Annotated in this window: 48 protein-coding genes (2 of these 48 only partly in view); 23 read left to right on the top strand and 25 right to left on the bottom strand. The window is 44.7% G+C overall.

The annotated features are described in order from the left end of the window. On the bottom strand, positions 1–578 hold the 5' portion of the coding sequence (locus tag E2R65_RS06095) for a dihydrodipicolinate synthase family protein (RefSeq protein ID WP_134335610.1). Its footprint begins 370 nt before the window's first position; 578 of the gene's 948 nt are visible here — the first part of the coding sequence; it begins with the start codon at positions 576–578; the stop codon falls past the left edge of the window. A 122-nt stretch (positions 579–700) separates the two neighbouring features. Next, a complete protein-coding gene (locus E2R65_RS06090) occupies positions 701–2,707 on the bottom strand; it encodes a glycoside hydrolase family 127 protein (protein WP_134335609.1) in 2,007 nt (668 codons plus the stop codon). A gap of 293 nt (positions 2,708–3,000) precedes the next feature. Here E2R65_RS06090 and E2R65_RS06085 point away from each other — a divergent pair, with 293 nt between their 5' ends. The 8 genes from E2R65_RS06085 to E2R65_RS06050 all read left to right on the top strand — a co-directional run bounded on the left by E2R65_RS06085 (position 3,001) and on the right by E2R65_RS06050 (position 10,617). Further along, positions 3,001–3,363, top strand: a complete 363-nt coding sequence (locus E2R65_RS06085; RefSeq protein WP_134335608.1) for a glycoside hydrolase — start codon at positions 3,001–3,003, stop codon at positions 3,361–3,363. 114 nt (positions 3,364–3,477) lie between these two features. Further along, the gene (locus E2R65_RS06080) at positions 3,478–3,849 is read left to right on the top strand and encodes a hypothetical protein (protein ID WP_134335607.1); all 372 of its coding nucleotides are present in this window, start codon (positions 3,478–3,480) and stop codon (positions 3,847–3,849) included. Positions 3,850–4,003: 154 nt separating this feature from the next. Further along, the gene (locus E2R65_RS06075) at positions 4,004–6,325 is read left to right on the top strand and encodes a TonB-dependent receptor (RefSeq protein WP_158285228.1); all 2,322 of its coding nucleotides are present in this window, start codon (positions 4,004–4,006) and stop codon (positions 6,323–6,325) included. 1 nt (position 6,326) lies between these two features. Then, a complete protein-coding gene (locus tag E2R65_RS06070; RefSeq protein ID WP_158285227.1) occupies positions 6,327–7,757 on the top strand; it encodes a PepSY domain-containing protein in 1,431 nt (476 codons plus the stop codon). 5 nt (positions 7,758–7,762) lie between these two features. Next, positions 7,763–7,972 carry a heavy metal-binding domain-containing protein gene (locus tag E2R65_RS06065; RefSeq protein WP_134335604.1) on the top strand — a complete coding sequence of 70 codons (210 nt, stop codon included), beginning with the start codon at positions 7,763–7,765 and terminating at the stop codon, positions 7,970–7,972. Between the two features lie 102 nt (positions 7,973–8,074). Further along, positions 8,075–8,779: a DsbA family oxidoreductase gene (locus tag E2R65_RS06060; protein ID WP_134335603.1), complete on the top strand. Its 705-nt coding sequence runs from the start codon at positions 8,075–8,077 to the stop codon at positions 8,777–8,779. Positions 8,780–8,853: 74 nt separating this feature from the next. Further along, positions 8,854–9,360: a hypothetical protein gene (locus E2R65_RS06055; RefSeq protein WP_158285226.1), complete on the top strand. Its 507-nt coding sequence runs from the start codon at positions 8,854–8,856 to the stop codon at positions 9,358–9,360. 108 nt (positions 9,361–9,468) lie between these two features. After that, on the top strand, positions 9,469–10,617 hold the full coding sequence (locus E2R65_RS06050) for an MFS transporter (RefSeq protein WP_229704651.1): 1,149 nt from the start codon (positions 9,469–9,471) through the stop codon (positions 10,615–10,617). Here E2R65_RS06050 and E2R65_RS06045 read toward each other — a convergent pair whose 3' ends face one another. From E2R65_RS06045 to E2R65_RS05990, 12 genes are all read right to left on the bottom strand, one after another. After that, positions 10,618–10,887 (bottom strand): hypothetical protein, encoded by a 270-nt coding sequence (locus tag E2R65_RS06045; protein WP_134335601.1) that lies wholly within the window; start codon positions 10,885–10,887, stop codon positions 10,618–10,620. Positions 10,888–10,956: 69 nt separating this feature from the next. Next, on the bottom strand, positions 10,957–12,084 hold the full coding sequence (locus tag E2R65_RS06040) for a glycoside hydrolase family 26 protein (protein WP_134335600.1): 1,128 nt from the start codon (positions 12,082–12,084) through the stop codon (positions 10,957–10,959). A gap of 12 nt (positions 12,085–12,096) precedes the next feature. Further along, entirely contained in the window at positions 12,097–13,368 is a 1,272-nt protein-coding gene (locus E2R65_RS06035; RefSeq protein WP_134335599.1) for a glycoside hydrolase family 27 protein, read from the bottom strand. 8 nt (positions 13,369–13,376) lie between these two features. Continuing rightward, the gene (locus tag E2R65_RS06030) at positions 13,377–15,143 is read right to left on the bottom strand and encodes an alpha-L-arabinofuranosidase (protein ID WP_134335598.1); all 1,767 of its coding nucleotides are present in this window, start codon (positions 15,141–15,143) and stop codon (positions 13,377–13,379) included. Between the two features lie 4 nt (positions 15,144–15,147). Next, positions 15,148–16,368 (bottom strand): AGE family epimerase/isomerase, encoded by a 1,221-nt coding sequence (locus E2R65_RS06025; protein WP_308472297.1) that lies wholly within the window; start codon positions 16,366–16,368, stop codon positions 15,148–15,150. A gap of 3 nt (positions 16,369–16,371) precedes the next feature. Beyond that, the gene (locus E2R65_RS06020) at positions 16,372–17,559 is read right to left on the bottom strand and encodes a glycoside hydrolase family 130 protein (RefSeq protein WP_134335597.1); all 1,188 of its coding nucleotides are present in this window, start codon (positions 17,557–17,559) and stop codon (positions 16,372–16,374) included. 9 nt (positions 17,560–17,568) lie between these two features. Next, positions 17,569–19,416, bottom strand: coding sequence for a sodium:solute symporter family protein (locus E2R65_RS06015; RefSeq protein ID WP_134335596.1), 1,848 nt, complete (start codon positions 19,414–19,416; stop codon positions 17,569–17,571). Positions 19,417–19,530: 114 nt separating this feature from the next. Then, positions 19,531–20,391, bottom strand: a complete 861-nt coding sequence (locus tag E2R65_RS06010) for an AraC family transcriptional regulator (protein ID WP_229704650.1) — start codon at positions 20,389–20,391, stop codon at positions 19,531–19,533. A 97-nt stretch (positions 20,392–20,488) separates the two neighbouring features. Further along, complete coding sequence (locus tag E2R65_RS06005) at positions 20,489–21,646, bottom strand: hypothetical protein (protein WP_134335594.1); 1,158 nt, start codon at positions 21,644–21,646, stop codon at positions 20,489–20,491. Positions 21,647–21,654: 8 nt separating this feature from the next. Next, positions 21,655–23,292 (bottom strand): RagB/SusD family nutrient uptake outer membrane protein, encoded by a 1,638-nt coding sequence (locus tag E2R65_RS06000; protein WP_229704649.1) that lies wholly within the window; start codon positions 23,290–23,292, stop codon positions 21,655–21,657. Between the two features lie 50 nt (positions 23,293–23,342). After that, positions 23,343–26,486: a SusC/RagA family TonB-linked outer membrane protein gene (locus E2R65_RS05995; protein ID WP_134335592.1), complete on the bottom strand. Its 3,144-nt coding sequence runs from the start codon at positions 26,484–26,486 to the stop codon at positions 23,343–23,345. Between the two features lie 601 nt (positions 26,487–27,087). Then, positions 27,088–31,239: a hybrid sensor histidine kinase/response regulator transcription factor gene (locus tag E2R65_RS05990; protein WP_229704648.1), complete on the bottom strand. Its 4,152-nt coding sequence runs from the start codon at positions 31,237–31,239 to the stop codon at positions 27,088–27,090. A 446-nt stretch (positions 31,240–31,685) separates the two neighbouring features. On the opposite strand from E2R65_RS05990, the gene E2R65_RS05985 reads away from it, so the two are divergent. The 7 genes from E2R65_RS05985 to E2R65_RS19605 all read left to right on the top strand — a co-directional run bounded on the left by E2R65_RS05985 (position 31,686) and on the right by E2R65_RS19605 (position 36,390). After that, positions 31,686–32,414 (top strand): MlaE family ABC transporter permease, encoded by a 729-nt coding sequence (locus tag E2R65_RS05985; protein ID WP_229704660.1) that lies wholly within the window; start codon positions 31,686–31,688, stop codon positions 32,412–32,414. Positions 32,415–32,417: 3 nt separating this feature from the next. Then, positions 32,418–33,191 (top strand): ABC transporter ATP-binding protein, encoded by a 774-nt coding sequence (locus E2R65_RS05980; protein ID WP_134335590.1) that lies wholly within the window; start codon positions 32,418–32,420, stop codon positions 33,189–33,191. Positions 33,192–33,208: 17 nt separating this feature from the next. Further along, a complete protein-coding gene (locus tag E2R65_RS05975) occupies positions 33,209–34,198 on the top strand; it encodes an MlaD family protein (protein ID WP_134335589.1) in 990 nt (329 codons plus the stop codon). Positions 34,199–34,307: 109 nt separating this feature from the next. Next, on the top strand, positions 34,308–34,781 hold the full coding sequence (locus E2R65_RS05970) for a hypothetical protein (protein ID WP_134335588.1): 474 nt from the start codon (positions 34,308–34,310) through the stop codon (positions 34,779–34,781). Between the two features lie 349 nt (positions 34,782–35,130). After that, positions 35,131–35,631, top strand: a complete 501-nt coding sequence (locus E2R65_RS05965; protein WP_134335587.1) for a sigma-70 family RNA polymerase sigma factor — start codon at positions 35,131–35,133, stop codon at positions 35,629–35,631. Next, the gene (locus tag E2R65_RS05960) at positions 35,612–36,109 is read left to right on the top strand and encodes a hypothetical protein (RefSeq protein WP_134335586.1); all 498 of its coding nucleotides are present in this window, start codon (positions 35,612–35,614) and stop codon (positions 36,107–36,109) included. The genes E2R65_RS05965 and E2R65_RS05960 overlap by 20 nt, the downstream gene beginning before the upstream one ends. Before the next feature lie 119 nt (positions 36,110–36,228). Then, a complete protein-coding gene (locus E2R65_RS19605) occupies positions 36,229–36,390 on the top strand; it encodes a hypothetical protein (RefSeq protein ID WP_158285225.1) in 162 nt (53 codons plus the stop codon). 151 nt (positions 36,391–36,541) lie between these two features. Here E2R65_RS19605 and E2R65_RS05955 read toward each other — a convergent pair whose 3' ends face one another. The 3 genes from E2R65_RS05955 to E2R65_RS05945 form a co-directional block, all read right to left on the bottom strand. Then, a complete protein-coding gene (locus tag E2R65_RS05955; protein WP_134335585.1) occupies positions 36,542–38,080 on the bottom strand; it encodes an alpha-N-arabinofuranosidase in 1,539 nt (512 codons plus the stop codon). An 88-nt stretch (positions 38,081–38,168) separates the two neighbouring features. Beyond that, positions 38,169–40,367, bottom strand: coding sequence for an ATP-binding protein (locus E2R65_RS05950; protein ID WP_134335584.1), 2,199 nt, complete (start codon positions 40,365–40,367; stop codon positions 38,169–38,171). Positions 40,368–40,628: 261 nt separating this feature from the next. Then, positions 40,629–41,852: a multidrug effflux MFS transporter gene (locus E2R65_RS05945; protein ID WP_134335583.1), complete on the bottom strand. Its 1,224-nt coding sequence runs from the start codon at positions 41,850–41,852 to the stop codon at positions 40,629–40,631. 187 nt (positions 41,853–42,039) lie between these two features. On the opposite strand from E2R65_RS05945, the gene E2R65_RS05940 reads away from it, so the two are divergent. From E2R65_RS05940 to E2R65_RS05930, 3 genes are all read left to right on the top strand, one after another. After that, entirely contained in the window at positions 42,040–43,347 is a 1,308-nt protein-coding gene (locus E2R65_RS05940) for a gluconate:H+ symporter (protein WP_221229857.1), read from the top strand. A 181-nt stretch (positions 43,348–43,528) separates the two neighbouring features. Further along, positions 43,529–43,849: a YMGG-like glycine zipper-containing protein gene (locus tag E2R65_RS05935; protein ID WP_134335581.1), complete on the top strand. Its 321-nt coding sequence runs from the start codon at positions 43,529–43,531 to the stop codon at positions 43,847–43,849. A 244-nt stretch (positions 43,850–44,093) separates the two neighbouring features. After that, complete coding sequence (locus E2R65_RS05930) at positions 44,094–44,453, top strand: response regulator transcription factor (protein ID WP_134335580.1); 360 nt, start codon at positions 44,094–44,096, stop codon at positions 44,451–44,453. 197 nt (positions 44,454–44,650) lie between these two features. Here E2R65_RS05930 and dnaK read toward each other — a convergent pair whose 3' ends face one another. From dnaK to E2R65_RS05905, 5 genes are all read right to left on the bottom strand, one after another. After that, entirely contained in the window at positions 44,651–46,561 is a 1,911-nt protein-coding gene (dnaK, locus tag E2R65_RS05925; RefSeq protein WP_134335579.1) for a molecular chaperone DnaK, read from the bottom strand. A 243-nt stretch (positions 46,562–46,804) separates the two neighbouring features. After that, positions 46,805–47,869: a ubiquitin family protein gene (locus tag E2R65_RS05920; RefSeq protein WP_134335578.1), complete on the bottom strand. Its 1,065-nt coding sequence runs from the start codon at positions 47,867–47,869 to the stop codon at positions 46,805–46,807. Positions 47,870–47,954: 85 nt separating this feature from the next. Continuing rightward, positions 47,955–48,842, bottom strand: a complete 888-nt coding sequence (locus E2R65_RS05915) for a class I SAM-dependent methyltransferase (protein WP_134335577.1) — start codon at positions 48,840–48,842, stop codon at positions 47,955–47,957. A gap of 110 nt (positions 48,843–48,952) precedes the next feature. Beyond that, positions 48,953–49,705, bottom strand: coding sequence for an ABC transporter ATP-binding protein (locus E2R65_RS05910; protein ID WP_134335576.1), 753 nt, complete (start codon positions 49,703–49,705; stop codon positions 48,953–48,955). Next, entirely contained in the window at positions 49,702–50,433 is a 732-nt protein-coding gene (locus E2R65_RS05905) for an MlaE family ABC transporter permease (RefSeq protein ID WP_134335575.1), read from the bottom strand. The genes E2R65_RS05910 and E2R65_RS05905 overlap by 4 nt, the downstream gene beginning before the upstream one ends. A 93-nt stretch (positions 50,434–50,526) precedes the next feature. Between E2R65_RS05905 and E2R65_RS05900 the strand changes: the two genes are divergently transcribed. From E2R65_RS05900 to E2R65_RS05885, 4 genes are all read left to right on the top strand, one after another. After that, the gene (locus tag E2R65_RS05900) at positions 50,527–51,231 is read left to right on the top strand and encodes an SDR family oxidoreductase (RefSeq protein ID WP_134335574.1); all 705 of its coding nucleotides are present in this window, start codon (positions 50,527–50,529) and stop codon (positions 51,229–51,231) included. 80 nt (positions 51,232–51,311) lie between these two features. Then, positions 51,312–51,917: a PspC domain-containing protein gene (locus tag E2R65_RS05895; RefSeq protein ID WP_134335573.1), complete on the top strand. Its 606-nt coding sequence runs from the start codon at positions 51,312–51,314 to the stop codon at positions 51,915–51,917. Between the two features lie 3 nt (positions 51,918–51,920). Continuing rightward, a complete protein-coding gene (locus E2R65_RS05890; protein ID WP_134335572.1) occupies positions 51,921–52,922 on the top strand; it encodes a LiaI-LiaF-like domain-containing protein in 1,002 nt (333 codons plus the stop codon). 47 nt (positions 52,923–52,969) lie between these two features. Further along, a complete protein-coding gene (locus tag E2R65_RS05885; RefSeq protein ID WP_158285224.1) occupies positions 52,970–53,638 on the top strand; it encodes an RDD family protein in 669 nt (222 codons plus the stop codon). Positions 53,639–53,648: 10 nt separating this feature from the next. On the opposite strand, the gene E2R65_RS05880 is transcribed toward E2R65_RS05885, so the two are convergent. After that, positions 53,649–54,248: an FkbM family methyltransferase gene (locus E2R65_RS05880; RefSeq protein ID WP_134335570.1), complete on the bottom strand. Its 600-nt coding sequence runs from the start codon at positions 54,246–54,248 to the stop codon at positions 53,649–53,651. 37 nt (positions 54,249–54,285) lie between these two features. Here E2R65_RS05880 and E2R65_RS19600 point away from each other — a divergent pair, with 37 nt between their 5' ends. Continuing rightward, positions 54,286–54,432, top strand: a complete 147-nt coding sequence (locus E2R65_RS19600; protein ID WP_158285222.1) for a hypothetical protein — start codon at positions 54,286–54,288, stop codon at positions 54,430–54,432. A gap of 270 nt (positions 54,433–54,702) precedes the next feature. Here E2R65_RS19600 and E2R65_RS05875 read toward each other — a convergent pair whose 3' ends face one another. Continuing rightward, positions 54,703–56,040: a TldD/PmbA family protein gene (locus E2R65_RS05875; protein WP_134335569.1), complete on the bottom strand. Its 1,338-nt coding sequence runs from the start codon at positions 56,038–56,040 to the stop codon at positions 54,703–54,705. Between the two features lie 4 nt (positions 56,041–56,044). Beyond that, positions 56,045–57,671: the 3' portion of a TldD/PmbA family protein gene (locus E2R65_RS05870; protein WP_134335568.1), read on the bottom strand. The gene runs 8 nt beyond the window's last position; the window shows 1,627 of its 1,635 coding nt (coding positions 9–1,635); its start codon lies off the right edge, out of view — the gene reads right to left on this strand; its stop codon occupies positions 56,045–56,047.

Genomic DNA, 57,671 nt, shown 5'->3' with positions numbered 1-57,671 from the left:
AGGGTATCCACACCGCAAAGTATGGCAAACCTGTCGCCAAAGCGGTTGATCATACGGGTTACGTTGCTTACATCACGGGTAGACTCTTTTACCGCCTGGATATTCTTGTACTGAGAAAGTTCCTCAAACATATCCAGGGTAACTTCAATTTTATAATCGTAAGGGTTATTATAGATCATGATAGGCAATTCGGTGCTTTTGGCAACGGCTGCAAAGTATGCTATGGTTTCTTCTACATCTGCCAGGTAACGTAAAGGCGGCAGCATCATTAAACCATCGGCACCATATTTTAAGGCATTTTCGGCACAAAGCAATGCGGCTTTGGTGGTTTGCTCGGCAATATTCAATATTACATAGGCACGTTTAGCAACCACCTCTACGGTGTGTTGTAATAATGCTATCTTCTCACTATCGCTCAATACGCTTGCTTCGCCCAGCGAGCCGCCAATGATAATTCCGCTTGCGCCGGCTTCTAACTGTGCTTCGATATTTTTATCGAACGCATCAAAATCAAACTCGTCATTCTCTGTAAACTTGGTTGTTACTGCCGGGAATACCCCGTTCCAATTTATGCTCATAATATTAGCCCCCTCTAAATCTCCCCCGTTAGGGGAGACTTGTTTTTTTAATTGTTAATATGTTAATTTATTTCTCTGTGATTTTTAAGTCCTCTCCTTTTGGGGGAGTTGGGTGGGCCAACTTACTTAGTCAGCAACTCTACATACTTTACCTGCTGCGGAAACCACACCGTCATTTCGCCTTTGCCTCGATTTGCCCACGAATAGTATGGGATAGCCGTTAGCGTTTTGTTTTGGGTGCTGATGCTTAACCCGCTACTATCAACCTGTACCGCTTTTACATCGCCGGTTAAAACAGTTACACCATTTAACAGCTCGGGTTTGTAAGCGGTGGTAAAAATTGTGTTTTGCGGGATGATGATATTTGCCGCTTTACCGTCATTATCTTTCCATTCGGCGCAGTACATAACCGGGCCCCGCTGCAGGGCAACCTTATTGTTATCCTCGGCCAGTTTTTCGTTAGCCACCACACGCTGCACATCCATCGGCAGGTTCATTTCTACCTTATCGCCCTTTTTCCATTTTTTGCTGATAACTGCATAGCCGTTCTGAATTATATAGTCAACCGCTTTGCCGTTCACTTTTATTTCTACTTTTTTGTTCTGTGCGGTTTGGTAGCTGTATAAGTCTGAAGGTACCGCCTGGTTTTGCGCCCAGCCCGGTATGCGCAATTTCAAATTCATATCCATACTGCCTGCCGGGTTAACAGTAAATTGCAGCCCGCCATCCCAGGGATAATTATTTTGCTGAGTTATTTGCAGGCCCTTGTTATTTACCTTAAGGTTACCTGTACCGCTGATGAATAGGTTTACAAAAACATCATTACCATTTTGGGCGTAAATATAGCCGGGGATGGAAGGCATCAGCCTAACTACATTGGTAGGGCAGCAAGAACAGGTGAACCAGCCGGCGCGCTCGCGCTCGATATCCGGGTGATTAAACCCATCCTGGATCTGCATAGCATTGGTATAAAAAAACGATTTACCATCCAGCCCAACGCCCGATATCAGGCCGTTATAAAGCGTTTTCTCCAGCACATCAATATATTTAGATTCGCCATGGAGCAAAAACATACGCTCGTTCCAAAACACGTTGCCAATGGCTGCGCAGGTTTCATTATAAGCCGTAGCGTTTGGCAATTCATAGTTAGCGCCGAAACGCTCGCCATCGCCAACGGCACCAATGCTGCCCTGCACATACATTTTTTTGCCCACCATGTTGTTCCAGATCTTATCAATAGCGGTAAGGAATTCCTTATCACCGGTAAGGGCTGCCACATCTGCCATGCCCGAGTACAGGTACATGGCACGCACGGCGTGGCCTTCGGCTTCGTCCTGGTCTACTACAGGTTTATCATCCTGCCAGTAAACGCCATTTTCGTAGGGGTTTTTGCTTTTTTTATTATATTCTTTATGTCCGCGTTCTTCAATAAAAAACTTGGCCAGGGCCAGGTATTCTTTTTTACCCGTAACGCGGTACATTTTTACCAGGCCCATCTCTACCACCTCGTGGCCCGGCGCTACGTGCCTTTTACCAGGGCCAAAAGTGCGTACTAACAGATCGGCATTTTTGATGGCGATGTTTAAGAAATTACGTTTACCGGTTGCCATAAAATGCGCAACGGCACCTTCATACATGTGGCCTGCATTATAAAGCTCGTGGCTGTTTTCCTGCTCTTTTACCCAACGCTCGGTACCCAGCCAGTCGCCTACATGCAGTGGGTCTATCGTACGGGCGGTGTATAAATAACCATCGGCTTCCTGTGCTTTACCTACAATAGTTATCATCGAATCTACATAAGCATCCAGTTTCTTATCAGGATGCAGGGCGAGCGAATAAGATGCCCCTTCTATGGTTTTGTAAATATCGGTATCATCAAAAGGGTAGGTGGTGCAGAATTTACCTTTACGCTCTGCAGCCATCTGAAAGTTTTTTACCCTGCCGGTACTTTCACACCGGGCAAATGATGCCGGAATGGTTACGGTACGGTTGGTCTCTATGCGCGACGTCCAGAAATGATCTGTCAGCTTTACATTGGTAAAGGCCACGGGCTGTATAGGGTAATCCTGCTTTTGTGCTAAAGCAAAAAAACTGCAAAAAATAAAAAGGATCAAACAAAGCTTTCTCATGGCTGCACCTGTTGATGATGGTTAAATCAAAAGTACAAGATAATCATCTCTGTTTAAATTGATTTTTTACCTGATATTGCCCATATTTTACCATAATAAATCAAACAACATAACGCAACATGGTAAAATATCATAAGATAAGTTGAGTAACGGATACTGATTTGCCTTTTTAATGGCAAAAAAGCAGGTTGAGCCTCGCTGCTATTTTAATTACTTAAATTTTTCTGTTAACATCATATTGCTGATTAATTTACATAATAACCCTATATTAGGACTATAAATTAATACTTATTATGAAAAGAAAGATCTTTAGTACAGCCCTGTTATCCTGCTGCTTTATGATATGCCTTGCAGCCGCAGTTTTTGCCGACCTTAACGGAAAATGGACCGGTAATTTAACCATGAGCGACGGAAATACCTTCCCGGTTACTTATGATTTTAAGGTTGATGGCGAAAAATTGACCGGCACGGCCCAGTCGCCGCAGGGTGATGTAAACATCGAAGATGGTAAAATTAAAGGTGACGACTTTACTTTTAACGTAAATGTTAACGGCCTTGATGTACCGCACAAAGGCAAAGTTTACCCGGATTCGGTTTCGATGAACTTAAGCATCAGTGGAGACCCTGCGCATTTCACTTTAAAAAGAGTTAAATAACATAATCTGCCTGCCCGTTAAATATTTTACAGCCCTGCCAACCCGGTGGGGCTTTTTTGCGTTATGTAAATAACAGGCTTGTTAAATGCTTTACAACGCTTACCTTTGCGCCAAATGTTACAACGTTTAACCGCATACTTATTAATTGTATCCGTAGTATCGGCCAATTTCTCGCGTTTTTTTGTTTACGCGGGTTTTGAGCTGAACAAAGGCTACATTGCAGCTAAACTTTGCGAGAACCGTAATAAACCGCAACTGCACTGTAACGGCAAGTGCTACTTTATGAAAAAAGTAAAACAAGCCGAAGAAAAACAAAACACCGACGACAGGCAGGCACAAAAAAACCTTTTCCAGGAGGCTAATTGTAATCAGCCCGCAACGGTTAAGTTTTACGCGGTACTATTATCGGTCACTAAAGTTCCTAATTACCGTATCCAACTGCCGCAACAAATGGCAACCATTTTTCAGCCGCCCCGGCTGGCATAAAAACGCCCAATAATTCATCTAATACAGTATTGATACCGGCTTAACGGCCCTTATCTGCTATGCTTTGGCATAAGCTGTAATTTATTTATACCCGCAATTTTTACTGCAGGTACCCTTACACGTTTTTATGAAATTACATTCACTATTATATTACATGATATTACTTTGCCTTACCCCTGCCCTTTGTCTTGGCCAGGGTAATCTGCAAGGCACTGTTACTGATGCACGCACGCACGAGGCTATCCCCGGCGTAATGATAAGCAACCCCAACACAGGCAAACTGCTTACTACTACTAATGCCAAGGGTAAATTCACATTAGCCAGCGATACTCTTAAAACGCTGCGCTTTGCCATGATAGGGTTTAACGATAAGCTTTATACCGTAACCGGCAAAGCATCCATCGAAATAAACCTGGAACCCTCTACCATTGATCTGCAGCAGGTGGTAGTAACTGCCAGCCGCGAGCGCCAGGCCAGGCAGGATGCGCCCATCGCTATCAGTAAAATAAATGCTACACAGATACACGATACCAAAGCAACGGCACTTTACCAATTACTAAACAAGGTAACCGGTGTTTACATGGTAGATTTGGGGAACGAACAGCATACCATGGCCATTCGCCAGCCCATAACTTACAATGCGTTATATCTATATATGGAAGATGGCCTGCCTATACGCCCTACCGGCATCTTTAACCATAACTCACTTTACGAGATCAACATGAGCGGTGTGCGCGATATTGAGGTAATTAAAGGCCCTGCATCATCCCTTTATGGCAGTAACGCTATTGGCGGCGCCATTAACTTTATTACACAGGGCCCGCCCGCCGGCTATGCAGGCAATGTATCTGTACAGGGCGATAACTACCATTACCGCAGGGTTGATGCCGATGGTGGCTTTACAGCAGGTAAGTTTGGCCTTTATGTTGGCGGCTACATAGCCAAACAGCGCGACGGATGGCAGGACTATACCGACTTTGACAAATACTCGGGCAATTTTAAAACCACTTATGATTTTGATGCATCCACCCGTTTAACCACATCAGTAGCCTATAATTATTTAAACACCCAAACTCCGGGCAGTTTGGATAGCGCTAAATTTTACAGTCGCACTTACGGGGCCAACCAGCGTTTTACTTACCGTAAAGTGAAAGCCTTTAGGGCCAACACCAAACTGGAGCACGCCTGGGGCAACAAAAGCAGCACCTTCCTGACTTTGTTTTACCGTAATAACTCTACCGCGCAATTACCCAGTTACTTTATCTCTGATGTGAGGGATAACGCGGGTAATTACCTAAGCTCTAACGGGCAGGAGAACGACCAGAGTTTTCATAGCCTGGGTTTACTGGCACAACACAGGCAGGATATAGATTTTCTGCACTCGCGGTTAATTGTAGGCGCTTATGTAGATAACAGCCCCAGCAGTTATTACGCCAAGTTTTTGAATATACAAAAGGATGTAGCTAACAACTATTACACCGGCTATACAGCTACAGGTAACTACATTGATAACTATCGTATTAAGCTGTTTAATACCGCGGCCTATGCCCAGTACGAATTAAAACCTGCCGAGCCCTTACGCATTGTGATGGGCTTACGTTACGATCGGATCCATTATAACTTTAATAATGGCATAACCGCAGGCAGCAAATACAAACAGCAGGAAACTAACGATTTTAACATCGTGGCGCCTAAACTGGGGCTTACCTATAACTTTGGCAACAACAAAGGTTTATACGCCAACTACAGCGTAGGTTTCCAACCACCGGAAACCGGCGACCTGTATAGTGCCCGCCAGTTAACCCCGTTAAAACAGGCTACCTTTAATAACTACGAAGCTGGCGGCTGGTTCACAGCATTCAACAAAAAAATGTATGTAGAAGTAACCCTGTATGATCTGGAAGGCCGTAACGAGATCATCAGCCAGCTATTGCCTGATAACACTACCCAAAACCAAAACGCCGGTGCAACCCGCCACCGTGGTGTAGAGTATTCGGTAGCCTATGCGCCGGTTAAGGAATTAAGCTTTAGGTTTAGCGGTACTAATGCTAAACATACTTATGTAGATTATAACGAAGTAAGCACCAACTACAGCACCGGTACCAATACGGTTACGGTTTACAACGGCAACCGCATGAACAACGCCCCAAGCTGGATAGCCAACTCCGAGATCACTTACAAACCGGCTTATATAGATGGTTTCAGGATAGCGGGCGAGTGGCAGCATATTAATAAATATTTTACCAATCCGGCTAATACCAAAACCTATTCGGGTTACGATATTTTTAATGTGCGCACAGGCTTTGATGTAAAAAGCGGGCCGCTTAAAGGGGCGGGTATCTGGTTCAACGTTATTAACGTTACCAATAAGCTTTATGCTACAACTGTAACCAGCAACCAGTATGGCGATACTTACAACGCCGCACCACCGCGCGTTTACACCTTGGGCATTAGCTATTCATTTGCAAAACACTAATATGGCAACAGCAAAACAAAACTTTTATAAATGGCATAGGATATTGGGCTTAACAGCCCTTATCCCTGTGATGATGTGGACTTTGAGCGGCCTTTCGCACCCGTTCATGTCCAATTGGTTCAGGCCAACTATTGCAAGGGAAACATATAAGCCCGGGCAGCTATTTTTAAAACCAACGCTATCTATTCAGCAGGTGCTGGATAAAAATGCCATAACAGCATTTATTAATTTTGGATTGATAGGCTTTAATAATAAGCCCTACTACCAGGTACTGGATAAAGATAGCACCCGCAATTACTATTCGGCAAATACAGGCGAAGTATTAAAAGATGGCGATAAACTGTATGCCACCTACCTGGCGCGGTACTTTACGCAGGATAGTACATCTAAAATAAAAAGCATCACCTTGCAAAAAACTTTTGATGCGCACTACCAGCCCATTAACCACCTGTTGCCCGTTTGGAAGATAGCTTTTGACCGGGCAGATGGTATGGATGTGTATGTAGAAACGGCACAAAGCCGCATGGGTACATTTAACAACAATATCCGCAAGGCCATGCTTACTGTTTTTGAGCAACTACACACCTGGGATTTTCTGGAAGCCATAGGCGGCGAGCAATTCCGTCTGGTAGTGTTGCTGATTATTGTAGGCATTATGTCCTTATCGCTGGGAAGTGGTTTGACTGTTTATGGTTTTTTCTGGAAAAAGTTTAAAACCATTAGCAATAACCGTAAGGCAACAAAAAAAACGGATACCCGCTTTGTGCACCGCTTCCACAGGCAACTGGGGCTCATTGTGTCTTTTGTGATGCTAACGTTTATTATCAGCGGGGCATTCCACCTTATAATTAAGCTCTGTAACAAACCCATCGAAAAACAGTACAGTCAGCTTATCGAACGTACCAACCTATCCCATTCTAACTTGCAATTACCTGTGGATAGCTTAAAAAGTATTGGATTAGTAAATTATGCCGATAGCACATATTACCAGGTAAGCAATTTTAATAAGGATGTAAGTTATTTCAACACCGTAAGCGGCCGGCAGCTTGCAAATGGTGATAAACTTTATGCTGCTTATTTAAGTAGTTTTTATTATACAACTAATTCGCCCGAACAAGTTTATGGTAAAACCGAGGTTAGCCAGATCCGCCAGTTTGATAACGAATATGGCTTTATTAATAAGCGCCTGCCTGTACAAAAGATAGCCTACCCTAATGGCGAAAACTGGTATATAGAAACCACCACATCGCAGCTGGCCACAAAAGTTGCCGGCATAGATCGCGCCGAAGGGCTTTCTTTTATATTTTTACATAAATATTTCGGCATGAGCTGGGCCGGCAAAAACATCCGCGACGTGGTAAGCATGCTTGCCGCGCTGGGTGTGTTTGTGGTATCAGTGTTCGGCTTTATCGCTTTTATTAAAAACAAATAATCAACATGAAAAAAGCATTGATCATATTATCATTCGCGGGCCTGCTGTCAGGGGCCGCTGCTTGTAATACCGCCCCTAAAACAGAAACCAAAGAAGCCGCTAAACCAAAAGGTAAATACTATTGCACCATGCACCCGGAGGTTACATCAGATAAGCCCGGCACGTGCAGCAAATGCGGTATGGACCTGGTGGAGCGGGACGAGGTAAAAAAATAAACGTCCGCGTTTTTGATCCGGCCAATTACTTAAGCAATAAATTGACTCTTTACTTACAGCTATTGGCAAGCAATAGCTGTAAGTTTGTAAAAATTAAAAGCAATGAAGATCGAGATCTGGAGCGATGTAATGTGCCCGTTTTGCTACATTGGCAAACGCCGTTTTGAGGATGCCCTGCAGCAATTTGCCCATAAGGATGTAGTGGAAATAGAATGGAAGAGCTTTCAGCTTAACCCAGGCATGGTTACCGACCCGTCTGCCAACATCAATCAATACCTGGCCGATGCCAAAGGCTGGACGCTGGATTATGCCCGGCAAATGAACAATCACGTTACCGAAATGGCGGCCGAGGTGGGGCTAACCTACCATATGGATAACGCTGTTGTAGCCAATAGTTTTAAAGCCCACCGTTTTACTCATCTGGCTAAAAAGCATAACCTGGGCGATGCAGCAGAAGAAGCCCTGTTTAAAGCTTACTTTACCGATAGTAAAAATGTAGATGATACCCACACCCTGGTTGAACTGGGCGAAGCCATTGGCCTAAATGCAGAAGAGACCAGGCAGGTATTGGATACTGATGCTTATGCAGACGATGTAAAACATGATATTGCAGAAGCACAATATTTAGGGATACAAGGCGTACCATTTTTTGTGGTGAACGGTAAATATGGGGTATCCGGGGCGCAGGCCGTACCGGTATTTACTCAAACGCTGCAAACCGCTTACAGCGAATGGAAGGAAGAAAAAAGCACCCCCCAACTAAACGTTATTGAAGGCCCGGCCTGCACACCCGATAGCAATTGCTAATTTAAAGGCAACTTTTAAATATTAGCCAACCTAATACAGGTTTAGGCCGTATAAAACGTAAATTTTATACCCCGATGAATACCGTAGGCCTTATGAATAAATGCTACTCAAAACTTGTTGTGATCATATTTCTTGCCATTGCGGTAACAGGCTGTAAGATCGATCCGCCGCTTAACCCGGACGGGACACCGCTTACCCCGGGCAGTACCAGCGGAAGCTCCGGCACCAGTATCAGCTATACTTTAGATGGTAAAACAACAAAATTTACTATCGGCTTTTTTCAGGTAATTTCCGCATCGATAATCCCGCCAAACGGCAGTGTACAGATAGGCGGTGGTTTAGACCCTGCCACGTCCTTTTCACTAATTGCCGCAACTTCGGCTACAGGCACCTTCAATGCCGATATCATTACAATAGGTAAAAACCTTTTGGGTGAAGGCAAAGTTACCTTTACAGAGATTAAAACAACTGATAATACCGGCTTAAAAGGAACCGTAAAAGGAACTTTTACAGGTAAAGTAAAAGATTTAACCGATTTTACCGAAAAAGAAATTTCGGGATCATTCAGTATTAACATGTAAACAAACTGTTTATTGATATATTGTTTATTAGTATTAATTTTAATAATTAATATTTAGATAGTACTTTTGCATCTTAGTGTAATAAATACACTAAGATTTGACATTACTTTGAAAGCAATTACCCCAACCTACAATTTTCCACGAACCACGCTGCGCATAGCAGTTGGTGTAATGTTTTTTATGACCGGCTTGTGCTTTGCCAGCTGGGCATCGCGCATTGCCACCATTCAGCAAAACCTTAACTTAAGCGATGCTGCGCTTGGTGGTGTGCTATTTGCCTTACCGGTTGGCTTAATGTGCTCGCTTCCTTTTTCGGGTTGGATAATTACCCGCATTGGCAGCCGCAACCTGCTCATTGCCGCCCTTACAGTATATGCGGTATCCCTGCTCTCGCTTGGTATCGCACAAAATACCATTCAATTAATTGCCTGTTTACTGGTGTTCGGGTTTTCCAGCAACGCGGTAAACATATCTGTAAATACCCAGGCCATTGCCGCCGAAGAGCTTTATCAGCGCCCAATCCTTGCTTCATTCCATGGGTTATGGAGCCTGGCCGGTTTTACCGGTGCGGCTATTGGTACGTTTATGATAGGCAACCACGTTATCCCGTTTAAGCATTTCAGCCTCATCATGGCTATTGTTATTGTAACGGTTATATTTACCACGCGCTACTTAAAAAACGATAAGCCGGCCAGCACAGGCCCCGTTTTTGTAATGCCCGATAACTCCCTCATCAAGCTTGGCCTTATTGCCTTCTGCTCGATGATATGCGAAGGCGCCATGTTTGACTGGAGCGTTATTTACTTTAAAAAGATTATACTGGCGCAAAATGCCCTAATGGGCGCCGGCTATACTGCATTTATGTTCACCATGGCTACCGGCCGCTTTATAGCAGATAAGTTTTCGCACCGCTTTGGCTTAAAACGCACCTTACAAATAAGCGGTATGCTTACTGCAACAGGGTTAATTATTGCGGTTGCATTCCCCTACTTATATACAGCAATTTTTGGCTTTTTACTGGTAGGTTTTGGGGTATCATCGGTAGTGCCGCTGGTTTACAGTGCAGCAGGCAAATCTACCACCATGTCGCCCGGTGTGGCTATAGCAGCGGTATCTACCATTGCGTTTATGGGCTTTTTAGTAGGCCCCCCGGTTATTGGCTTTATAGCAGGTATAGCTTCGTTAAAGGCCTCTTTTATGCTGATAGCCGCAATGGGCATCTGCGTAACAGTGTTTTCTACCAAGGCAAAAATTTAGTTATTCCTTGTTCAGATCGGCGGCGTTTGGGTTAAGCACATACTCAAAATTTTCGTAGCCGTTATGAAAGATGAACTTCAACCGTTCGTGGGGCAGGCTGATATCCAAAGAGATAGCCCCCAGGGTGGCGGGCAGGTTATCCCTTATCAATTTCAAATCGGTTACATGGGGCATATCTATATGGATATCATCGCCATGTGCTTCTATCTTCCAATCCTTAAGGCCGGCCCCCTGTAATACATCCAACCACTTTTGCTGATAAGCATTCATAATATATTTGTTTGGATAGGTAGAACAGGCGGCCCGGTATTAAGTTTTATTTCAGCGGGGTATAGCTGCTTATTTTTGTGATGACATGTACCGGCCATACACGGCTAAGGGCGCCAATCTGTTACCAAAAATCGTCCTCGGATCACCAAAAAACGACCTGAAATCACCCTCGCTTACCTGGCCGGGGTAGGGTACATAATAATGGTCGGGCCGGCCGTTGCGCCAGGCCATTACGTAGGATGTTTTATGCCTGGCAAGCGTTGGCAGCAAAACTTTGGTCCACCAGTCGGCCTGCGGGATCTGCTCGTACCCGGTTTCGGGCAGGCAGGCAAGCTTATGGGTTTTGGCAGCAACCACATCTAAAATACCCAGGCGCATATCCAGCTTGGCCTGGTAATCGGGCACGCTTTTATAGCAGTAATTATCAAAGCCTATAAAATCGGCATAAGCATCACCGGGGTAGCGCAGCATAAAATCGGCCTCGCTGTTAAAATCAGCCACCGAAAATACAATCAGCAGGTTGTGCAGCTTTTTAGTGTTGCGCATATAATCAACCGTAAAACGCCAAAGCTGTATAAACTCTTCGGGGGTGCTGGTATTGGCGCACCACCAAAACCAGTTACCGGTAAGCTCATGAAACGGGCGGAAGAGTATCGGGATCTGCTCGCCATTTTCACCTTTCAGGCCGGCCATATAATCGGCCCCTTTTTCCAGCCATTTTACATACACCTCATGATAGGCGCCGCCCGGTAATAACTCTTTAACACTGCGGTTGGTAGTATCCCAGGCGGTTTTACCGTTTGTTGGGTTATCCATATGCCAGCAAAAAGTATTGATACCACCACGATCGTAAGCCTCGCGCACCAGCTTTTTTTGCAGTTTGAACGGGATGCCGTTGATATCATTAGCGCTGTCGTGCTCTATCTTGGCCAGGTCCCAACCATACATAGCCGGGTAGGAACCGGTAACGCTTTTCACGTCCGACCGGTTGGGCTCGTAACACCAGCCCACCCCGTAGGCGGTATCATCATGGTGGCCAAAAATAGCGCCTGCCCCAACCAAACGCTGCATACTGTAAAACAGCTGTTTGGTTTCATAAGTGGCCTGCCTGTCGCAAGGATTATACAATTGTGCCATAACCGGGATACCGCAAGTTAACAGAATTGCAGTAACAGCGTACCGAAAAATATTTTTCATATATATAGCCTGTTATAATTTAGTAAGTTTCAGCATCACCACATCGTGCGACGGAAGATCCTGTTTAAACGCAGCCTTTGTGGTACCTACGTTCTTTTTAAGCCAAAGATCGCGCAGGGCATATTTATTTTCGGCGAACTTGATGCTGCTACCCGCCTCTGCATTGGTTATATCCAGGTCGCTCCATTTAATATTTATTTTTTGCACTGATGACGACCTGTTTAAAAAGCATAAAGCAAGCTGATTGTTTTTAAGCGGCTTAACCCACAGCTGCACGCTATCGGCTAATTTTACGGGATAAGCTGCAATGCCCAGCTCGTCCTGATCTATATCGATAACTTCTTTATTGGTTAGGATAGCTTGGGTTTGAGCAGACATCTTACGCAGATCGTTCCCGGCGGCAAGCGGGGCTGCCAGCATGCACCAAAGCGAAAAATGGGCCTTATCTTCGGCGTAGCTCATACCGTTGCCAACCTCCAGCATATCCGGGTCGTTCCAGTGGTTTGGGCCGTTATACTTGCGGATGGCGGGCTGCTTATCTAAAATAGTAAGCACACTTAGCGCGCTCCAGGTGCCCATGTGCTTATCAGCAGTAAAATTAGCCGTAATATCGCCGGTAGTGCGGTATTGTTCGCCTACGCCTTTGGCCCAAAGCCAGGGCTGGTGGTTACCCCATTCGCAAAGGCTGAACAATATGGGCCGGCCGGTTTCCTTTAAAGCCGAGCTCATGGTAATATATGCCTCCCTTGCGTTCAAGCTATCGGTATTGCACCAATCATACTTCAAAAAATCAACACCCCATGATGCGTATAATCTGGCATCCTGGTATTCGTGCCCGCGTGTACCGGGATAGCCTGCACAGGTTTTATTACCTGCGCAGTTATAGATCCCGAATTTTAAGCCTTTGCTGTGCACATAGTCGGCAAAGGCTTTCATCCCGTTAGGGAATTTTTTCGGGTCGGCCACTAAATTACCGTTGCTGTCGCGCTCCATGGTCATCCAGCCATCATCCAAAACAAAATAACGGTAGCCCGCATCGCGCATGCCCGATGATACATACGCATCAACCATCCCCTTTAACAGGGGTTCATCAATCCGTGTCTGGAAGGTGTTCCAGGTATTCCACCCCATAGGCGGGGTTGGCGCCAGGTTACCTGTTACCAGCTTTACTTTTTCTACAGTAACCGGCGCGGCGCCATCCGGCGTTTGTGCCGATGCCTTGCTGCCAAACCATACCAGTGTTGTAACAGCTAAACAACTATTTATAATAAATCGTGCTTTCATATGCTTAATTATTTTCCTTCTGCCACTAAAAACAGGCTTCCGTAGGCGGGTACATTAACAATAATACCGCCGGCTATAGCCGCGCTGTTGGCCGCTATAGTTTTAAAGTTTGAAGGCCCGCCGGATACGCCTGCCGGGCCGGTACCATTCACATATACTTTACGCGAAAAAGTTGCATTATCTGTACCGCCCTTTAATTCATAGTAATAATACTTGCTGCCTGCCGCAAAGTTTTTAATATTAACCGTAACTACCTTATCAGTACTGCCTTTGTTTACCAATACAACCCCGGCCTGGCCAGATTGATAGGACGAGCCATAGCTGATAATATCTGTACTGCCCGTTACGGTTGAGTTAACCATCCTGTCGCCAAAATATTTCTGAAAAAAATACATGTAGTAAAACGCAGGCCTTGCATTCCAGGCGGGTGCGCCGGGTTCGGGGTTGCTGGTGTTCATACTGTTGTTAAACATCCCGTGGTCGTCCCCATTATCCCAGCCGTTTGCCAGGTCCCAGCGGGCGGCCATGCTGTACTGGTTTTTTAATAATTCGCCCAGCACCATTACGGCATGCACCCCGGCAATGTTTGATACCATTTGCTTGGAGCCTGTAGCAAATATATTCCATTCATCAAGCGCTACCGGTTTTTGCGGCACCCCTGCATTCTGGATAGACGTTTTTACCCATGCCATCATATTGGCCGTAACCTTTGCCGGTGTTGCCAAGATCACCTCGGGCGATGAATTTTGCTGAAAAGGGGTGTAATAATTATGCACCACATAAAAATCGGGCGAGCTGCCGCTTTCTTTCATGGCATTGGCATTCCAGTTCTGGATAATTACCGATGCGTTGTTCTTCTCCTCATCTTCGGTAGTAACCATGCCTATTTTTATACCGGTATTCCCTACCTCGGTGGCGGCTTTCCGCATCGAATCGGCAAATATTTTAAAATGTGCGCCGTACAGGCTGCCGGTTAATGTTGCAGGCTGCCTATCCTGGTTAGCCGCCGGGTCTATCCGGTAACCGGCTTCCCAATTGCCATAGTTTTCGTTACCAATTTCCCAATATTTGGTGCGGCCGTTATCGTACCGCACCCAGTCGGCTGCCAAATGTGCAGCCGTTTCGGCAGGTTTGCTGCCCGTGCCATAGCGTGCATAACCATAGTTAACCGTAATTAACCCGGTGCTGTTGGTTTGCTGTAAAACTTTATAATAATTATCTAAGGTGAATGTCCAGTTGGCGGTATTATTACCATACCAGTAGTTGGCATCGCCGGCAACGCCGCCGCTGTTAAGCAATTTTGCAGGTGCATCATCGGGGGCTTTATTGCTGCCTTTCCAAAAATAAACATCAGATAAGCTCCCCCCCGGGAAACGCAGGATATTAGGCGCCAGATCTGTGATCTGCTGCATCAGCACCGGCTGATCTACATACTGGCTCATAAACGGGTTGGTATTGTTGCCATACAGGTTTTTTGATACCTTGCTTATTACCTGGCTTACATCTACCGTGGCAGATATATTGCCTGCTGCGGGTTTAGCCACTGTTGCTGCCGACGGCGCCGTAAAGGTTTTTGCCTGCCAGCCATCTAAAAAGAAGCCCTGCGTAGCTGCCAGATCGGGGTTATTGGGCGGGGTAATTACCGTTGTGCCGCCATCACCCGTACCGCCGCCGGTGCCGCCGTCGCCTTTTGGCGCGCCATCTTTTTTACAAGATTGCAGCAAGGCAAGGGCAAGCACCGTTGCCATACCTGTTTTTAAAAAATGTTTTTTCATAGGTTTATTGTTTGGTTATCCTTTTAATTATTTCGATACAGGCCCTGCTGTTATGGTATGGGCATTTCCAAATGCCGGCCTTATCTTCAGTTTGCATTACATCGCCATTGGCATCAATACCCCAAAACCATTCGCCGTTTTGTTTATCTAATATATGCTGCTTAACAAAGGCCCAGTTTTGAAGCGACAGAGCCAGGTATTCCTCCTTATTAGTTAATTGCCAGGTGTTGTAAAAGCCTACCATTGCTTCGGCCTGTACCCACCAGTGTTTTTCTTTTATCAGGTGCTTTTCAGCAGGTTCTAGTTCGTACCAAAGGCCCCCATCTGCATCTAAGCCTTCTTTTACGGCATCAGTTATAGCGGTACACACCTTTTTCACCTTTTCAATTAATTCATCATCACCAATGGCCTCCGCGGCTTCCAGCAACAGCCAGGTTGCCTCTACATCGTGCCCGTAGGATACCGTTTGCGATCTTTTATTCCAGTCCTCATCAAAAAACAGCACCAAATGGCTGGTTTTATTATCGATGATATGATCCAGAAAATTATGGATCAGCGTTTGTATCTGTTTGTATAATCCCTGCTCCGGCCAGATGCTGTAAAGCGTTGTATAGGCTTCCAGCACATGCAGGTGGGTATTCATCGTTTTCTTCTCGTTGGCATCCTTCGCACTCAGGCGCAGGTCGGCAATGGGTTGCCATTCTTTGGTAAAGGCTTCCAGGTAACCGGTCTTCTCCCGGTCAAAGCTTTTATCAACCAAAAGTTTATATAAGCCCACCGCATTATTTTTTGCTTCGGCTACGCCGGATGCCTTGTAATATTCGCTTAAAGCATAAATGGTAAATGCCGATGCGTAAACCTGCTTTTTGGTATCTAAGGGGTTCCCAAAATCATCAACCGACCAGTACACGCCGCCATACTCCGCATCCATAAAATATTTAATGATATAAGCGTAAGCACGTGCTGCTATTTGCAGATAACGCTCATCGGGGTTTTGATTGTAGGCGGCAGAGAAGCTCCACAGTATCCGGGCGTTTAAAACAGAACCTTTGGGCGATGCCGGGATAACGTTATTATCGTTATCTATTTTACCGTAAAAACCACCATGCTGCTCGTCCACCGTATTGGCCATCCAATAATTCAGGATATTGGCCAGTTCGCTGGTCAGTTGCTGGCGGTAGGTTTCCAGCTGATCTTTTATCGTATGCCCGGCCATTGTTTCCATTGCTTATGATTGTATGGCCAAAAGGCTTTTATTTTTATTAACGATGCTGTTGATAACATTTACAGATGCAGCCGACCGCAGGCCGTCTGCCGGGGTGTTCATCACATAATCCACCAGTTTATCAATAGTGGTTGTAGCCACATGCATGCGGGTGTCTGAAGAGGCATAGTAAATAAACACCTTGCCGTCCTCGTCCTTTATCCAGCCGTTGCAAAAGGCTACGTTTGATACATCGCCAATACGCTCGGCACCCTCGGGCGCTAAAAAGTAACCACCGGGTTTATGGGTTACCTTTGTAAGGTCGTTCAGATCCGTCATAAACATATACAGGGTGTAGCGCAGGCCGGCAGCCGTATTGCGCACGCCATGCGCCAAATGCAACCAGCCTTTTTCTGTTTTAACGGGTGCCGGGCCCTGCCCGTTCTTGGCCTCGTAAACGGTATGGTATTGTTTATTATCAATAATGGTTTCCTGATCAACCACCGCATTATCCATACTGTCAGTAAGCCCGAAACCAATGCCGCCGCCTTTACCGGCGCTGATGAAACCATCCTGCGGGCGGGTGTAAAGGGCGTATTTACCATTTACAAATTCGGGGTGTAAAACCACGTTGCGCTGCTGCGGCGAATTGGTTTTCAGGTCGGCCAGGCGCTCCCAGGTAAGCAAATCCTTAGTGCGGGCAATACCACAGGCTGCAATAGCCATGCTTTGGTCATGCGCGGGCGCTTCGGGGTCGCGCCTTTCGGTGCAAAACAGTCCGTAGATCCAGCCGTCCTGATGTGCGGTTAAACGCATATCGTACAGGTTGGTATCCGGCTCATCGGTTTCGGGCATGGTAACGGGTTGTTCCCAAAACTCAAAATGATCTATCCCGTTAGGGCTTTCGGCCACGGCGAAGAATGATTTACGGTCGGCACCCTCTACCCTTACTACCATTACATATTTGTTGTTGAATTTTATGGCGCCTGCATTAAAGGCAGCGTTGATACTGTAACGCTCCATCAGGTAGGGGTTTGTGGCAGGGTCAAGGTCGTATTTCCAGGTTATGGGCGCATGCTGCGCGGTAATCACCGGGTGCTTGTAACGGTCAAAAATACCGTTGCCCAACCCGTCTACCTCGTTGTTTATATGAATAAGCTGCGTATATGCCTGCTCTAATGCGGCCAGTCTGTCTTTAAATTGCTGTGTCATTTATCTATCTTAATATTCTTTTAGTTTGTTCCACCAGGTTCTTTTCAGTATCAGCATCATTACCGCCAAAATGGCTATGGTAATTAACAATGGCGTTTTTTGCCAAAGCACCAGGTACATGGGCAATATGGTTAGGCAGCATTGTGCAATAGTGCCTACAACCACATTAAACATATTTAGCTTAAAATTTTTATTGGGCTGAAAAGATGGATCGTTAGCCAGCGCAATTTGCTTAACCGGCTCCCAAAACCCCCAGGGCCTTACATTGGTGTAAAAGGATTGCAGCACGGCGGCATCTGTTGGCGGCGTGGCATACGAGCCGATGACCGACCCGGCCAGCGACACCAGAAACAACGCCGGGAACCAGTATAAAAGCTGCCCTTCGGGGATAACCTTAAACGTTACCAGTAACGAAAGCGCCATTGCTGCCATAATACCGGCAAGCATCCCCCAGAAAAAGCCGCTGGCATTAAAGCGCCACCAATGCCATTTAAGCACATTAGCTGCTATATAACCACCATACAGGGCAGATACGATCCATTGCAGCACGCTGTTAATATCTTTTACAAAAAAGCCGAGTATTACCCCTACGGCTACCACCACTATCCCCACCAGGTAATTCATACCGATGATTTTTTTGGTGGATGCAGCCGGGTTTACATATTTAATATAAATATCGTTTACAATATAAGCCTGGGCGGCATTCATGGTACCGCTAAAGGTGCTCATAAAGGCGCCTAACAAACCGGCAAGCAGTAAACCTACCAGCCCAACGGGTAAAAAGCTATTGATCACTGCCGGCAGGATGCGTTCAAAATCGATAGCGCCGCTGCCATCGGCCAGGTTCATCTGGCGGTAATAGATCAACCCTAATGTGGTTAAGCTGATGATCAATGTATAACGGATAGGCAACAGGATAACGCTTACAAAACCATTCATTTTGCTGGCCTCCTCGGGCGAGCGGGTAGATAAGATCTTTTGCATATCGTAGTTTGGCGCAGGGCCTGCCAGGGCAGCAAAAAAACCTTTAAAGGTCATCATCATAAAAAAGTAGGCAAACAGCGAGTAGCCGTCGCTTTCTATCTTCTGGTTAACCTCGGTAATAATGCCCGACCAGTTTAGCCCCAGGTGCTTGCCAAAAAACGGACTGTACCAGCCGCCCGGCACGTTTAAATGATGGCTGCTTAACTGGCCTGCCGCTATAAAGCCTATCCAGATGCAGGCAACCGTCATGATGGCGTATTTGATCATATCGCCGGTTACGATGCTGTGCATGCCCCCTAATATGGAGTAGAACATGGCAAACAGCGTAAATATGATACCGTAAACATGCGGTACATATTGCGGCGCTACATCAAAAGGGATATAACCTTTTATCAGATCCCAGGGGATAAAGATCTCGATGAACTTACCCAGGCCTATAAAGCCGTAGGCCATAAAACCCAGGCAGCTTAACAAGGCAAAGGCAATAACTACCAGGTGCGAACTGGTTACACCTGCGCCGGTTTTGCCAAACCTGGTTGCCAGCCATTCGGCCCCTGTGGTAGCGTTTGAACGGCGCAGCCAGCGCGACAGGTACATCATTAAAAACACCTGGTTAAATACCGGCCACAGCCAGGGGATCCAGATACTTTTCATGCCATATACAAAGCAAAGGCTTACCATCCACATGGTACCGCTGATATCAAACATATCAGATGCATCGCTTAAGCCCAGCTTATACCAGGGCAGGCTTTTACCGCCCAGCATGTAGCTGTCTTTATCCTGCCTTGCTTTTTTACGGTACCAAAAACCAATAAAAATGGTGCTTAACAGGTATAGCACGATAATAGAAATATCGATAAGAGATAATCTCATGTAATAGGAAATAGTGGTTAATTGTACCTGCTAAAATAGCTGCCGGGGCTGCCCGGCGTGTAATACTATCCTAACCTTAAATTCATTAATAACGGCAAACGGGCTTTAAAAAAACTATATAAATATGCGGTTACCGGTGTAGGTTTCCCTAAACTCCTTAGGGATACAAAACTTTTTACGTTTAAAAATGCGGTTGAAGTTGGAGATGTTGTTAAATCCGCATTTATAGGCAATTTCGGCAACGGTGGTGGTGCTGTCTATCAGCATGCGCGAGGCATGGCCAAGCCTTATTTCGTTTAAACTATCTATAAAAGTTTTACCGGTGCGTTTTTTAATAAACCTGCTGAACGATGCCTCGGGCATGTTGGCTATCCGGGCTACTTCGGCCAGGCTTACCTGCTTGTTGTAATTGGTATTCATAAACTCAAATACCTTTTCTATCCGGCGGCTGTTGTAATAAAATTTTTCGGTAGTAAAGCTTGGGTCCGACAGCGTTTTCATGTTACGCGATATCGACAGATCATGCAAAATGGACAGCAGTTCGAGCACGCCGTCAAAACCATTCTTTTTATCTAATGATAACAGCCTGTCTTTTAACGCAGCTATGGTTTCGTGAGAAAAAGCGATGCCGCGCTGCGACCGCTCCAGCATGCTTTTTACAAAACTTAACTGGTTTCGGCGCAAAAATTTTTCATCAAACAGATCTTTGTGAAACTGTATGGTAACCTCGTTGATCGCATCGCTTTTACATTGGTGCGTAAACCAGGCATGGTAAAGGTTGGGCCCCACCAGCACCAGTTCCAGATCATCAATCACCTCGATATTACCGCCCACAACCCTTTTGGCGCCGCTGGCGTTAATGATCAGGTTAAGCTCGTACTCGTCATGATAATGAAGCGGGAAATCAAACTTATTTTTTACACGCGAAAAAATAGTGAAACAATCGCTTGGTGTAAGCGGTGTTATCTCACGCATAACGTTATTTGGCATAATAATGAATTAACCTTTAAATAATGTGCCGCTTTAAGTAAACGGTCATCGCCGTATTAAAAGCGATGACCGTATTAACAACTTACTTTATATTGGTTATCCCTATATCATCAATGCTAAAAGTAGACGCGTTACCACTAAATTCCTGGAAAACCAGCGCATCAACGGATGCTGGTGCCGGATTGCTTGCATCTGCCCAGTTAGCTATCGGAATTTGATAATCTGTCCATTTGCCTTCAGTTAGCGTAAGCTGCACAGAAACGTTAAAGTTGTAATTGAGTATTAAATTTATCTTCTTTCCGCTCGTTCCTTTTCCACCAAATATTGAAAATTTGATCGCTGTATTTTCATTAACGCTATTGCCGCTACCGGGTTGTATTACATACCCATCATAACCACCGGTGTAACTGTAAGTTCTGGATGAAGTTCCTCTTTTTAAATTTTTTGTATCAGTTGATGGCCCTCCGCCCCAGCCGTAATCACTCCAGCCGTTTTTAAAAGAGTCTTCATAAATGGCCGTGTTAAAGCCAAATATGGCACTGGTTTGTTTTTCAGATGTAACATTATTAGATAATTGGCTTTTTCCGGATGTTACAATTGGGCCTGTACCTATCCCACCACCTTTAGTAGCAGCTGTGGTAACCGAAATACGCCCTGCACTTAACCCGGCAGGCACCTCTACAGTTATTACTGTAGGTGTATTTGTAAGCACTTTAGCAGGTGTAGTACCAAATGAAACACCGGTAAGGCCATCAAAAGTTGTACCTGTTATGGTAATAATATCGCCGGCATTACCTGCAAGCTGGCTAACAGTACTTATGCCGGGTATGGGCTGTTCAATTATAAAAGGAGTGCTTACCTGCCCATAGGCAGTAACAACAGTAAGTGTATTACTTGTACCAGAGTTGCTGTAAGGCGTAGTATTAGGCAATGAAAACTGAAGCGTGGTATTTGAAGCCAGCGCCGAATTGAAATATACAGCAACACCGTTGATAGTGATAGATTTTGTTGTACTAAGGTTATTACCCACTATTGCATAAGTGGTGCCAATTTTACCCTGGGTGGTTGTTGAATCAAAAGCCACAACAGCTTGTGATGTTTGGCTGCTTTGAAAAACAGTGCGAATCCTGGTTATAGAAGGCGCGCCGTTACCGCTATCATTTTTTTTACACGAACTAAGAATAGATATGGTAATTAACGATAATATGCAGTAAAAATATATTGATTTTAAATTTTTCATGACTGTAATTATTTAAATGTGTACGGTACAGGCGGTTCTAATAATTTAGGGTTGGCTGTTGTTTCACCAATTGGTATAGGTAATAAAAAGTCGGTGCTTTTAGGTGTGATCAGTATAGAATAAACCGTTTTCCGGTCATTCGCATATGTACCCCTCTCTTGTTGGGCTATCATCTGAATTGCACGCGGATGTTGATTGTTTATTATATTATTCCATCCATCTAAACGGCAAAGGTCAAACCAGTAATCATTTTCTATAGCAAACTCGTGCCTTCTTTCATCTATAATATCATCCTTAATTATAGTAGCAGGAACACCGGGGTTAAAAACAGCATCATAGTTAGGATTGGGTACCATGCGATTGCGATTAATTATAGTTAAAGGTGCCAGATTTGCCCGTTTCCTGATGGTGTTAATATAACTTAATGCCAAAGGATCTGTAGAGGTGGTGTTATCACCAACAATAGCTTCAGCTGCAATTAAATAAACTTCGGCATACCGCATTAAGTAAGTATTGTTAGCCGCAGACTGGGCACCGCCGATGCCTCCATTATCAGCAGGTGTACCTACCACATACTTTTTAACACCGGCACCTCCGCCCTGTGCATTTACATTTGCCGGTACGGTGTATCCTCCTGTGGCCGCATTAATTTCCGGATAAAAGTCTCCTGCCTGCATAATTGTTGCATGTAACCGCAAATCGCCGGCTTCATAAGATTTTTGCAAGTCGATAGTTGGGCCTAACACGGCATATCCGTCGCCTGTACCTGTAATAATACCATTGATCGCTAATGAGGCTTGCATGGGGTTTCCATGTCCATAAGCTGCGCCGCCGGCCCATTGTATCTGGCAAATGCTTTCCTCGTTATTATTATTAATGGTCTTAAACAGATCATTATAGGTTTTATTTGGAAGATCGATACCATATAATTTAAATTCGCCGCTATTGATCACCAATTGCGCTTCCTTAAGTGCATTAGGATAATCCTGCATGTACAAATATACTTTAGCAAGTAAAGCCGAAGCTGAACCACTGGATACATGGCCTTGTGCTATTGAACCGGTCCTGATCATGGGTGTACAATTCGCTTCTGCAAATTTTAAATCATTGATCATGAATTTGTAGATATCTTCTATCTTGTTACTATTTACCTTGAAATCGTTTAAGAAATCGCTGCCATTTTCGATAATAGGCACAGGCCCCCATATCCTTACAATATGAAAATAAGCCATGGCACGCATAAAATGAGCCTCGCCCAAAGCATTATTCAGCACAGCAGGCGTTACCCCGGAACTTACTCTTGACGGCATTAAGTTAATTAGCGCATTAGCCTGTTGTACAACTGTCCATAAGGAACCCCAGGCAGCATCGTTTTGCGAGTTAAGGTTGGTTATAGCCCCGTTCAGATTTCCAAAATCGCTTACATCGCTTGAATAACTGCGCCCGTTTCCACCGGTCATTTCACAAATTGCCCAGCCTGCTTTACCGCAATAGTTAAACCATAATGAGTTATATAAGTTAAGCGTTGTTGCTGATACCTGCTGATCTGTTTGATAAAAGTTATCAATTGCTATAGCATTTTCGGGCGGCCTGTTGAAAAACTCTTTTTTGCATCCCGTTATGGTAATAAGCCCTATAAGAGCCATGCTTATTAAATATTTAGTATTTGCTTTCATTTCTATATTTTTATCGTTGATTAAAACTTAGCGTTAATTCCAAAAGTTATAACCCGTGGTGATGGATATCTTCCCAGATCTACATTCGTTAAAAACACGTTTTGATTTTGCTGACCAACTTCAGGATCAAGCCCTTTATAAGGGGTTATTACAAATAGGTTTTGTGCACTGCAATACACTTTTAAGTTACTAAGTGCAATATATTTAGCAAATCTTGTAGGCAAGTTATACCCTAAACGTACGTTTTGAAACCTTAAAAATGATGCACTCTGTAAAAACCGGGTAGACATGTTAAGATTTGGATTTACACCGCCTTTTGGTGCCGGTATGTTTGAATCAGGATTTGTAGGGCTCCAGAAATTTGAAGCTTCGGCAAGTTGGTTTTGGTATAATCCATTCAAACTTTGCAGGCTGTAATTTAAAAAATTAAGTATTTTACCACCATAAGACCCATAGATGAATACAGACAGGTCAAAATCTTTGTAAGTAAAGTTATTGGTAAAACCATAAGTAAACTTTGGGTTAGGGTTGCCAATAGCGCTCATGTCATTAGCATCGATTTTATTATCATGGTTTATATCAACAAACTGAATGTCTCCTAAAGATGTTGAACCAACAGTACCAGGGGTATTGCTTTTAGGCAGGCCAAATTGTGTAGGTGCATTCTGTAACTGATCTTCAGTTTTAAAAATACCTTGAACAGTGTAACCATAAAATTCGCCAATAGAACCACCAACTACTGTTTTGGTAACCGGAATTTGCAAAAATCCTGAAGTGATCTGCGCATTTATTTGAGAATTGTTGTAAGTAGATACTACTTTATTGGTGTAGTGTGTAAATGTTACTGAAGTACTCCATGTAAAATTCTTTGACATAATATTCCTTGAATTTATGCTAAATTCAATACCCTTGTTGCTAACCTCACCACCGTTTACATAAGGTGGATTGATACCTCCCAAATAGTTAGGCCCGCCGGTTAAATATTCTGGTAAAGGTGCCTGGAAAAGAAATTTAGATGATGTTTTATTGTACCAGTCAACAGCCGCATCAACACGATTAAATAAGCTGAAATCCAGCCCTATATCAAATTGCTTAGATGTTTGCCAGGTAAGGTTGGAATTTGGATATTTATCAACATTAAACCCTGTACCTAAACCAGTGATGGATGGATTAAGGGCTGCACCATATTGGTATCCACCAATATCCTGGTTACCAACTTCACCATAACCGATCCTGAACTTGATATTATCAACAATGTTTTTTGCGTTAGCCATAAACTGTTCATTCGAAATTGTCCATCCAAGAGCTGCAGACGGGAAATAACCTATCTGGTGGCCTTGTGCAAAATTTGAAGACCTGTCCGAACGAATAGTTGTTGTTAAACTATACTTATTATCGTAGCTGTAAATTGCGCGGGCATAAAAAGACTGAAGTGTATTAGATGATTTATTTTCACCAATTGTTGGTATTTTGGCCCCGCCGAGATTTAGGGTTGGTAAATCGTTTGTTAAAAAGGTATTAGTACCGGCGCTTATGCTATTGTAATTACCTTGATTCAATTCATACCCGGCAGTAGCAGTTATATTGTTCTTTTTTGCAAAGGTATGATTGTAGGTTAAAAACTCCTTCCAGTTCCAGCCTAAACCCTGATCCCAATACTCACTCAAACTGGCTATTGGATTACCAAAAATATTACCCGGATTGGTTGGCGAGGTTATAGTAAAAGATGGAAAAAACAATAAACTTTTTGAAAAATTATAATAGCCACCAATCTCTGATCGGAAGGTGAAATCTTTATTAAAGCGTATGTCACTATAAAAATTTGCGTTGACACTGTTACGCACCACTTTATTGGTATTTAATAAGGCTAAGGCAACCGGGCTAATAAACGCGCCGCTACCATATGATGCCGGCGAAACAGTATAACTGCCATCGGGGTTGCTGGCTGCCTGATCGGGAGAGTTTAACAAGGCCGAGTAAACTATACCGCCGTTATTACTCGCCCCTACATTTTGTTCGGTGCGGTTCAATGTCATACTGGAGCCAAGGGTAAACCAATCTTTCAATTTCCCTTCGGCATTGGTACGGAAAGAATAACGTTTAAAGTTTGACCCTATAATGGTACCATCCTGTTGCAGGTAACCTCCGGATATATAATAATTCATTTTGTCGGTCCCCCCGCTTATAGACAGGTTATGACTTTGCATCGGCGCTGTTCTGAATATCGCTTTTTGCCAGTCGGTACCCGGGCCAAGCAAGCTGGGGTCTGCAAATTCACCTCTGCGGCCAACGCCTGTTACATCCGCAATTACATTTTGTATATTGGCATATTGCTGAAGATTCATCATCTTCAAAAAACGGCCTTGCTCCTGAATACCGTAGTATCCATCATAATTTAAACTTACAGAACCATTTTTACCTTTTTTAGTGGTAATAATAATAACGCCGTTGGAGGCACGGCTACCGTATATTGCTGTTGCAGACGCATCCTTTAATATATCGATAGATGCGATGTCGTTAGGGTTGATATAACTCAACGGGCTAATGGTATTTTCGCCGTTATTTTGATTGGTATTTGTACTGATAGCCGCACCACCAATAAAAACACCGTCAACTACGTACAAAGGTTCGTTTGAACCGGATAACGATGTGATACCCCTTATGTGCACCGAAGCTGAACTGCCCGGAGCACCCGAACCGTTGGTAATAGTAACACCGGCAGCTTTTCCCTGTAACATTTGGTCGATACTTGTTTGAGGGATATTCTGAATATCCTTGGCCGTAACAGACGATATAGCACCGTTAACATCCTGCCTTTTTTGCGCACCGTAACCAATTGCCACAACCTCGTTTAAGGAGGTGGTAGATGATTTAAGCTTCACATTAATAACTGTGCGCCCGTCTATCGCGGCTTCCTGCGTTTCGAAGCCGATAAACTTAAATACAAGCACCTTTGCAGTTGCAGCAACAGTAATAGCATAGTTACCGTTAATATCGGTAACTGCTACGCCCGTTGCATCTTTTACAGAAACGGTAACTCCGGGCAGGGCGCCGGTATCATCTGTTACTGTTCCTCTGATCACTGTGCCCCCGTTTTGCGCCATTGCTGCGGCACAAACAAAAAAGGAAGCAAACAGCAACACTGTTCGTAGAATTTTTCCCATAATGATTGATTGGTTTTTTGGTTATTTATATTGGTTTTAATTGGTTTACACGTTTGCAAAGCCGGGTGCCATGCCGCACAAAGCCGCTGCTGCCACCTGCATTGCAGGTATATAAATACACCTGGCTTGTTTAATACGTTATTAAAATTGGTTAATTGGTTTATATAATCGGGCACGGGTAATTGCTGCCGGTGCATTATTGATTATTCTGAGGTTAAAATTATATGCTATTAAAAGCCCTGTTGTGGATATATAGGGGCACAAATGTCAATATTATATAAATAATTGAAAATCAAGTAATTATTTGTTAAAATACTACTAATTAACACCTATCGGTTACAAATGTGTACCTGCAAACGGCTTTTAGATACTTTATAATCTGCCCGAATAGTATTACCCCTCAACTAATTAAGGTGTTAAATTTTGCATTGCAATGCGTTGTATGAGGTTATTATTTGCAAAGGATCATTATCAAGCAGATAACAGGTTTAAAGGCACACCGGTTGCCGGGTAAGGTCAACGGCATCAACAGCGGTAAGGATCAAATAACCATGTAAGATATAACGTTACCAGGAATGTACGAACAAACCCGGCCTTAACCCTACTCTTCCACGGTATCCATATACTTTGAGGGGATGGTATTGTATTCTGCTTTAAAGGTTTTTACAAAATACTTCTGGCTTTTGAAGCCTATTTTATGGCAGATCTGCGAAATGGTAAGGTGCCCGGTCTCCAGCAGCTGGGCCGCGCGTTTAAGGCGCATCTGGCGCACCAGCTCGTTTGGTGTTTTACCGGTCATCTGCAGTATTTTTTTATACAGTGTATAACGGCTTACACACATATCGCTGCTTAATTCTTCTACCGAAAAATTGGGGTTGGATATATTATTATCAATCAGCACCAGTACTTTTTTGATAAAAAGCTCATCCGGCGATTCTACGTGCATTTCTGTCGGTATGGCCTCTACCTGCTTTTGGTAGGTTTTGCGCATATACTCCTGCTGGCTCAAAATATTCCTGATCTTAGACAGCAGGATCTCAAAGTTAAACGGCTTGGTCATGTAATCGCTGGCGCCCGTGCCCAGGCCTTTTAGCTGCTGCTCTTCGCCGGCCATCGCCGTAAGCAGTATCACCGGGATATGCGATGTGCGGGTATCGTTTTTAATTTTCAAACACAGGTCTATCCCGCTCATTTCGGGCATGGCAATATCGCTTACCACTAAGTTGGGGTGCTGTGCAAGTGCTTTTTGCCAGCCTTTTTTGCCATTCTCGGCCTCAATAATATTAAAGTGATCTTTTAAGTTATCCTTAATATAAAATCTAAAATCCTCATTATCCTCTACCAGCAGCACGGTTGGCTTTTTTCCGTCGCGGGTTTCGCGGATGTGGGCAGCCTTGCCCGGCTCAAGTTCAAAAACGCATTCTTCTGTATGCTCCAGCAGCAGGGGCGTATCTGTAAACAGTTCCTTATCCAACTGCTGCAAAGGTAGTATTACGGTAAAACAGCTGCCCTGGTCAAATTCGCTTTCCACTGTAATTTCGCCGCCATGCAGGCGCACAAACTCTTTGGTGATAGATAGGCCGATGCCGCTGCCCTGGTTGAGCATAGAGCCCGGCAGATCGTTCTGAAAAAAGGGTTCAAAGATCCGCTCAAGTTTATCCCTGCGGATGCCTATACCGGTATCCATTACCTTTATCTCCAAGTGCTTTTGTGTGGCATCCGTATCATCGCTAAAACCCAGCAATACGCTTACATCACCGCCTGTTTGAGTAAATTTATAGGCGTTAGAGAGCAGATTGAAGATGATCCGCTCGATCTTATCATGATCAAAAGCGGTATGGAATGTTTCTGCTTCGGTATCAAACACAAACCGCACGCCCTTTTGCTCGGCCAGATCGGTAAACGAATAGGAAAGTTCGCGTATAAAGCCAATAATATCGCCGGGGCTGCTATACAGCTTTAGTTCGTGATATTCCATCTTGCGGAAATCAAGCAGCTGGTTTACCAGGTTAAGCAGCCTTTTGGCGTTACGGTTAACCAGCAACAGCTGTTTCTGGATCTCGGGCTCCCGGGTTTGCTTAATGATCCTGTCGACAGGGGCCATAATAAGCGACAGCGGCGTACGGAACTCGTGGCTTACGTTGGTAAAGAATTTTATCTTCATCAGGTCAAGATCATGCAGTCGCTGGGTTTCTTCGCGTTCTTTCTCCAGCAAAAACTGGGCGCGTAACTTTTGAATACCGCGATGCCTGATATAAAACAAAGCCCCTGCAAATGCCAGGGCATATAAAATATAGGCCCAGGTGGTTTTCCACCAGGGCGGCAGTATGGTAACCTGCATGGCTATTTGCTTGCTGCTCCAAAAGCCCGGGTTGGATGCCCGCACCTTAAAGGTATAGTTACCGGCATCCAAATTGGTGTAAACCACCTTGCGGGTAAGGTTATCTGCAGTTATCCAGTTTTTGTCAAAGCCCTCCATCATGTATTCAAACTTCACCTTATCCGCATCAAAATAATTAAGCGCGGCAAATTCAATCCCAAAAACATTCTCATTGTGCTCTAATTTAACCGGCGGGTTGTTATCAATTGCCTTGGGTAATATGGCATCGCCATAAATTTTTTCGCCAACGGCAATACTTTTATTAAACACCTGGAAATCGGTAAAAACCAGTTTGGGGATATTCTTGCTATTCCGCAGATCTGCCGGCTTAAAGATGTTAAAGCCGTTGCCGCCGCCAAATATCAGTTCGCCGCCGCGGGTTTTGTAGCTGGCATTCATGGCAAACTCCCGCCCCTGCAAGCCATCCCGTTCATTATAATTAATAAACTTAAAGCCAAGCGTATCCTTGCCCCGGCTTACCAATATGTTTGATAGCCCGTTTGGCGTGCTGGCCCACATGTTGTGGCTATCATCCTCCCGTATCTCGATAATCGTGTTATCGGGCAGCCCGTTCTTTTGTGTAAGGTTGGTAAATTTATTTTTTACCGGGTCAAGTATGCTCAGGCCTTCGCGGGTACTTATCCATATCAGCCCCCGGCTGTCTTCGGTAATATTGTTGGTGTTGTTGTTAACAATGCTGTTGGGGTTCTTATCATCGTGTATGTAATGCTTAAATGCCCCTGTTTGCTTGTTCAGTACATCTACCCCGAATGATGTTACTATCCATAGGTTTTTGCGGCGGTCTTCCAGCAAGGCCGATACGTAGTTGGAGTATAGTGCGTTGTTATTGCCCGGCACAAGTTTATAATGGCTAAAAGTATCTGTGGTACGGTTCAGCTTATTTAAGCCGCCGGATAATGTGCCCACCCAAAGCGTATTATCCGAATCTTCCAGTATAGACCATACCCTGTCTTCAGACAAGCTGCCCGGATCGGCCTCGTTGTGGCGGTAATGCTTAAAGGTTTTGCCGTCAAAGCAATCCAGCCCGCCAAAATAGGTGCCTATCCATAGCTTTTGGTCGTGATCCAGGCACATGCTTACAATTACATTATTGGTAAGGCTGTTGGGGTTGCCGGCATCATGCAGGTACTTTTTAAAGCTGCCGTTTTTACGGTTAAAATAAACCAGACCGCCGCCGTTGGTGCCCAGCCACAGGTTACCGTATTTATCCTCTATAAACTTATTTACATCGCTAAAGCTCAGGCTGCCGGGGTCTGATAAGTGATGCGTGTAAAGCGGGAACTTGATAATGCTTTCGTGATAATAGCTTATGCCTCGTTTGTAAGTACCGGCCCAAATAATGCCCGTATCGTCTTTATACAACAGCAGGCTGTTCTGGCTGATGGTTTTGATGTCATCCTCGCGGTTGGTTATGTACTTCACACTAAAATCATGCTTATTCAGCAGGTTTATACCGCCATGGTCGGTACCTATCCAAATGCGGCCCTCATCATCCTGTATCAGGTTTGATATTACATTGGTATTTAACCCGCCGGGCCCGGTGCCCTTATCCAAATGCCTGAAAACGTTTAAGGCAGCATTGATGTAATATACCCCTAAAGAATAAGTGGGCACAAAGGCCCAAACATCGTCCTGCCCGTCAATAAAAATGCGGTAACCGGTGTTTAAACCAAATGGCAAAGCGGTTAATTGCCTGCGATAATTTACCCGGCCCGTTACCGGGCTGATGCGCTCTAATAAGCCCTTATTGTAGGCCAGCCATATATTGCCCCTGGCATCAACCGACAGATCGGCAACGGTATTGCTGTAAATAGATGTACTGCTGCCGGCCTTATAACTAATATGTGTTGTTGTTTTGGCAGATGGCCGGTAATTATATAAGCCCGTATTGGCATTCAGGAACCAAAAATTACCGAACCTGTCTTTTTTAACCGCAGTTAGCCCGGCAGCGGGGATGTTTAACCTTTTAAGGTATCCGTTAATATCATGGCTAAACCTGCCTGTAACGGGGTCGTAAATATTGTAGCCGTTACGTGTTTCTATCCAGATCTTACTTTCGGGGCCCTCTGCAATACTTACAATAAAGTCGTCGTCCAGGCTGGTGGTATCGCCCTCTATATGTTTGTAAACTTTAAACTTATAGCCATCGTACTTATTAAGGCCCGATAAGGTACCAAACCACATATAACCTTTATTATCTTTTAATATGGCATTGATCTGGTTGTGCGATAACCCGTTGGTGATATCCAGGCGCGAGAATTGGAATTCGTTATTTTGCGCAAAGCCCGCAACTGTAATAAACAGCAACAAAAATGCAAACAGCGTTGCCCTGATAGTTGGTTTCCACTCCACGTAGTATAATATTGCGATGCCTTTGCCGGTTACAAACGCAGGCCTGGTATATTTGATTTTTGTAAGTATAACTGGTATCTCAAAAGTAACAAAATTAAAAAGTATGCGATAATATTATTTTTACAAATCCTGATGCCTGTTTTACAGCGCCTGGCGGTAGTTTAACCGGTTTTAGCCTGCATTATGGCAGCACGCTGCTGATACTTTAATTGCAAAAAACCACGAGATTTAAATTTCAAAAACAGGCATTTTAAAAAGATATAGCCAAAACGTTTGCAATTATTACATTTGGCTGAATATCTTTTAAAACAATTTAAGGCCTTACTTTATCTATATCTTACATTAGTTATACCTTTACCCCATTGATGGATAGCGTAAATAATACAACCAGCCCTGCCCCCTCACGCATCTCGAAAACGAGAAGCAAGGTGGCAGATTTCTTTTTGATGCTGTACAGGATCTATGCCTTTATTTTGCGTTTTTTTAAAGAGGTATTTTTACCGCCTTACGAATTCAGGGAGATAGTGCGCCAGTGTTACGAAGTTGGGGTGCGCTCTTTTACGCTGATCTCGTTAACAGGCTTTATTGTGGGGGTTATTTTTACGAAACAAAGCCGCCCCTCGTTAACCAATTTCGGTGCCGAATCCTGGCTGCCGTCGTTAGTTTCCATCGCCATCATGAAAGCCCTTGCACCGCTGGTTACGGCGCTGATTGCTGCCGGCAAGGTAGGCTCCAGCATTGGTGCCGAGCTGGGATCTATGCGGGTGACAGAGCAGATAGATGCCATGGAAGTATCGGGCACAAAACCATTTAAATTTTTGGTTTGTACGCGTGTTATTGCAACTACCATTACCATACCCCTGCTGGCCACTTATACCGCTTTTATAGCTTTATTGGGCGGCTATTTAAATGTAAGCCAAAACGAGGGCACCAGCTACGCCACCTTTATGGAGCAAGCCTTTGAGCCCTTAACCTTTGTTGATTTTTGGGCATCACTAAGCAAGGCCATCGTATTTGGTTTTACCATAGGCATCGTAGGATGCTACCAGGGCTATAACTCAACCAAGGGTACCGAGGGTGTGGGTAAGGCGGCCAATGGCGCCGTAGTAACCGCCATGTTTTTAGTATTTATTGAAGAGGTTTTAATTGTACAGATAGCCGGATGGTTCCGCTAAGTTATGGAAAAGAAAAAGGCAAATATCGACAGGAATAACGGGGTGATAAAACTGCGCGGCGTTGAAAAATCCTTTGCAGATTACGACGTGCTCCGCGGTATCGATCTTGACCTTTACCAGGGCGAGAACCTGGTAGTGCTTGGCCGTTCGGGCACAGGTAAATCCGTATTAATCAAGCTGATCTCGGGCCTGTTAAGCCCTGATGCAGGCACCATAGAAGTTTTAGGCAACGAGGTAACTACTATTACCGAGCGTGAACTGGAAGAGCTGCGGATCCGCATCGGCTTTTCTTTCCAGAACAGCGCCCTGTATGATAGTATGACGGTGCGCAAAAACCTGGAATTCCCGCTGGTGCGCAACCGTAAAAACATTACCCGTGCAGAGATCGACAAAAATGTACAAGAAGTATTAGAAGCTGTTGGCCTGTCGCAAACGATTAACCAGATGCCGGCAGAGTTATCCGGAGGCCAGCGTAAGCGTATTGGTATTGCCCGTACGCTGATCCTGAACCCCGAAATTATGCTTTATGATGAGCCGACCGCCGGTTTAGACCCTATTACGTGCATCGAAATAAATGAATTGATAAACGAAGTACAGGAACGTTACAATACCTCATCCATCATTATTACGCATGACCTAACCTGCGCTAAAATGACAGGCGACCGGATTGCAATGCTGCTGGATGGCCAGTTTCAGCGTGTGGGCGCATTTGAAGAGGTTTTTGCAACCACCGACCCGCGCGTTACCCCTTTTTACGATTATAATTTTATACAATAGATATTAGTACCCTATATATGGATGCAGCAGAAAATAAAAAATCAATAACAGTTGGCGTGTTTGTATTACTTGGCGTAGCCGTGTTTGTAATAGGCGTGCTTACCCTGGGCGGGCAACAAAAAACCTTTGTAAAAAGCATTCACATCAGTTCGATATTCAACGATGTGTCGGGCCTTAAAAAAGGGAATAATGTTTGGTTCTCTGGTGTAAAGGTGGGCACTATCAAAAACATCCACTTCACCGGCCCCTCGCAGGTTGATGTGGTAATGAGTATTGATGCCAGCACACAGCAATACATTCACCGTAATGCCGGCGCACGCATCAGCAGCGATGGTTTAATAGGTAACAAGATCATCGTGATAGATGGTGGTTCGCCGCAGGCACCCATTGTGCAGGACGGCGATGTGCTGCAATCAGAGAAGATCCTGTCTACCGATGATGTGATGAAAACCCTGCAGCAAAACAATCAAAACCTGCTGGCTATTACTACTGATTTTAAGCAATTAAGTAAACAAATTTTAGCAGGCAAGGGCACCGTAGGCACCCTACTGGCCGATAGCACTATGGGCAACCAGTTAAAACAAACCATGCGCAACCTGCAGGCAGCCACGCAAAACGCGGCCAGAATGTCATCGCAGTTAAACAGCTTTAGCAATAAAATGAATACCAAAGGCGGCTTTGCCGATAACCTGCTTACTGATACCGTTACCTTCAACAGGATCCGCGCATCAGTTGGCCGGCTAAAAGAAGCGGCCGATAATGCCAGCATCCTTACCGATAACCTGAATAAGGCAAGCAACAAATTAAACACTACGGATAACGCCCTCGGAGTACTTTTAAACGACCCTAAAGCGGCCGTAAAAGTGCAAAGCACGCTTAATTACCTGCAACAAAGTTCGGTGAAGTTAAATGATGACCTGGAGGCGGTTCAGCATAACTTTTTGCTGCGCGGATTTTTCAAAAAGAAAGAAAAAGCCAAACAGGACAGTATTAAAAAAGCCATGTAATTTTGCTTACAAATTATCAAAAAGCGACGGGGATGCCTGTCGCTTTTTTTTTGTTAAAACCATCCACGCCCCCACCTGTTCTGTATGATATATTTAACAGGACAGCAAGATGCATAATAACAGCAAACCCGTTTGGCAAAGTTTGGGCTTAGGTGCGGTGGCAGGTGTACGGGCAAGCGCAGCGCCCAAAATAGCAAACTATTACAGTAACGGGTATAAGTCCAGCTCGTTCGGTATCATCCGGTTGGTACAATCGCCCATTACTACAATCGCTACCTCGTTACTATCCGCAGCAGAAAAAGAAAGAAAAAGAAATACCGTGGCAGGCGACAAACTGGACCTGAACCAATTGGGCCTGCATGTGGCGTCCGGCGCCTTTGCGGGGGCTGCCATCTTCCGTAAAAACAAGCAAAGCATGTTTAAGGGGATGCTCATTGGCGGGGCAGCTGCATTGGCCACCGGCATAGCCGGCTACTACCTGCGCAAACACGCCGCAAAATTGCCGGATGTAGTTAACCACATTACCGATGCCTTTAACGATAGCTTTGCCTATAGCAGCGGCGTAAAACTTATGGGCAAATAATTAATCAGTTAATTTTGGTGGCTGCCTTTTATCTGGCGGCAGTGCCTGGTACTTTTTGTAACAGGCATTCAGGTAATCTGCCAGCCAAAAGTCCCTTTTAGACGGCAACGTTTCAGCCTGACATAATTGCGCGCTACCTGCCCCTAACCGGTGATGATCTGACAAACTTTATCGGCTTGTTTACACACTATTTAAACAGGCGCAGATATTTAACGTAATTTAACAATAGCCGCCCAAGCTATCCGGATAGCTGTTTAAGCAATAATTTTTCTTAAATATTTACCCTTTTTTGAATATCTTTAAAAACAATTAAGGTACTTTTGGATACCGTAATACAATATTATAAAATTTGAAACAGCAGTTAACATCCACTGAAGCTTCATTACCCGTATTAAAGCAAAGTAAACATAGCTTATATATCAGCTATGGTGCGTTGCTTTTAGGCTATATTAAAGAAGTTGTTAAAGAGTTAGCCCTTGCTGAACAATACCTTACCGAAGTTTTTAATGAACTAAAAGCACAGGATATTGAGGAGATACTAAAACCCGGCGCCAATGCGTTTTTACGTTTACAGCAAATGGCCCGGAAAAAACTTTCATCATTTATAAACACGGTTGAAAACTGCAACGACCAGGCAGAGATAAGTGCTAAAAAAGGCATCACTGGCAATAAGTTTATCAGCCTGATGAACCAGGAGCAGCAGCTTGTTTTTTGCGGCATACATTACCACGGCAAAAATACGGCTAAACTGGCCGAAGAATTAAATAAACCCGAAAACACGATCAGGGCTTTACTAAGAGAATCGTTTATAATTATCAGGAATTACCGTAATGATACAGCAGTACATTAACAGCGGCATATTAGAAGCCTATGTTACGGGCGCTGCCTCTGACCAGGAGGTAAAGGAACTGCTATACATGAAAGCCACGTACCCAGAGGTGAATATTGCCCTGCAGGAACTGGAAAAAGATATGGAGCTTATTGCCCAACAAATGGCCGTAGCACCGCCAGAAGGCACCTGGGATAAAATATCCGGCAGTATCAACGAGCTGATCATCCGCGAGAACAACGACCCCGAACAGTTTACCGGCCGCGACGAAAGCAATTATAAAAACTTTACCCAGCCCGGTACCGGCCCGCAATATATTGAGGTAGAAAGCGAAAACAATTACATGAAAGTGCATAAAGCATGGAAATGGGTGTTTGCCGCTGTATTTGTGCTGGGCAAGATCTTTTTGGGATGTGCCATTTACTTTTACCTCGAGAACAGGCAGGCACAGCTGCAGCTTAAAGAATTAAAAACAGAACTGCGCCTGTTAAAAAAGTAATTACTGCCATCTGCTCCATCAAAGTATTCGGTTTTGCTGCGATTTTAAAAAACGTTAAAATGCAGGTTTTTTAAACCTTTTAAGATGCTGTAAGTTATTTTAACAGGAGGAATTACATTATGGCAGCATCAGATAATAAATCAGCAACTTCAAAAAAGGCCGAAGTAAAATCTACCCAAACGGTAAATAAGGACCTGGAGACCGAAATGCCTTTAAGCGAAAAAGATGAGGTAAAAAGGGCCGAGCGAAACACCGCTGCGCCAGCCAAAAAATCTACCTGATAAGCATTTTTAAATAAGGGTATGGGCTTAACGCTTTCGTATAACATTACGATCGTATGAAGCAATCTCTTTAAACAAACACTTTTGTGCAAGGTGTATAACTGTTTAAAGAGATTACTTTTTACGCCCTTTTTTGTTCCGCGAACTTAATTTACTTAAGCTCTAACGTAACTACGGCTTTTGCAGGGATGGTTACCACCAGGTTGTTGCCATCCTTTTTTGCACCGGCAAAGTTTTTCAGCTGTACTTTTGCAGGCTGGTTAAATGTGTTGATATCTGTAATATTGGCAGATGTTAATATTTGCCCGCTTACCGATGACCAGGCCAGATCCTTAAGCTGTGTACTGATGCTTACGGGTTTATTGGCATCCAGGTTTACCAGCGAGATGTGGATCTTGCCCGTAGCATCCTGCGAGGCAGAGGCATTTACAGCTGGGATACTTTTACCATTCACCTCATAATCGGGCGATTTTAGTTTTATAGCCAGGTATTTTGCATCCTGGTGCACCTTATACATATCAAAAATATGATAGGTAGGTGTTAGCAGCATTTTGGTTTTCTCCGTCAGGATCAGCGCCTGCAATACGTTGATGGTTTGGGCCAGTTCGGCCATTTTAACGCGGTCGCAATGGTTGTTAAATATATTTAGCGTGGTTGCTGCTATCAGTGCATCGCGCAGGCTGTTTTGCTGGTATAAAAAGCCGGGGTTGGTGCCGGGCTCTGGGTCTGTCCATATCCCCCATTCATCTACCACCAGGGCCACTTTTTTATCCGGGTCGTACTTATCCATTATGGCCGAATGTTTGTTAACCAGCTCTTCCATTTTAAGGCAGTTAACCATGGTGCTAAAATACTCGGCTTCGCTAAACTTGGTTGCCGATCCTTTTTTGCCCCAATCGCCGGTTGGCAGGGTATAATAATGCATAGATAATCCCCACATCATATTATTAGGGATATTTTTCATACACACTTCCGTCCAGTTGTAATCAGAAGCATTGGCACCGCTGGCTATCTTTTTTAGCGGCGAGCCGGGATAGTTCCTTGCATAGGTGGCATAGCGCCTAAACTGGCCGGCATAAAATTCGGGGGTCATTTCGCCGCCACAGCCCCAGCTTTCGTTACCTACGCCCCAAAAGCTAACTTTATAAGGTTCGGGGTGCCCGTTTTGCTTGCGCATCTGCACAACCGTACTGCTGCTGTTAGAATTCAGGTACTCTACCCATTTAGCCATTTCTTCTACCGTGCCGCTGCCCACATTACCGGCAATATACGGCTCGGTATCCAGCAGCTTGCACAGCGCCAAAAATTCGTGGGTGCCAAAGCTGTTATCTTCGGTAATACCGCCCCAGTTGGTATTAACCATTTTTGGCCTTTGGGCACGCGGGCCAATACCATCGCGCCAGTGGTATTCATCGGCAAAGCAGCCGCCCGGCCAGCGCAGGTTGGGGATCTTTATTTTTTTTAAGGCGTTAACAACATCCAGGCGTATGCGGTCTTGCTTGGCAACGGGCAAATTTTTATCTACCCAAAAACCATCATAAATGCCACGGCCCAGATGCTCGGCAAACTGCCCGTAAATATGCCTGCTAATGGTTTGGCCTGTATTACCTGTAATAGTGATGCCTGCAGTATTTTGCGCAGCAGCATCCAGCTGCCAAAGCAGCAATAATGCAAATAAAATTTTCTTCATGGTGGTTATAACTGTAATAGATACGGTTATAAATGTAGCGGTTTTTAAATATCAAACCAATAAAAAGTATTTTTATCTACTTAAAGGTTTAAGCAACACCAGTTACCATAGAATGCCTCTTTTGCAGGGCAGCGGCAATATTGTCAATCAGGTTTTGTTCAGAAAACGGTTTAAGCACCACCCCGCTCATCCCTACAGACAGATATTTATCACGGTCTTCTTTCAGTACGTTTGCCGTTAAGGCCAATATAGGTATCTCGGCCTTATCCTGCATGCCGTTGGCACGAATAACCTGGGCCAGCTCTATCCCGCCCATTTCGGGCATCTCAATATCGGTAAGTACAATATCGTAACGGTTATCCTCAAAAAGCTGCAGCGCCTGGCGGCCGTTGTAAGCCACATCAAAGCTTATTTTCCATTTTTTAAGAATGGTGCTTACCAATAATATGTTCAGCTTGTTATCCTCGGCAACAAGCACGTGGCGGCCCTGCACCCATTGCTGCGGGTTATATGGTGTAGCTTCGGCCTGATGCTGCTTCACACAGGCATCTTTTTGTACAGCCGTTACAGGCAACTTAAAGCTAAATACAGACCCCTTGCCTACTTTACTGGTAACCTTTATGCTGCCGCCCTGCAGCTCAATTATTTTTTTACAAATGGCAAGCCCCAAACCTGTGCCGCCGTAATTAGCTGTTTTTTGTGCCGATGCCACCTGCGAGAATTCGTCAAATATCAATGGCAGGTGTTCTTTATCAATCCCTAAACCGGTATCTTTTACCTGCACGTTCAGCATTTGCTGCCCCGGGGCAGCCCCGGTTATAAATGCGCTTACCACAACCTCGCCCCGGCTGGTAAACTTAATGGCATTACTTACCAGGTTCATAACAACCTGCTTTAACCGGAAATAATCGCCATTAAAGCAAATGTCTTCACTAAAGTTTATATCGTATTTTAAGGCAATATTTTTTTTACCGGCCTGCATCTGCATGCTGGTCACAATTTCTTTAATGCCCTGGTATGGGCTAAAAGGGGCCTGCTCAAAGCTCATTTTACCGGTTTCGTATTTAGAAAAATCCAGTATCTCGTTCACCACATCCAGCAGCATTTTTGATGAGGTGCAGATAGCGTTGGTTTGCTCGGCCTGGGCGGGCGTCAGGTCGCTTTGGGTCAATTGCTCCGAAAAACCAATGATAGAGTTTAGCGGTGTGCGGATCTCGTGGCTCATGCTGGCTAAAAAACGGCTTTTTGATTGTGCATATTTCTCTGCCATTTCGGTATAAACCACCATTTCTTCCTCATTACGAAAGATCTTCCAGATGTTATACAAAATAATGATAACCACCGTAGTAAGCAGCAAAAACATAATGCCCGACAGGCGCTTAAACTCATATAAAACCGTAGCCAGGCTGGTGTTTATCTCTTCTTTACTACCATTGATGTACTGCTGCTCGGCAACCTTATATTTTTTAAGGCTGCTGATGATCTGGTTGATGAGCCGGTTATTGATCTCCAGCATCTCGCGCTCGTTGGCACGCAGCCTGCTGTTGGCGTCGTATATCTTTGTATAATAATTGTTGTAGGCCTGCGCTACCATGGGGTTGGCCGTGGTAGTAGTGATAATGGTATCTGTACGTTTTGCCAGTAAAACCGGTGCCTTAACCTGCTCCTCGTTTTTTTTCTTTTTGCCGAATACGGAGAACAGGCGCCCAAAGAATTTCTTTTTGGGCGCCGGCGCCTTAGCAGCTGCCATCGTTTTCAGCGTATCGATACGCACCTGTGTTTTGATGCGCCTGATAACCGGCTGCTGTATGATCTTGCTGTTGGCATTCTTCAGGTTAGCATTTAACTTCCTGGCAGATCTCATCAAACTGTCAGACAGGGTCATCAGTTTAATGTAGTTATCCGCTTTTAGTTTTTTCTCGCTTACCAAATTTCCCAGCTCATCATCGCCGGTGGGGTTAGCAGACTGCTTGTCGTTAGCGTTGATGGCGCTAATGATGTCCCTCACATTCTTAATTTGCCTGGAAAACTCGTTGGAATACCATTTACGGCCGGTGAGGGCATACATGCGGCTGCTGTTATCGGCACTATAAAGTTCTACAATGCAGCTATCAATTAATGACGAACTTTCGCGCGCCCTAACCATTTTTTGAAAATTACTGCGTAGCTTTTCTGCCTTATTATAATGCAGGTACAAATAAAAGGCGCTGCCAAACAGTACAACAATAAGCATAACAATTAAAGCATAACGCAGAATGGGTATTTTTTTTGCACCGGCAATCATCATAGGGGTCTTGTAAAATGTACTGCCAACAGCATCAAAAAATACGGGCAACTGTTAGATTTACAATATTGCCTTTAACAAGCTTAGTGCCAGCCTTATCCTATACTCCCTATAAGAATATGTTTATAATGTTTGCGCATATTTCTATCACACAGGCGCTATTTTACACTGCATCAGGCTGTTTGCTATTATGAACATGTGTAAAATTATACACGGTTTTTAATAATACTACTCTTAATTGATGCTTTAAAACCCCTTATAATCTTAATGCCCGGCAAAGGCAGCATCCAGGGCCTGTATGCCACCTTTAATATTACGCCGGCCTGCTATTAATACCAGCAAGGCTGCGGATGATGCTACCAGCATAATAAGCGCCATAGGCACAGATGACCGGCTTTTAAACAGGCTTACACCCACCGATACTAACGAGCCGATACACATTTGAAACGCCCCTAACAGGGCGGATGCCGTCCCTGCGTTTTTCTGGAACGGCGCCAGGGCCAGGGCCGAGGTATTGGGGCTGGCTATCCCTACACAGCACAGCACCAAAAATATCATAATGATGGTACCCGCAAGCCCCAATATGTTTTGCATCGACCCTACCAAAAAAAGCGCCGAAATTACCACCATGGCAATTAAGGCGGCATTAACTATCTGCCCGCTTTTGTACTTTTTATTAAGCAGGCTGTTTAACTGGCTGGAGCCGATGAAACCAACAGACAGCAGGGCAAAGATCCACCCGTAAACTTGGCTGCTTACCTTAAACACATCCATAAACACCAACGGCGATGAAGAAATGTAAGCAAACAAGCCCGAGAAAGCGATACCGCCGCTGATGGCATAAGTATAAAATTGCGGCGTTTTAATAACCACTAAAAAGCTACTGATTATAGGGCCGGGTTTTAAGGAATAAGAGGCATCGGGCTGGTAACTTTCGGGCAGGAAAAATATAACCGACAGCGTTATTACTATGGCAATTAACGCCAGTATTAAAAATATTAACTGCCAGCCAAAGGCGCTGGTAACATATCCGCCAACGGTTGGCGCTATCATGGGCGATGCACCCAAAACCAATATCAGCAAGGCAAATACTTTGGCATTGTCCTTCACCGGGAAGATATCGCGCACCATAGTGATAGATGCAACAGAAGCCGCGCAGCCGCCAACCGCCTGGATAAAACGCATGGCGATAAGCATTTCGATACCGGTAGAAAAATAACAGCCTACCGATGCTGCAATGTAAACAGCCAGGCCGGCAAATAAGGGCGGTTTGCGCCCATATTTATCAAGCAATGGGCCATACAGTAACTGCCCTGCAGAAATACCGATAAAGAAGCTGGATAACGACAGGGCAACCTTCTCGGGGCTGGTATGCAGCGATCTGGCAATATCCGGAAAACCCGGCAGGTACATATCTATTGAAAAGGGCGCAAGTGCGGTAAGCGAGCCCAGTATCAGTATCAGGAAAAAGTAGCGTTGGCTTGTCATATCTGCAAATAAACAAAGTTTAAACCGGCTGCAAGGATTTATTCGCCTTAAATAATTATTGGCAAAATATTATATTTTATTAGCCTATTACGGGTTAAACACCCATTCAATTGATATAATTATTACTTTAGTTGTACCGGCTTGCCGGCAATATTACTATTTAATCATCCCTTTTATATAAATAACAATGCTGGTAATACTGTTTTGTATAGTACTGCTCATCCTGTTGGTTAGCTGGGCAAAGCTTAATCCCTTCCTGGCTTTTTTACTGGTATCTATAACTGCCGGGCTAATGCTGGGTATCCCTGTAAATAAAGTTACCGCATCGGTACAAAAAGGTATTGGCGATATTTTAGGCGGCCTGCTTATTATTATTTGCCTGGGCGCCATGCTGGGCAAACTGGTGGCAACCAGCGGTGCAGCCCAAAAAATAGCCGAAGTGCTGGTAAATGCCGTTGGGCAAAAATACATCCAGTGGGCGCTGGTGGCTGCGGGTTTTATTATTGGCATCCCCCTGTTTTATGGGATAGGCTTTGTGCTGATGGTACCGCTGATATTTTCGGTAGTGTATAAATATAAGCTGCCGGCGGTTTTCATCGGCCTGCCCATGATCGCTTCACTATCTGTTACGCATGGTTTTTTGCCGCCTCACCCTTCGCCGTCGGCATTGGTAGTGTTATTTAATGCCAATATGGCCACCACTTTTATTTATGGCCTGGCAATAGCCATACCTGCCATTATACTGGCGGGGCCTATATTTGCCCGCTCGCTCAGAAACATCCCCTCCGAGCCGCTGGCCACCTTCCGCGCCGAAGAAATGCCTGCCGATAAACTGCCGAGTGGCTTTATTAGTTTTTTTACCGCCTTGCTGCCCGTGCTGCTGCTAATGCTTACCGCATCGTTCCCCTACCTGGGCGTTAAAAACCAAAGTGCCTTAAAAATAATGGCGTTCCTGGGCGATCCATCCATCGTGATGCTGATTGCCCTGATCGTGGCAACTTATACGCTGGGTATAAAACAGGGGCGCAACATGGCCCAGCTGGGCATTAATTATGTAGATGCCGTAAAAGATATCTCGCTGATACTGCTTATCATATCCGGCTCGGGTGCGTTTAAAGAGGTACTTACCGCCAGCGGCGTGGATAAAGAAATTGCTAACAGCCTGAAAGCCTTTAACATGCCGCCGCTTGTTTTAGGCTGGGTAATAGCAGCCATCATCCGCATCAGCTTAGGCTCGGCTACGGTTGCGGGGCTTACCGCTGCAGGCATTGTGGCCAGCCTGGTGGTTACCGAGCATGTAAACCCCAACCTGATGGTACTGTCTATCGGGGCGGGCAGCCTGGCATTTTCGCATGTAAATGATTCGGGTTTCTGGCTGTTTAAGGAGTATTTTAACCTCAGCATTAAAGATACCTTCCGCTCGTGGTCGATGATGGAAAGTTTAGTATCGGTTATAGGCCTTGCAGGGGTGCTGCTGCTAAACCTTTTTGTATAACCTGCCTGTGGGGTTAGCATCTACCCCATTACAGCAGTGCAGGGAATACTATACAGTTGAAGCCTTATAATTCAGTTTTTTAATTTAGTTTTTAAACCATTGCTGTATTTAACACTCTGTAATAAAGGTAAACAATAACGGCTTACTATTTGTTATACACATTATTATTAGATACATACCCATGAAAAAGTTAATTATATACGGAGGCCTGTTACTATCATTAACCAGCACGGTTACTTTTAACGCACAGGCACAAGAAAGCAAAGGAATGAGCAAGCAAGGCAAGGGCGCCATCATCGGCGGTGCCGGTGGTGCAGTTGCAGGTGCTTTAATAGGTAAAAATGTTGGCGGTGCCGTAATAGGCGGTGCTATTGGTGCCGGTGGTGGTTACATTATTGGTAACGAAGCCCGCAAACGCGAAGAAAAACGCAAACGCGCAGCTTACCTGGAACGCCGCCGCGCATGGAAACGTGCACATCCGGGCAAAGCATATCCTTATTAATCAGTATATTTAAACAGATATATTAAAGCCGTACGTTGTATAACGTACGGCTTTTTGTGTGCATACCATTCCTTAGGTGCCATAAATTTTGGCCGCTGCATTTCTAATTAAATTAAATGTAGTAAATTTGATCTGAGCCGATCCGTCACATCTATATCATACCTTCCGCTGCAACAGTTAGTATCATATATTTTTCATCTTTCTTCGATATATTTGTTCACTTTTAATTAATTATCTATTGAACATGGTGAAGCGAATTTTAGTACTGGATGATAATCAGGATATTCTTGATATCGTTCATGAAACCCTCACTTACGAAAACTTTGAAGTAAAAAGCACCGGAGAAAGTGTAAACGTAATGCCACTGGTTGAAGATTTTTCGCCCGACCTGGTTATTCTTGATTACCGCGTTGCCGGCCAGAATGGCGGCGAGCTTTGTCAGAATATTAAGGCACACCCTAAATTCGGCAATGTGCCGGTTATTATCTTCTCGGCCTACATCAGCCACGAATCTGACCTGTATGCCTACGGCTGCGATGCCATCATCAATAAGCCGTTTGATTTAACCGAACTGGTTGAGAAAGTGAATAATTTAATCTCTTAAGCGATAAAGGATCTTATAAAGTGAAGGCCATTTCGTAGTATATAAATGGCCTTTCTTGTTTAACTATGTCATGATGAGCCTGTCGAACCATCAGCCGTTTTACTAAGTCTTCGACAAGCTCAGACTGACAATCAAAAATGAATTACACAAAAAAGCCGGCACAATGTACCGGCTTTCTGTTTTATAATAAGCGGAGGTTATTTAACTTCTTCGAAGTCAACATCGGTTACATTATCAGCGCCGCCTTGTGGTTGGCCGCCGCCGGCAGCCTGACCTGCGTCGGCACCCGGTTGCTGACCTGCCTCGGCAGATGCTTTGTACATATCCTCAGATGCAGCAGTCCATGCAGCATTTAATTCCTCTTGTGCAGGCTCAATAGCGGCAAGATCTTTAGCTGCGTAAGCAGTTTTCAATTTCTCTAAACCAGCTTCAATAGCGCCTTTTTTATCCGCAGGGATCTTATCGCCGTACTCTTTCAGTTGTTTCTCGGTAGAGAAGATCAGCGCATCGGCAGAGTTCAGCTTTTCAACTTCTTCTTTTGCTTTCTGATCCGCATCAGCATTAGCTTCAGCTTCATCCTTCATCTTTTTGATCTCGGCATCAGTTAAGCCCGAAGAAGCTTCGATACGGATCTTTTGCTCTTTACCGGTAGCCTTATCTTTTGCAGATACGTGTAAGATACCGTTGGCATCAATATCAAAGGTAACTTCTACCTGAGGAACACCACGAGGTGCAGGCGGGATACCATCCAAATGGAAACGGCCTATGGTACGGTTCCCCGCTGCCATCGGGCGCTCGCCCTGTAATATGTGGATCTCTACAGACGGCTGGCTGTCAGACGCGGTTGAGAAAGTTTCTGATTTTTTGGTTGGGATAGTTGTATTAGATTCGATCAGCTTGGTCATTACACCGCCCATAGTTTCGATACCTAAAGATAGCGGGGTAACATCTAACAATAATACATCTTTAACCTCGCCGGTTAATACACCACCTTGTATAGCTGCACCAATGGCAACCACTTCATCCGGGTTAACACCTTTTGAAGGTGCTTTACCAAAGAATTTTTGTACAGCATCCTGTATAGCAGGGATACGGGTAGAACCACCCACTAAAATAATCTCGTCGATATCTGAGGTGCTGTAACCTGCGTTTTTCAAAGCAGTTTTACAAGGCTCGATAGTGCGTTTGATCAGGCTATCAGCCAATTGCTCAAATTTTGCACGGGTTAAAGTTTTAACCAGGTGTTTAGGGCCTTCGGCGCCTGCTGTAATGTATGGCAGGTTGATCTCGGTTTGGGTAGAGCTTGATAATTCTATTTTAGCTTTCTCTGCAGATTCTTTTAAGCGTTGTAAAGCCATTGGGTCTTTACGCAGGTCTACACCTTCGTCGCTTTTAAATTCGTCTGCCATCCAGTCAATAATAACCTGGTCAAAGTCATCACCACCTAAGTGTGTATCGCCATCGGTAGATTTTACTTCAAAAACGCCATCGCCCAACTCCAGTACAGATACGTCATGCGTACCGCCACCACAGTCAAACACAGCAATTTTCATATCCTTGTGTGCTTTATCCAAGCCATAAGCAAGGGCAGCGGCAGTAGGCTCGTTAATAATACGGCGAACTTTTAAACCTGCAATCTCACCGGCTTCTTTAGTTGCCTGGCGCTGTGCATCATTAAAGTATGCGGGTACAGTGATAACCGCTTCGGTTACTTCCGTACCTAAAAAGTCCTCGGCAGTTTTCTTCATTTTCTGAAGGATCATGGCCGAGATCTCTTGCGGGGTATATTTACGGTCGCCAATTTCTACACGTGGTGTATTGTTGTCGCCTTTTACTACTTTGTAAGGTACGCGGCCAACTTCGGTAGTAACTTCATTAAAGTTATTACCCATAAAGCGCTTAATTGAGTAAATAGTTTTTGTAGGGTTTGTAATGGCCTGGCGTTTTGCCGGATCGCCCACTTTACGCTCACCGTCGTTAACAAAAGCTACAACAGAAGGCGTAGTACGTTTTCCCTCGCTGTTAGCAATAACTACAGGCTCGTTACCTTCCATTACTGATACGCAGGAGTTTGTTGTTCCTAAGTCAATTCCAATTATTTTAGACATATTATGATTTTATTTTTTTATTGATTATTGTTTTGCTTACATACCTGTTTATCAATGCCTGTGCCAATATGCGTTTGGCAGTAAAATAAGAATGCATGTGTCAGTTAACAACTAAACCGTCAGTTTAACTTACTTTTCGGTGACAGGTTGGCAGGACATCCCGGCGACCCTCAAAAGCAAAAAAGCCCTAAGCTGTTGTATAGCTTAAGGCTTTATAAGACTTTTTTTTAGCTGTAGTAAAACTTACTGATATTGTATATACAACGGATAAGGGCTGTATCTTGACAGCACTTCTGCGGGTGTAAGCATGTGGTGAGGCGCTTTTTTGATGTCGTTTTTGTAAAACAGCTTAAAGCCTGTAAACTGCACCGGCTCCTGATTAATAAAGTAACGGTAGGTACCGGTTTTAAGGTCGGGCTCGCCCCAGCCGTCCATATCCATTACCACCTGCACCTCGGGGTGCAATTTAATGTTTTTGTAGTTGGTAACCATTTTACGGGTAAAACGGTGCACAACCAGAATTTTTGGCGGCAGGCCGTTCTTTTTAACAATGTTAGCCAAATAGTTAGATACGTAGTTGATATCTGCCGCATCATAGGTGCCAATTTTTTTGCCCGGTTTGCTGCCATCCTTCATAGAAAACTCCGGGTCCATGCCAAAATGCACCTGCGGCATTTTAAGATAGGGCTCAAACAAAGGCAATTCTGCCTGTATGTTGCTTAATGCCACCTGCACATCTAAAAACACAATGGCATGCGCTTTTTTAGCCAGTACCAGCACACTGTCAATCTGTTTAAACGGCATACGGTAACGGTATTTACCATCTTTACCGCCATCGCCCTGTGCTACTACTGCAATATAATGCAGGGCCGGCTGTACGGGTGTTTTAGGGTCGGCTTTTTCCCATGCCTTCACTTCGCCTTTCAGCTTGGCCAGCATTTCTTTTGGCGGCAATTCGCCCAGTATGCCCATCTTTTTTGAATACAGGTTACCGTAATAAGATACCACGCGTTTAAACGGCAATATGGCACCACCCAGGGGGTATGGCTGGTTTTTTACCGGCCACCTGCCGCTGGTATCGTTATGTGCGTTAAATTTTAATAAAGAATCATACAGGGCTTTATCAATTGGCGGGTAGGTTGATTTTACAACACTTAAGGTATCGGCCTCTTCGCCTTTTGCTTTTGCAGTGGTATCCCCCGCTTTTTTACCGGCCTGTTTGCTGCCGTTGTTTGAATTGCAGGCTTGTAATAACACCAACGAGCTTAACCCGAACAGTGCAGAAAATAGTACGCTTTTAAATTTCATAGAATAGATAGAGTAATAAGCGGTATGGTACCGGATTAATATGTGGTTAAATATAATGGTTGTTAATATATAATACCGTGCTGGCTTAACTTTTATTTTTATAAAACTTACCAAACACGCCCAGCGGCAGCTTGGGGCCTGCTGTAGCCTGTAAGTATAGTTCGCCTATCTCTAAGTTTGATACCTTGGGGAAAGCGTTTTTGATCAGGTTTTCGATAATAACCGACGAGAAACCAAGCGAATAGGTGTTCAGGATCAGGAAATGCTCTTCGGGATCCAGCAGCTGGATCACATCGCTCATCATCTCGTTGATGTTGTCTTCCAGCTTCCATTTCTCGCCATTGGGGCCGTTACCGTAAGCAGGCGGATCCAGGATGATACCGTTATAGGTTTTACCGCGTTTAACTTCGCGCTTCACAAATTTAAGCGCATCTTCTACCATCCAGCGGATGTCTTTCAAACCGGATAGCTCCTGATTCTCGTTAGCCCAGGTAACCACTTGCTTTATCGAATCTACGTGGGTAGTATCGGCACCTGCTGCGCGGGCTATTAACGATGCACCGCCGGTGTAGGCAAACAGGTTAAGTACCTTTGGTGCCGGCGTTTTAAATTTTTTGATATTGCCGGATATATAATCCCAGTTTACAGCCTGCTCGGGGAAGATCCCCAAATGCTTAAACGAGGTTAGCCCCAGGCGGAATTTGATCGCCACATCATTATTTTTGTATTCGATGTGCCAGCGGTCGGGTGTTTTTGGGTCTTTTTTTACCCAATCGCCTGCGGTGGCGCTGCGGCCCTTAAATTTAATATGGTGCAGGCGTTGCCATTCGGCGGGGCTAAGGGCTTTGCTCCACACCGCCTGCGGCTCGGGGCGTATCAATATAACATTGCCAAACCGTTCCAGCTTTTCAAAGTCGCCGCAATCAATCAGCTCGTAATCTTTCCAGTAGGTTGGGGTAAGCAGTTGGATCATTCTTTATCATTAGTCCGCAAGTCCGTAAAGTCGGAAAGTCCGGAAGTTGTTAATCACTGCAAAGATAATCTTCTTTCGGACTTTCGGTCATCAGACTTTTCTGACTTAACCTACAACTTCTCTTTAGCGGCCTGCATAAATTTGCTGGCGAATACAAAGTCGTTCAATTCTTTATTGTCGGTATGTGCAATGTCTTTGTTCGATCCTTCCCACCATTTTTGTCCCTGGTGCAAAAAGATGATATGATCGCCTATTCCCATTACCGAATTCATATCGTGGGTTACAATAACGGTGGTCATCTGGTATTCGGTGGTCAGATCGTTGATCAGGTCGTCTATCAGGATAGAAGTTTTCGGATCAAGGCCGGAGTTGGGCTCATCCACAAATAAAAACTTGGGCTCCATAGATATGGCGCGGGCAATACCCACGCGTTTTTTCATCCCGCCCGATAGTTCTGCCGGGTAAAGCTTATTTTTGTCCTTCAGGTTCACACGTTCCAGGCAAAAATTGGCGCGGTCCTGCTTCTCTGCTTTAGATTGGTTGGTGAACAGGTTTAGCGGGAACATAATATTCTCTTCCACCGTCATGCTATCAAACAAAGCCGAATTTTGGAACAGCATGCCTATTTGTGTACGGATGGGTACGCGCTGTTCAAAATCCATTTCGGTAAAATTCTCATCTTCAAAAAACACCTGGCCTTTGGTAGGTTCGTGCAGCCCTACGATGCACTTAAGCAGAGTGGTTTTACCAGAGCCCGAGCCGCCGATGATCAGGTTATTTTTGCCTGTTTGGAAAGTAGCGCTGATGCCTTTAAGTACATCGTTATCACCAAATGTTTTAAAAATATCTTTAATCTCGATCATAACATTAAACTGGTGATCATAAGGTCAGCAAATAAGATCCAAACGCAACTGAAAACTACACCACGGGTTGCCGACTGGCCCACTTCAAGCGCACCGCCTGATGTATAAAACCCCTGGTAAGAACAAATAGAAGCTATCAAAAAACCAAAAACAAAAGCTTTAACCAGGGCTACCCTGATGGTAAGGCCGTCAAACCCGTCGTTAACACCCATCAGGTAATCGGCCGGGGTAATACTGCCGGTAACTAAACAAGCTATATAACCACCGGTAATACCCAGGCATATAGATATGATAACCAGCAGCGGCACCATGGTGATAGATGCCAGAATTTTGGGTGATATTAAATAACCCGGTGCATTAACCCCCATGATCTCTAAGGCATCAATTTGCTCGGTTACGCGCATGGTACCAATGTTTGATGCAAAGTTAGAGCCTACCCGCCCTGCCAGTACAAGCGAGGAGATGGTGGGGCTAAATTCTAAAATATTTGAATCTCGCGAGATGCTGCCCGCAATACTGCGGGGCACCAAAGGGCTTGATAACTGGAAGGCTACCTGTATGGTTGTGGCTGCGCCGATGAATACCGATATGATGCTGATGATACCCAACGAGCCAATGCCCACGGATACCATTTCGCGCATTACCTCGGCCCAGTAAACACTGAACTTTTCGGGCTTTTTAAAACTTAAACGCAGTAAGAGTATATATTTTCCTAAGCTTTGAAACATTTGTGATGGGTGAAAATTCGGTTAAAAATACATTTTTTAATATTAAGCTATATTGCCGCTTCAAATTCAATCAATTTAATTTGATATTTAAGCATGAAAAACGCCATTATAACTGCAGCAACCAAGGGCATTGGCCGCGCTGTTTCTGTAGCTTTTGCTAAACAAGGAATAAACCTATCCATTTGTTCTCGGAATGAGCAAGATTTATTAAATTTTAAACAGGAGCTGCAGGCGATTAATCCTCAAATTACGATAGTAGCCCTGGTAACGGATTGCAGTAACCGCACCGAACTGAAAAAATTTGCCGAATTCACCGAGAAAAAGCTGGGTTTCGTCGACATTTTGGTGAATAATGTGGGTATGTACAAGCATGTTGCCATACTTAACGATAGCGAAGATTCTTTCCAAAAACAGATAGATACTAACCTGATGCCGGCCTATGAACTATACCGTTTCTTCGGTAAAACCATGGTTTCTGTCGGTAAAGGGCATATATTCAATATATGCTCTGTAGCGGCTATAAACCCCATAGCAGAGGCAGGTATGTATAGTGTAACTAAATATGCACTTTTAGGTCTTAATAAGGTAATGAGGCTCGAAACGCAGGGACATGGTGTTAAGGTAACAGCAGTGATCCCGGGGTCAACATTAACAGATTCGTGGAAAGGCGTTGAGGTTGATCAAAACACGATGGTGCTCCCGGAGGATGTAGCATCGGCAATTGTAAATATATTAAGTATGAGCGCCGGTGCAAATGTTGATGAAGTGATGATAAAACCTGCGCCGGGCCAGTTATAAGCCTCTCCCCAAACCCCTCTCCGAGGGAGAGGAGCTTAAAATAAAAGAGTAGAGGGTGCTAACACTTAAACTATAAGATAATGGAAAAGAAACTTTACAGGGACGAACAGCACAAAACAGTAGGTGGTGTTTGCGCAGGCTTGGCCGAGTATTTTAATATAGACGTATCAATTGTACGGGTACTGTTTGTATTGGCCGTATGTTTAAAAGGCGTTGGTGTATTACCCTACATCATATTATGGATAGTATTGCCCAAACGCCCCTTCAACTATATTAACCCTAATTTTAAACCGGGTGTTACACCGGGCTATAACCCCAATTACGGCCAACCCTTTGGCGATGTAAAGTTAGATTATACCGTACCGCCGCCATTCCCCGGCCAGCCGTTCGCACCTGTGCCCACGGTTAAAAAAACATCCAATGCCGGTGTTATTTTCGGGATCATACTGATCGTATTGGGCAGCTTATTCCTGCTTGACCAGATAGATTTTATCCCCGATTTTGATTTTGAAAAATTGTGGCCGGTAGTACTGGTTGCCGTAGGCGCCACCTTAATATTCGGTGCCAAAAAACAGCCCTGGGAAAAACCGGGATGGACCGCCGAAAAAAAAGAGGCCGACTTTACCGAACAGCCTAAAACCGAAACAAGCGAAGAAAAACAAAACGATAACACTCCAAACACATAGATCATGAAAAGCGAAAAACTTGTACCGGGCCTTATCCTGGTGTTGTTAGGAACCGTGTTCCTGTTAGATAATTTTCACATAATAGATTTCCGCTGGGGTAACATCTGGCACCTTTGGCCCATATTCCTGATCATGGCGGGTGTAAACCTGGTGTTTGCCAACAACAAAGCGCCCTGGGCAACCGCACTTAAAATTGGGGTTGTAATATTAGGCTTTACCTTGCTGATATTCGGGCATTTTGAGAATCGCTGGTTTTCTCCGTTCAACAACCACTGGAGTTTTAACGACCAGGGCTGGCGTAACGACAGGAACGATAATGACGACAACGATGATGATAACGACAGCGACAGCGACAGTACCGGCATTGTTAAGGTAGAAGGCAGCAGTACTTATACACAGCCTTACCTTGCTGCTGCAACATCTGCCAAACTGATTGTAAGCGGCGGCGGTACGCTTTATACCCTTAAAGATACCACCAGCCTGTTGTTTGAAGCCACCACAAAAGAACGCTTTAACCGGTATATCTACACCCACAGAATGGAGGGTAATGTACCCGTTGTTGAGCTGCGCATGAAAGACAAAAAAGGCCATATTGACTGGGACAGCGATAACGGCAATAGTGCCACCATGAAACTGAACACCAGGCCCCAATGGGACATTGATGTAAAAGCCGGCGCAACCGAATTGGATTTTGACCTGTCGCCGTTTAAAATAAAAAGCCTGGAGATAAACGGCGGTGCGGCATCCTTCCATGTAAAACTTGGCCAGCCGCTGGCAGAAACCAATGTAGATGTTTCTACCGGTGTATCTGAAGTGGAAATTAAAGTACCGGCAAACGCAGCCTGCCGCATAACATCTGATACCGGCCTGTCATCAAACGAATTTACTGGTTTTGATAAAAAAGACGATAACAGCTATGAAAGCCAGGGTTATGCCACTGCCAAAAACAAGATCATCATCCATGTTAAAGGTGGCTTGTCTGATGTAAAAGTGATCAAATATTAATTCTTTTATTGCCGGATGGCTGATGCCTAATGTTTAAATTTGACAGTATGCAACCATCCGGCAATAATATTGATATCCCTACCGCTAACGACCAATATATCCTGGTCATCAACGGCAAACCCGATGGCCCCTTCAGCATAGCACAGTTAAAGGAGCATAATATTAAACCCGGCGATTTTGTAAAAACCGCCGCTATGGACGACTATAAAGAAGCCCATGAGATAGCTGCCCTTCGGCAGCTTTTTGGCTTTAGCAGGCAGCCCCTCCCCCTGCAGTACTTTGGCAGTTTTGACCAGCGCGCACTGGCTTCTATTATAGATTGGCTGATTGTGTTTGGTGTGTTTGTTTTGGCCGCTTTTGTGGTGATGCTTATCCTGCTGGTAGTTATCCCGGGGGAGGAATACAAGATGATACGCATTGGCATCACCGCCGTGATAGTAGCGCTTACACCCTTTGCCAAGCTTATTTACAATATTAAAATGGAAAGCGGCCCAAAGCAGGGCACCTATGGCAAGCAGCTTGTAAAGATCCGCGTATGCGATATTTATGGCGAACGCATTACCCCATCAAAAGCATTTAACCGCAACGCAGCCAAACTGCTTTCGGTAGCCACACTGTTTGTTGGGTACCTAATGTGTTTCTTCAATAAAAAACAGCAGTGCCTGCACGATATGCTGGCCGATACACTGATTATTAAAGACCGCCTGGATGTGTAGTTTGCCAACACTAAAAACTCACCAGTATCTGGCTTATCTCACCATCAGGCAAGCTTGTTATTTCCTCACCGTTTAAACTTTTAATAATAGCATCCTGTTTTTTAAGCATGCTAAACACCTGGCTTGGGTTACCATTATTATATCCCAGGTTATGTACTTCAATTATAAAAGTAACATCCTGCTTATTTTTAACATTGTCCAGATCTTTTAATATCACCGTTTCAAAACCTTCGGTATCTATTTTAACCAGTTTTTTAACATCAGGATAAGCATTTAAAATATTTGACAGGCTGAGTTGTTTTACAATGTCCCCATCAGCCTGTACTGCTGCCATAGCATTGCCAAGGCTATCCGTAAAGTGGGCTGTGCCATCGGCATCGCCCACTGCGGCGTTAACAACTGTGCACCTGTCGCCAAGTTTATTTGCCTTTACAGATCGTTTTACAAGTTTAACTGCAGTTTGGCTGGGGTCTAATGCAATGGCCTTAAGTTGTTGATGATGCAGCAGCGCCCCTATGGTCATTACACCTACATTACAGCCTATATCAATAAAAAGGCCGCAATTTTTAGCCATGCCAAATATTTGCTGCTGCAGGTCGTGCGTGATCATGTTTTTCAAAGCTCATGCCATTTAAATACGCCCATTTATGTTCAAGCGCGTTCAGGTAAATTTTACCATTATAAAATGGCTGGCCTATGGTGATATGCTTACTTATGCTCCGGGCTATTCTTCTCAGGAGTTTAAACCTGTACAACTGATTAACAATTTCCATCCGGATAAATATACTTTATAATCTTAAACAGGGGGCAATCGGGCGTATTATACTGTATAATAAATAAAATTAATTCGGTAATTAAGATTGGACAACTTTTAAAAAGTTGTCCAATCTATTTGTGAACGGCATCTTATTTAATTTATTCGGAATTGAGGTTTGACAACTTTAAAAAGTTGTCCAATCTATTGTGAACGGCTTCTTATTTAATTTATTCGGGAATTAAGGTTTGACAACTTTTAAAAAGTTGCCAAACCTATTATTGGCCTATTTGGGGAATTGAGTTATTACCTAAACTGCGTCAGATAACGAAGAGAAGGTGAAATCGCGGATCCGCATAGGCGGGATCAGGGCGCTCTGGCTGCTTTCGCCGCTTACCGTACGTTCTGTTTTGCCCAGGGCATCCAGGTTGTTCAGCATAATCACGGGGCTTTCGTTAAAGCGCATATTTTTTATCGGGAACTTGATCTGGCCGTTCTCGATGTAAAAAGTACCGTCGCGGGTAAGGCCCGTGTAAAGCAAAGTTTGCGGATCTACCGGGCGGATATACCAAAGGCGGGTAACCAATATTCCTTTTTCGGTACCTTTTATCAGGTCTTCCAGGCTTTGTGTGCCGCCTTCCATAATAATGTTGGCTGCTTCGGGTACCGGTTTTACCCCTTTCTTTTGTGCCCAGTAGCGCGAGTAGCTTAAATTTTTGATCACCCCTTTTTCTATCAGGCTGCGCTTATCCAACGGCATGCCTTCGCCATCATAAGTAGTGGCAGGCAGTTCGGGGTTGGTAGGGTCCGAATAAATGTTTACGCGCTCATCCACCAACTTTTCGCCCAGGCGGGTTTTGCCGCCCGGTTTACTCAAAAAGCTACGGCCTTCATCGGCGCTGCGGGCATCCAGGCTGCCGTATAGCTGCTCTAACAACACAATACCTGCAGCAGGCTCTAATATCACGGTATATTTGCCCGGCTCAATGGCCTTAGCCCCAACAGATCCGGCCGCTTTTTTAGCCGCTATTAGCGAGAAGGCATTGATATCTACCTTACCCACGTCATTATAATCTTTAGTTACATAACCAGATCCCTGCCCGTCTGCCGTGCGCATCGTGGCCGAAAAGTTTACATTGGTGCCGCTATTGTACACAAACAGTCCTTTAGAGTTCATCATGGCGCTGCTGGCGGCACTATCCTGCAAAAAGCCGGCGGCGGTAAGCTTGTTTTGTTTAGAGATATTCAGGCTATCCTCTACCATTTTACTGCGTTGTGCAGGGGTAATGGCAGCTGTTGCGGCTACATAAGTTTGGCCGTGGGCAGGGTAAGTTTGCGGGCCAAGCATCGGCATATACTCCGGGTTCTCGGGGGCAAAATGCGCCAGTTCTTCCGAGCGTTTTACGGCTTTTTGAATCGATTCGTCGCTGTAATCATTCAAGGTAATAACGCCCAGCTTTTTGCCAAAGGCCGATGATATGGCCATGCTGGTACTGCTTATAAAGCCGCTGGTGGATACGTTGTTGCGGGCAAAACGTACGTTTGCCGAATCGGAACTGTAAATGCTTACCTGGCATTCATCAGCTTTAGAATAGCTTATCACCTTTTTTAACAGGGTGCGGCATTCGTTTTCAGTTAATATAGCCATGGTGTTATATTTTTCTTGCTGTGTTAATTACGTTAACCCCGTTAAAACGGGCTGTTGATGAACCGTGCGATACCGCGCTGCTTTGCATAGGCTGGCCCTTACCGTCAAAGAAAGATCCGCCTAAACGGTAATCATCCTTATCGCAAACCGCCGAGCAGGCGTTCCAAAACTCCTGGGTGTTGGCCTGGTAGGCTACATCGTTTAGCATGCCTACTATCTTACCGTTTTTAATCTCGTAATAAAGCTGCCCGCTAAACTGGAAGTTGTAGCGCTGCTGATCTATCGAGAACGAGCTATCGCCAATAATATAAATACCTTTTTCTACATTTTTGATCATATCTGCAGGGGACATTTTTTCTTTACCCGGTTGCAAGGATATATTCGGCATGCGCTGGAATTGCACATCGCGCCAACTTTGCGAGTAGCAGCAGCCCTGCGATTCTTTTAACCCGATGATGTGCGCCTGATCGCGGATGGCCTGGTAGTTCACCAGGATGCCATCTTTAATGATATCCCATTGTTTGGTACCCACGCCTTCGTCATCATAACCAACCGCACCCAATGAACCCGGCTGCAGTTTATCGGCCACAATATTTACGTTTTTGCTGCCAAAGTTAAACTTGCCCGATTTCCATTTATCCAGCGTTAAGAAACTGGTACCGGCAAAGTTGGCCTCGTAACCCAGCACACGGTCCAGCTCTGATGGGTGACCAACCGACTCATGGATCGTCAGCCACAGGTGACTTGGATCCAGCACCAGGTCGTATTTACCCGGCTCTACCGATTTGGCTTTCAGCTTTTCGGCGGCCTGCAGGGCAGCCGCGCCGGCATCTTCCAGCATATCGTAGCGGTCGCGGTATAGGGTGGTTTGGCTTTTTATTTTTTCGCTTGCCTTAGGCATCAGGTATTCATAACCCATGCCACGCGGAGCGCTCAACGAGCTGCGGGTTTCAAATTTGCCGCTCTTCTCGTCTATTTTAGTAACCCCAAATACCGGCCAGATGCGGTGGATATCCTGATCGATGTAAGAACCATCGGTAGAGGCAAAATACTTTTGCTCGTTCACCATAAACAGCACCGAGTTAACGTAGTTGGCGCCGTTTTTAAAGGCCGCATCGTTAACAGAAAGCAGCAGGTCGGTTTTCTCTTTCATGGGCACCTCAAAAGCGTTGCGCTCTATAGGTGTTTTCCAGGTAACCTCGCCGTAGCCTTTTTGCGGGGCCAGCTGTACCGGCTCGGTTTGGATGCGCGAGTTTTCTTTAGCAATGGCTACGGCTGTTTCGGCAGCGCGGGCAATGCTATCGTTATCCAGCTTATCTGTTGCGGCAAAACCCCAGCAGCCGTTGGCAATAACGCGGATACCCATGCCGTAGCTTTCGGTATCTACAATATTCTCGATGTTTTTATCGCGGGTGGTAACATACTCATTCAGGTAGCGGCCCAGGCGAACATCCGTATAGGTTGCGCCTTTGGCACGTGCGGCGTTCAGGGCCACATCGCTCATGCGCTTTTTAATAGCCACGTCCACATCGCGCATGCGCGTACCCGGCACAATAGGCGTACCGGATGCAGTAAAACTACTGAGCATAGATGCACTAATGCCCATGCCGGTAAGGTAAAGGAAGTCTTTT

The organism is Mucilaginibacter phyllosphaerae, assembly GCF_004378255.1.
GTDB classification, from domain to species: Bacteria; Bacteroidota; Bacteroidia; order Sphingobacteriales; family Sphingobacteriaceae; genus Mucilaginibacter; species Mucilaginibacter phyllosphaerae.
The sequence above is the reverse complement of the archived record's forward strand: the minus strand, read 5'-3'. Positions and strand labels throughout refer to the sequence as shown.

What these genes read in the sequence shown, in the direction of transcription:
- E2R65_RS06090 (WP_134335609.1), bottom strand. Translation starts at nt 2,707, where the DNA reads ATGAGAAAGCTTTGTTTGATCCTTTTTATTTTTTGCAGTTTTTTTGCT.
- E2R65_RS06085 (WP_134335608.1), top strand. Translation starts at nt 3,001, where the DNA reads ATGAAAAGAAAGATCTTTAGTACAGCCCTGTTATCCTGCTGCTTTATG.
- E2R65_RS06080 (WP_134335607.1), top strand. Translation starts at nt 3,478, where the DNA reads ATGTTACAACGTTTAACCGCATACTTATTAATTGTATCCGTAGTATCG.
- E2R65_RS06075 (WP_158285228.1), top strand. Translation starts at nt 4,004, where the DNA reads ATGATATTACTTTGCCTTACCCCTGCCCTTTGTCTTGGCCAGGGTAAT.
- E2R65_RS06070 (WP_158285227.1), top strand. Translation starts at nt 6,327, where the DNA reads ATGGCAACAGCAAAACAAAACTTTTATAAATGGCATAGGATATTGGGC.
- E2R65_RS06065 (WP_134335604.1), top strand. Translation starts at nt 7,763, where the DNA reads ATGAAAAAAGCATTGATCATATTATCATTCGCGGGCCTGCTGTCAGGG.
- E2R65_RS06060 (WP_134335603.1), top strand. Translation starts at nt 8,075, where the DNA reads ATGAAGATCGAGATCTGGAGCGATGTAATGTGCCCGTTTTGCTACATT.
- E2R65_RS06055 (WP_158285226.1), top strand. Translation starts at nt 8,854, where the DNA reads ATGAATACCGTAGGCCTTATGAATAAATGCTACTCAAAACTTGTTGTG.
- E2R65_RS06045 (WP_134335601.1), bottom strand. Translation starts at nt 10,887, where the DNA reads ATGAATGCTTATCAGCAAAAGTGGTTGGATGTATTACAGGGGGCCGGC.
- E2R65_RS06040 (WP_134335600.1), bottom strand. Translation starts at nt 12,084, where the DNA reads ATGAAAAATATTTTTCGGTACGCTGTTACTGCAATTCTGTTAACTTGC.
- E2R65_RS06035 (WP_134335599.1), bottom strand. Translation starts at nt 13,368, where the DNA reads ATGAAAGCACGATTTATTATAAATAGTTGTTTAGCTGTTACAACACTG.
- E2R65_RS06030 (WP_134335598.1), bottom strand. Translation starts at nt 15,143, where the DNA reads ATGAAAAAACATTTTTTAAAAACAGGTATGGCAACGGTGCTTGCCCTT.
- E2R65_RS06025 (WP_308472297.1), bottom strand. Translation starts at nt 16,368, where the DNA reads ATGGAAACAATGGCCGGGCATACGATAAAAGATCAGCTGGAAACCTAC.
- E2R65_RS06020 (WP_134335597.1), bottom strand. Translation starts at nt 17,559, where the DNA reads ATGACACAGCAATTTAAAGACAGACTGGCCGCATTAGAGCAGGCATAT.
- E2R65_RS06015 (WP_134335596.1), bottom strand. Translation starts at nt 19,416, where the DNA reads ATGAGATTATCTCTTATCGATATTTCTATTATCGTGCTATACCTGTTA.
- E2R65_RS06010 (WP_229704650.1), bottom strand. Translation starts at nt 20,391, where the DNA reads ATGCGTGAGATAACACCGCTTACACCAAGCGATTGTTTCACTATTTTT.
- E2R65_RS06005 (WP_134335594.1), bottom strand. Translation starts at nt 21,646, where the DNA reads ATGAAAAATTTAAAATCAATATATTTTTACTGCATATTATCGTTAATT.
- E2R65_RS06000 (WP_229704649.1), bottom strand. Translation starts at nt 23,292, where the DNA reads ATGGCTCTTATAGGGCTTATTACCATAACGGGATGCAAAAAAGAGTTT.
- E2R65_RS05995 (WP_134335592.1), bottom strand. Translation starts at nt 26,486, where the DNA reads ATGGGAAAAATTCTACGAACAGTGTTGCTGTTTGCTTCCTTTTTTGTT.
- E2R65_RS05985 (WP_229704660.1), top strand. Translation starts at nt 31,686, where the DNA reads ATGCTGTACAGGATCTATGCCTTTATTTTGCGTTTTTTTAAAGAGGTA.
- E2R65_RS05980 (WP_134335590.1), top strand. Translation starts at nt 32,418, where the DNA reads ATGGAAAAGAAAAAGGCAAATATCGACAGGAATAACGGGGTGATAAAA.
- E2R65_RS05975 (WP_134335589.1), top strand. Translation starts at nt 33,209, where the DNA reads ATGGATGCAGCAGAAAATAAAAAATCAATAACAGTTGGCGTGTTTGTA.
- E2R65_RS05970 (WP_134335588.1), top strand. Translation starts at nt 34,308, where the DNA reads ATGCATAATAACAGCAAACCCGTTTGGCAAAGTTTGGGCTTAGGTGCG.
- E2R65_RS05960 (WP_134335586.1), top strand. Translation starts at nt 35,612, where the DNA reads ATGATACAGCAGTACATTAACAGCGGCATATTAGAAGCCTATGTTACG.
- E2R65_RS19605 (WP_158285225.1), top strand. Translation starts at nt 36,229, where the DNA reads ATGGCAGCATCAGATAATAAATCAGCAACTTCAAAAAAGGCCGAAGTA.
- E2R65_RS05955 (WP_134335585.1), bottom strand. Translation starts at nt 38,080, where the DNA reads ATGAAGAAAATTTTATTTGCATTATTGCTGCTTTGGCAGCTGGATGCT.
- E2R65_RS05950 (WP_134335584.1), bottom strand. Translation starts at nt 40,367, where the DNA reads ATGATGATTGCCGGTGCAAAAAAAATACCCATTCTGCGTTATGCTTTA.
- E2R65_RS05945 (WP_134335583.1), bottom strand. Translation starts at nt 41,852, where the DNA reads ATGACAAGCCAACGCTACTTTTTCCTGATACTGATACTGGGCTCGCTT.
- E2R65_RS05940 (WP_221229857.1), top strand. Translation starts at nt 42,040, where the DNA reads ATGCTGGTAATACTGTTTTGTATAGTACTGCTCATCCTGTTGGTTAGC.
- E2R65_RS05935 (WP_134335581.1), top strand. Translation starts at nt 43,529, where the DNA reads ATGAAAAAGTTAATTATATACGGAGGCCTGTTACTATCATTAACCAGC.
- E2R65_RS05930 (WP_134335580.1), top strand. Translation starts at nt 44,094, where the DNA reads ATGGTGAAGCGAATTTTAGTACTGGATGATAATCAGGATATTCTTGAT.
- dnaK (WP_134335579.1), bottom strand. Translation starts at nt 46,561, where the DNA reads ATGTCTAAAATAATTGGAATTGACTTAGGAACAACAAACTCCTGCGTA.
- E2R65_RS05920 (WP_134335578.1), bottom strand. Translation starts at nt 47,869, where the DNA reads ATGAAATTTAAAAGCGTACTATTTTCTGCACTGTTCGGGTTAAGCTCG.
- E2R65_RS05915 (WP_134335577.1), bottom strand. Translation starts at nt 48,842, where the DNA reads ATGATCCAACTGCTTACCCCAACCTACTGGAAAGATTACGAGCTGATT.
- E2R65_RS05910 (WP_134335576.1), bottom strand. Translation starts at nt 49,705, where the DNA reads ATGATCGAGATTAAAGATATTTTTAAAACATTTGGTGATAACGATGTA.
- E2R65_RS05905 (WP_134335575.1), bottom strand. Translation starts at nt 50,433, where the DNA reads ATGTTTCAAAGCTTAGGAAAATATATACTCTTACTGCGTTTAAGTTTT.
- E2R65_RS05900 (WP_134335574.1), top strand. Translation starts at nt 50,527, where the DNA reads ATGAAAAACGCCATTATAACTGCAGCAACCAAGGGCATTGGCCGCGCT.
- E2R65_RS05895 (WP_134335573.1), top strand. Translation starts at nt 51,312, where the DNA reads ATGGAAAAGAAACTTTACAGGGACGAACAGCACAAAACAGTAGGTGGT.
- E2R65_RS05890 (WP_134335572.1), top strand. Translation starts at nt 51,921, where the DNA reads ATGAAAAGCGAAAAACTTGTACCGGGCCTTATCCTGGTGTTGTTAGGA.
- E2R65_RS05885 (WP_158285224.1), top strand. Translation starts at nt 52,970, where the DNA reads ATGCAACCATCCGGCAATAATATTGATATCCCTACCGCTAACGACCAA.
- E2R65_RS05880 (WP_134335570.1), bottom strand. Translation starts at nt 54,248, where the DNA reads ATGATCACGCACGACCTGCAGCAGCAAATATTTGGCATGGCTAAAAAT.
- E2R65_RS19600 (WP_158285222.1), top strand. Translation starts at nt 54,286, where the DNA reads ATGTTCAAGCGCGTTCAGGTAAATTTTACCATTATAAAATGGCTGGCC.
- E2R65_RS05875 (WP_134335569.1), bottom strand. Translation starts at nt 56,040, where the DNA reads ATGGCTATATTAACTGAAAACGAATGCCGCACCCTGTTAAAAAAGGTG.